This window comes from Pseudomonas sp. HP_14 (assembly GCF_055283875.1).
Map to the genome: position 1 here is coordinate 343,750 of NZ_JBTOQI010000011.1, position 57,671 is coordinate 401,420.

46 protein-coding genes (1 of these 46 running past the window's edge) are annotated in these 57,671 nt (G+C 56.9%); 23 read left to right on the plus strand and 23 right to left on the minus strand.

Going from position 1 to position 57,671, the window contains the following annotated elements; genetic code table 11:
- On the plus strand, positions 1-508 hold the 3' portion of the coding sequence (locus tag ACYASS_RS11115) for a phospholipase D-like domain-containing protein (RefSeq protein WP_463586138.1). The gene continues 650 nt to the left of window position 1, outside the view; only the last 508 of its 1,158 coding nucleotides appear in the window; its start codon lies off the left edge, out of view; the stop codon is at positions 506-508.
- A gap of 146 nt (positions 509-654) precedes the next feature.
- Here the strand turns inward: ACYASS_RS11115 and ACYASS_RS11120 are convergent, their stop codons facing one another.
- A complete protein-coding gene (locus ACYASS_RS11120; RefSeq protein ID WP_463586139.1) occupies positions 655-879 on the minus strand; it encodes a DUF6124 family protein in 225 nt (74 codons plus the stop codon).
- Between the two features lie 644 nt (positions 880-1,523).
- Here ACYASS_RS11120 and ACYASS_RS11125 point away from each other — a divergent pair.
- Positions 1,524-1,928: an antitoxin Xre-like helix-turn-helix domain-containing protein gene (locus ACYASS_RS11125; protein ID WP_463586140.1), complete on the plus strand. Its 405-nt coding sequence runs from the start codon at positions 1,524-1,526 to the stop codon at positions 1,926-1,928.
- Positions 1,922-2,614: an RES family NAD+ phosphorylase gene (locus tag ACYASS_RS11130; RefSeq protein ID WP_463586141.1), complete on the plus strand. Its 693-nt coding sequence runs from the start codon at positions 1,922-1,924 to the stop codon at positions 2,612-2,614. The genes ACYASS_RS11125 and ACYASS_RS11130 overlap by 7 nt, the downstream gene beginning before the upstream one ends.
- A 108-nt stretch (positions 2,615-2,722) precedes the next feature.
- On the opposite strand, the gene ACYASS_RS11135 is transcribed toward ACYASS_RS11130, so the two are convergent.
- Together ACYASS_RS11135 and ACYASS_RS11140 are read right to left on the minus strand one after the other, a co-directional pair.
- Positions 2,723-5,518 carry an RHS repeat domain-containing protein gene (locus ACYASS_RS11135; protein WP_463586142.1) on the minus strand — a complete coding sequence of 932 codons (2,796 nt, stop codon included), beginning with the start codon at positions 5,516-5,518 and terminating at the stop codon, positions 2,723-2,725.
- Positions 5,515-9,798, minus strand: coding sequence for a SpvB/TcaC N-terminal domain-containing protein (locus ACYASS_RS11140; protein WP_463586143.1), 4,284 nt, complete (start codon positions 9,796-9,798; stop codon positions 5,515-5,517). Before ACYASS_RS11140 ends, ACYASS_RS11135 begins: the two co-directional genes overlap by 4 nt.
- 470 nt (positions 9,799-10,268) lie before the next feature.
- Between ACYASS_RS11140 and ACYASS_RS11145 the strand changes: the two genes are divergently transcribed.
- Positions 10,269-10,841: a hypothetical protein gene (locus tag ACYASS_RS11145; protein WP_463586144.1), complete on the plus strand. Its 573-nt coding sequence runs from the start codon at positions 10,269-10,271 to the stop codon at positions 10,839-10,841.
- A gap of 43 nt (positions 10,842-10,884) precedes the next feature.
- On the opposite strand, the gene ACYASS_RS11150 is transcribed toward ACYASS_RS11145, so the two are convergent.
- On the minus strand, positions 10,885-12,408 hold the full coding sequence (locus tag ACYASS_RS11150; RefSeq protein WP_027900590.1) for a fumarate hydratase: 1,524 nt from the start codon (positions 12,406-12,408) through the stop codon (positions 10,885-10,887).
- A gap of 378 nt (positions 12,409-12,786) precedes the next feature.
- On the opposite strand from ACYASS_RS11150, the gene ACYASS_RS11155 reads away from it, so the two are divergent.
- Positions 12,787-13,905, plus strand: coding sequence for a GGDEF domain-containing protein (locus tag ACYASS_RS11155; RefSeq protein ID WP_463586183.1), 1,119 nt, complete (start codon positions 12,787-12,789; stop codon positions 13,903-13,905).
- Entirely contained in the window at positions 13,898-14,836 is a 939-nt protein-coding gene (locus ACYASS_RS11160) for an iron-sulfur-binding ferredoxin reductase (RefSeq protein WP_463586145.1), read from the plus strand. The genes ACYASS_RS11155 and ACYASS_RS11160 overlap by 8 nt, the downstream gene beginning before the upstream one ends.
- A 143-nt stretch (positions 14,837-14,979) precedes the next feature.
- Here the strand turns inward: ACYASS_RS11160 and pyk are convergent, their stop codons facing one another.
- A complete protein-coding gene (pyk, locus tag ACYASS_RS11165; protein WP_243246523.1) occupies positions 14,980-16,431 on the minus strand; it encodes a pyruvate kinase in 1,452 nt (483 codons plus the stop codon).
- Positions 16,432-16,606: 175 nt separating this feature from the next.
- Between pyk and ACYASS_RS11170 the strand changes: the two genes are divergently transcribed.
- A complete protein-coding gene (locus ACYASS_RS11170) occupies positions 16,607-16,981 on the plus strand; it encodes a tetratricopeptide repeat protein (RefSeq protein ID WP_463586146.1) in 375 nt (124 codons plus the stop codon).
- Between the two features lie 235 nt (positions 16,982-17,216).
- The gene (locus ACYASS_RS11175) at positions 17,217-17,576 is read left to right on the plus strand and encodes a PilZ domain-containing protein (RefSeq protein WP_122665534.1); all 360 of its coding nucleotides are present in this window, start codon (positions 17,217-17,219) and stop codon (positions 17,574-17,576) included.
- Positions 17,577-17,781: 205 nt separating this feature from the next.
- On the opposite strand, the gene ACYASS_RS11180 is transcribed toward ACYASS_RS11175, so the two are convergent.
- From ACYASS_RS11180 to ACYASS_RS11205, 6 genes are read right to left on the minus strand one after another with little or no spacing between them, the layout of a single operon-like run.
- Entirely contained in the window at positions 17,782-19,113 is a 1,332-nt protein-coding gene (locus ACYASS_RS11180) for a DUF58 domain-containing protein (protein ID WP_463586184.1), read from the minus strand.
- 8 nt (positions 19,114-19,121) lie between these two features.
- A complete protein-coding gene (locus ACYASS_RS11185; protein ID WP_463586147.1) occupies positions 19,122-20,183 on the minus strand; it encodes an AAA family ATPase in 1,062 nt (353 codons plus the stop codon).
- Positions 20,180-21,382, minus strand: coding sequence for a DUF4350 domain-containing protein (locus ACYASS_RS11190; protein ID WP_463586148.1), 1,203 nt, complete (start codon positions 21,380-21,382; stop codon positions 20,180-20,182). Before ACYASS_RS11190 ends, ACYASS_RS11185 begins: the two co-directional genes overlap by 4 nt.
- The gene (locus ACYASS_RS11195; RefSeq protein ID WP_463586150.1) at positions 21,379-22,956 is read right to left on the minus strand and encodes a DUF4129 domain-containing protein; all 1,578 of its coding nucleotides are present in this window, start codon (positions 22,954-22,956) and stop codon (positions 21,379-21,381) included. Before ACYASS_RS11195 ends, ACYASS_RS11190 begins: the two co-directional genes overlap by 4 nt.
- Complete coding sequence (locus ACYASS_RS11200) at positions 22,943-23,923, minus strand: stage II sporulation protein M (RefSeq protein ID WP_463586151.1); 981 nt, start codon at positions 23,921-23,923, stop codon at positions 22,943-22,945. Before ACYASS_RS11200 ends, ACYASS_RS11195 begins: the two co-directional genes overlap by 14 nt.
- Complete coding sequence (locus tag ACYASS_RS11205) at positions 23,920-24,645, minus strand: RDD family protein (RefSeq protein WP_463586152.1); 726 nt, start codon at positions 24,643-24,645, stop codon at positions 23,920-23,922. The genes ACYASS_RS11200 and ACYASS_RS11205 overlap by 4 nt, the downstream gene beginning before the upstream one ends.
- Positions 24,646-24,825: 180 nt before the next feature.
- Between ACYASS_RS11205 and sbcB the strand changes: the two genes are divergently transcribed.
- The gene (gene sbcB, locus ACYASS_RS11210; protein ID WP_463586153.1) at positions 24,826-26,256 is read left to right on the plus strand and encodes an exodeoxyribonuclease I; all 1,431 of its coding nucleotides are present in this window, start codon (positions 24,826-24,828) and stop codon (positions 26,254-26,256) included.
- A gap of 91 nt (positions 26,257-26,347) precedes the next feature.
- Here the strand turns inward: sbcB and mvaT are convergent, their stop codons facing one another.
- Positions 26,348-26,725 carry a histone-like nucleoid-structuring protein MvaT gene (gene mvaT, locus ACYASS_RS11215; RefSeq protein ID WP_087264785.1) on the minus strand — a complete coding sequence of 126 codons (378 nt, stop codon included), beginning with the start codon at positions 26,723-26,725 and terminating at the stop codon, positions 26,348-26,350.
- Between the two features lie 355 nt (positions 26,726-27,080).
- On the opposite strand from mvaT, the gene purU reads away from it, so the two are divergent.
- Together purU and ACYASS_RS11225 are read left to right on the plus strand one after the other, a co-directional pair.
- The gene (purU, locus tag ACYASS_RS11220; RefSeq protein WP_243246514.1) at positions 27,081-27,932 is read left to right on the plus strand and encodes a formyltetrahydrofolate deformylase; all 852 of its coding nucleotides are present in this window, start codon (positions 27,081-27,083) and stop codon (positions 27,930-27,932) included.
- A gap of 136 nt (positions 27,933-28,068) precedes the next feature.
- Positions 28,069-28,254 (plus strand): hypothetical protein, encoded by a 186-nt coding sequence (locus tag ACYASS_RS11225; RefSeq protein WP_243246505.1) that lies wholly within the window; start codon positions 28,069-28,071, stop codon positions 28,252-28,254.
- Between the two features lies 1 nt (position 28,255).
- On the opposite strand, the gene ACYASS_RS11230 is transcribed toward ACYASS_RS11225, so the two are convergent.
- Positions 28,256-29,251, minus strand: coding sequence for a lysylphosphatidylglycerol synthase transmembrane domain-containing protein (locus ACYASS_RS11230; RefSeq protein ID WP_463586154.1), 996 nt, complete (start codon positions 29,249-29,251; stop codon positions 28,256-28,258).
- Between the two features lie 426 nt (positions 29,252-29,677).
- On the opposite strand from ACYASS_RS11230, the gene ACYASS_RS11235 reads away from it, so the two are divergent.
- The gene (locus ACYASS_RS11235; protein WP_463586155.1) at positions 29,678-31,168 is read left to right on the plus strand and encodes a helicase HerA-like domain-containing protein; all 1,491 of its coding nucleotides are present in this window, start codon (positions 29,678-29,680) and stop codon (positions 31,166-31,168) included.
- Positions 31,169-31,424: 256 nt separating this feature from the next.
- Here ACYASS_RS11235 and ACYASS_RS11240 read toward each other — a convergent pair whose 3' ends face one another.
- Positions 31,425-32,897: an inorganic phosphate transporter gene (locus ACYASS_RS11240; protein WP_243246494.1), complete on the minus strand. Its 1,473-nt coding sequence runs from the start codon at positions 32,895-32,897 to the stop codon at positions 31,425-31,427.
- 239 nt (positions 32,898-33,136) lie between these two features.
- Positions 33,137-33,334: a hypothetical protein gene (locus tag ACYASS_RS11245; RefSeq protein WP_122665522.1), complete on the minus strand. Its 198-nt coding sequence runs from the start codon at positions 33,332-33,334 to the stop codon at positions 33,137-33,139.
- 872 nt (positions 33,335-34,206) lie between these two features.
- Here ACYASS_RS11245 and pcaR point away from each other — a divergent pair.
- The 5 genes from pcaR to ACYASS_RS11270 all read left to right on the plus strand — a co-directional run bounded on the left by pcaR (position 34,207) and on the right by ACYASS_RS11270 (position 39,830).
- On the plus strand, positions 34,207-35,049 hold the full coding sequence (pcaR, locus tag ACYASS_RS11250) for a pca regulon transcriptional regulator PcaR (RefSeq protein WP_243246491.1): 843 nt from the start codon (positions 34,207-34,209) through the stop codon (positions 35,047-35,049).
- A 142-nt stretch (positions 35,050-35,191) separates the two neighbouring features.
- A complete protein-coding gene (locus ACYASS_RS11255) occupies positions 35,192-36,049 on the plus strand; it encodes a CoA transferase subunit A (protein WP_463586156.1) in 858 nt (285 codons plus the stop codon).
- A complete protein-coding gene (locus ACYASS_RS11260) occupies positions 36,049-36,828 on the plus strand; it encodes a CoA-transferase subunit beta (RefSeq protein WP_463586157.1) in 780 nt (259 codons plus the stop codon). The genes ACYASS_RS11255 and ACYASS_RS11260 overlap by 1 nt, the downstream gene beginning before the upstream one ends.
- On the plus strand, positions 36,825-38,027 hold the full coding sequence (gene pcaF, locus ACYASS_RS11265; RefSeq protein ID WP_463586158.1) for a 3-oxoadipyl-CoA thiolase: 1,203 nt from the start codon (positions 36,825-36,827) through the stop codon (positions 38,025-38,027). Before ACYASS_RS11260 ends, pcaF begins: the two co-directional genes overlap by 4 nt.
- Before the next feature lie 513 nt (positions 38,028-38,540).
- Positions 38,541-39,830, plus strand: coding sequence for an MFS family transporter (locus tag ACYASS_RS11270; protein WP_243246485.1), 1,290 nt, complete (start codon positions 38,541-38,543; stop codon positions 39,828-39,830).
- A gap of 66 nt (positions 39,831-39,896) precedes the next feature.
- On the opposite strand, the gene adeC is transcribed toward ACYASS_RS11270, so the two are convergent.
- From adeC to ACYASS_RS11285, 3 genes are read right to left on the minus strand one after another with little or no spacing between them, the layout of a single operon-like run.
- The gene (gene adeC / locus ACYASS_RS11275) at positions 39,897-41,357 is read right to left on the minus strand and encodes an AdeC/AdeK/OprM family multidrug efflux complex outer membrane factor (protein WP_243246483.1); all 1,461 of its coding nucleotides are present in this window, start codon (positions 41,355-41,357) and stop codon (positions 39,897-39,899) included.
- A complete protein-coding gene (locus ACYASS_RS11280) occupies positions 41,354-44,515 on the minus strand; it encodes an efflux RND transporter permease subunit (protein WP_243246482.1) in 3,162 nt (1,053 codons plus the stop codon). The genes adeC and ACYASS_RS11280 overlap by 4 nt, the downstream gene beginning before the upstream one ends.
- Positions 44,516-44,518: 3 nt before the next feature.
- Positions 44,519-45,664: an efflux RND transporter periplasmic adaptor subunit gene (locus ACYASS_RS11285; protein ID WP_463586159.1), complete on the minus strand. Its 1,146-nt coding sequence runs from the start codon at positions 45,662-45,664 to the stop codon at positions 44,519-44,521.
- Between the two features lie 249 nt (positions 45,665-45,913).
- Here ACYASS_RS11285 and ACYASS_RS11290 point away from each other — a divergent pair, with 249 nt between their 5' ends.
- From ACYASS_RS11290 to ACYASS_RS11300, 3 genes are all read left to right on the plus strand, one after another.
- Positions 45,914-46,546 carry a TetR family transcriptional regulator gene (locus ACYASS_RS11290; protein ID WP_463586160.1) on the plus strand — a complete coding sequence of 211 codons (633 nt, stop codon included), beginning with the start codon at positions 45,914-45,916 and terminating at the stop codon, positions 46,544-46,546.
- Positions 46,547-46,830: 284 nt separating this feature from the next.
- Positions 46,831-47,964: a type VI immunity family protein gene (locus ACYASS_RS11295; protein ID WP_463586161.1), complete on the plus strand. Its 1,134-nt coding sequence runs from the start codon at positions 46,831-46,833 to the stop codon at positions 47,962-47,964.
- A 96-nt stretch (positions 47,965-48,060) separates the two neighbouring features.
- The gene (locus ACYASS_RS11300) at positions 48,061-48,915 is read left to right on the plus strand and encodes a cache domain-containing protein (RefSeq protein WP_463586162.1); all 855 of its coding nucleotides are present in this window, start codon (positions 48,061-48,063) and stop codon (positions 48,913-48,915) included.
- Positions 48,916-49,022: 107 nt separating this feature from the next.
- Here the strand turns inward: ACYASS_RS11300 and ACYASS_RS11305 are convergent, their stop codons facing one another.
- Positions 49,023-50,531, minus strand: coding sequence for an MDR family MFS transporter (locus tag ACYASS_RS11305; RefSeq protein ID WP_463586163.1), 1,509 nt, complete (start codon positions 50,529-50,531; stop codon positions 49,023-49,025).
- A 534-nt stretch (positions 50,532-51,065) separates the two neighbouring features.
- Here ACYASS_RS11305 and ACYASS_RS11310 point away from each other — a divergent pair.
- Positions 51,066-52,703 (plus strand): 5-guanidino-2-oxopentanoate decarboxylase, encoded by a 1,638-nt coding sequence (locus ACYASS_RS11310; RefSeq protein ID WP_463586164.1) that lies wholly within the window; start codon positions 51,066-51,068, stop codon positions 52,701-52,703.
- A 45-nt stretch (positions 52,704-52,748) separates the two neighbouring features.
- Here the strand turns inward: ACYASS_RS11310 and ACYASS_RS11315 are convergent, their stop codons facing one another.
- A complete protein-coding gene (locus ACYASS_RS11315; RefSeq protein WP_463586165.1) occupies positions 52,749-53,678 on the minus strand; it encodes an AraC family transcriptional regulator in 930 nt (309 codons plus the stop codon).
- 316 nt (positions 53,679-53,994) lie between these two features.
- Here ACYASS_RS11315 and ACYASS_RS11320 point away from each other — a divergent pair, with 316 nt between their 5' ends.
- Together ACYASS_RS11320 and ACYASS_RS11325 are read left to right on the plus strand one after the other, a co-directional pair.
- On the plus strand, positions 53,995-54,336 hold the full coding sequence (locus tag ACYASS_RS11320) for an antibiotic biosynthesis monooxygenase family protein (RefSeq protein WP_463586166.1): 342 nt from the start codon (positions 53,995-53,997) through the stop codon (positions 54,334-54,336).
- A 52-nt stretch (positions 54,337-54,388) separates the two neighbouring features.
- The gene (locus ACYASS_RS11325) at positions 54,389-54,628 is read left to right on the plus strand and encodes a hypothetical protein (protein WP_463586167.1); all 240 of its coding nucleotides are present in this window, start codon (positions 54,389-54,391) and stop codon (positions 54,626-54,628) included.
- A 14-nt stretch (positions 54,629-54,642) separates the two neighbouring features.
- Here ACYASS_RS11325 and ACYASS_RS11330 read toward each other — a convergent pair whose 3' ends face one another.
- The 3 genes from ACYASS_RS11330 to ACYASS_RS11340 form a co-directional block, all read right to left on the minus strand.
- Positions 54,643-55,266, minus strand: coding sequence for a flavin reductase family protein (locus tag ACYASS_RS11330; RefSeq protein ID WP_463586168.1), 624 nt, complete (start codon positions 55,264-55,266; stop codon positions 54,643-54,645).
- A 141-nt stretch (positions 55,267-55,407) separates the two neighbouring features.
- Positions 55,408-55,827: a hypothetical protein gene (locus ACYASS_RS11335; RefSeq protein WP_122665504.1), complete on the minus strand. Its 420-nt coding sequence runs from the start codon at positions 55,825-55,827 to the stop codon at positions 55,408-55,410.
- Positions 55,828-56,181: 354 nt separating this feature from the next.
- Positions 56,182-57,507, minus strand: a complete 1,326-nt coding sequence (locus ACYASS_RS11340) for an MFS transporter (protein ID WP_463586169.1) — start codon at positions 57,505-57,507, stop codon at positions 56,182-56,184.
- Positions 57,508-57,671: the final 164 nt, after the last annotated feature.

The window sequence follows — 57,671 nt, forward strand, 5'->3', positions numbered from 1 at the left end:
GGTGCGGGCGCTGAACAGCGGTCACAAACGTATCTGGCTGGCGACGCCGTATTTTCTGCCGACCTGGAAAGTCCGCCGTTCATTGCGCAAGGCTGCGTCCCAAGGCATTGATGTGCGACTGCTGCTCACCGGCCCGCGCACTGATCATCCTTCAGTGCGCTACGCAGGGCATCGCTATTACCCGCGTTTGCTGCGGGCGGGCGTGAAAATCTTTGAGTACCAGCCATGCTTCCTGCATTTGAAAATGGTCCTGATCGATGACTGGGTGAGCATTGGCTCGTGCAATTTCGATCACTGGAATTTGCGCTTCAACCTGGAAGCCAATCTGGAGGCTCTTGACGTCGGCCTGACGCGGGATGTGGTCGCGAGCTTCGAAAAAGACTTCGCTGTGAGCAAGCAAATCACCTTGGCTGACTGGAAAGCCCGGCCATTGTGGAGCCGGGTCAAGCAGCGGCTTTGGGGGTGGGTTGATCGGTTGGTGGTGAATTTGCTGGATCGGCGCCGCTGACGTGGGACCGGCCGGGCGGCGTTCCGTTTTAGCCGGGAAGTCGGCATTTCTGACGATAAAGATGCAGTGAATGTACTGGCCTCATCCCGGCTAAAGCCTGTCCCACGGGTGCGCGTTAGCCTCGGGCTATGGGGTGTTCAGATTTGTCACCGGCAATCTATAGACCGATCCACCATGGCCTTGGCAATCTCTGCCATGTGGACAACCGAGAAGGCCAGATCACGGCTGGTGCCCATGGCATTGTCTCCTGACTCGTAAGCGGTCGTGATGATGCAGCGCAGCAGGTCAGATGCGTAGTTGAGCGCTTGTTCCTGATTGACAGTTTCGTTGATGGTGAAGAGTGGCGAAGCAGTCTTGGTGTTCTCGAGCATCTTTGCAGTTCCCAGATATTTATAAGGAGCCGCTCCTTTCGCTACCAACGATAAAGGTGGCGGCCGCACGCAAGTGGTAGACCGGTAACCTAGGCAAACCCGGTGCATCCGAAGACGCCAAGCGCGCGGCCACCATAAACATAGGCCGAAAAAATGCGCCTCGCAAAAGGTGGCGCACCGCGCCCAGGATACTCAGGTCTACCAAACCTGATCGCTGATTTTGCAGCGACCGGCGCACCCTAGAGGTCTTGAATCGGGGGCGCAATGCACTCAGAGCACTCTCGGAAATTTCCTTCAAACAAAGAGGAGATGTCTCGCAGTTTCCCGGAAATCGAGCCATGCACAGTACTTATGGGAGCGGTGTTTGGTCTGGGTGGTATTCCGACGATAAACGATAATGCGGTATGTCTTCTGGCTAGGTCTCATGCATCGCGGGCAAGCCCGGCTCCCACAAAGGTTTGTGTTTGCTGCACGAAGAGGTTGTGTCAGCTTTTTCGAGCTGCACTGAAGCTGGCGTCTCGGGTCAACGGGCTTTAACTGCAGGTCGCATTCCCTATGGGAGCGGCGCACGGCGTAGAGATCTATTTGCATCTGCAGACTCTTATTGCTACTGTTTGAATCTACAGATTCAAAAGGTCACGCACATGTCCGCCGTTCCGCAACTCCAGCCGCTCTCCAAAGAACAATGCGTATCCGGTCTGCGCACCGCACTGCGCATTCTCGACAAGTGGGATGCGTCCAGCGAGCAGGCCTGTCGGATTCTGCGTATCTCGCGCAGCACTTATACCCGCGCCAAGCAAACCGGCTCCGAATGGTCAGTCGGGCTGGACATGGATCAGATGCACCGCATCAGCTTCGTACTGAATATTCATGCGGCGTTGCGCACGGTTTTCGATAACCCGGACAACGTGTACGGCTTCCCTTCGATGGCCAACGAAAACGAGTTTTTCAACGGTCGCAAGCCACTGGACATCATGGCTCAGGGCGATATCGTTTCGCTGTATGAAACCTTCCGCCGCGTCGATGCACTCCGGGGCGCGCAATGGTGATGCTCGACAGTCTGCCACTTCTTGCCGAGCAAGAGCGGCGGGCGTATCGGTTGGTCAATTCGAGATTCCCGCCCATCGACCTGTTTGACGATGTTGCCGATGCCGCCGAGTTCGAGGTTTTGTATCAACTACAAGCGCTGACCAATCCGCGGTTGCAGAATGAGATCGGGCGCATTGCGTTGATCCCGGTCGCCGAGATTCCATTCGGCGTTCCCGGTTGTTCCTACGCGGTCGGGCCGTTCACCCATGTGAATCCGGCTGGCTCGCGTTTCAGTTCAGGGGATTTCGGGGTGCTGTATCTGGCCGATGTGATGGAAACCGCAATCGCAGAGGTGCGGCATCACCAGAACCACTATTGGTCGAGAGTGGCAGGACTCAACTATGAGCGCTTCCTGTTTCGTGGCCTGTCTTGCACCTTCAACGAGGTGGCAAATCGAGACGCTACCGGGCTGTCACTTTCGGACCCGATTTACGATCCTAATGACTATTCCCATGCTCGCCAACTGGGCCACGCCGCCAAGCGGGCAGGGTGCCCAGGGCTGCGCTACAACTCGGTTCGCTCGCCGGGCAATCATTGCTGGGCCTTGATGACGCCCAAACACGTGAAGTCGATTGTTCAGACCGCGCACTACGAAATGATCTGGAGTGGGCAGATCACCAGTGTGAGTCGGCTTTCGAGTGCGTGATCGAGTTATGTGTGGCTGTCACGTGCGGCGTTTTGATCAAGTGTGGGGCAGCTTTACTCTCGCACTCATATGATCATGCGGTTCGAGAGTAATGTTCGTGATGGCTACCTATAGCCTTGTGATTCCTGCATTGCTTGATCTTTTGCGTTCTGCATTGATGTTCCTCGCAACTGCTATTGCGTCTCCTGCTTCACCTATTTCTTTTAATAATTTATTTGTGGCGCTCTTCAGGGTTTTCTCAGATTGGGTGTCGAATGAAGGATGCGATATTTCCACAACGTTGGCATTTTTAAATAAAACCGAAAGGTGGTTTAGGTCCTCATTAAGTAAAGTCTCTAAGTTTTCAAGGTGAACCATCGCCTTATCCAGTTTTTCGGTTGGGATACTGGCGTTGGCGCGACTTATTTCATGACCGATGGAAAGCCCTGAAACTGCCAATTTCCCGGCCACACCCGCGTAATAGCCAGCTGCCTTTTTGCCTGCAAACTTGCCAATTGCATCGCGCCCTGTCGCTGTTTTTGGGTCATATTTTTTCACCATTTTCGGTAGTTTTTTGTATAGAGCAAACTTTTGTTCAGCCGCTGTTTTTAATTTTTCTGGATTAAGTGGGCTTGCTCGAAAATTGATAGGGGGGCCAAGGTCTGTTGTGTCCACTGCGTAATCAACTGCTGCATTTGCCCCTGCCGCTACTGAAAATGCCAATGGAACGATCACGGGTGCGGCTGCACCGCCAGTCACCGTCGTTAAGGCCACAGCGGCAGCTCCTATAGCGGCATCCGCTGCAAATTTTCCGGCCAACCTCAAGGCTTCCCCGCTGCCACGTCTACCAATCGAGTTTCTTCGGTGTTCTTTGTCGTAATGGTTCTTTATTTGTTGATGGGCTATTTTGACGTTTTCTTTAGCTGAATCCAGTAGTTCCCAATAGACCATAACGTGATACCTCAGGACTCCTTTGCGAGAACGTCCATCCCCGTCTCTGTAATTTATCGGATCGTTACCCACCATCTGATACACATTCAACCCGTCCACATCCCCGGCAGGGTCTGGATTAATCCAGCGCTGCAGCCACGGCGCGTAATAACGGAAACCATAATAATAAAGCCCGCTGGCATCGCGCTCTTTACCTGAATAGCGCACAGTTTTGTATTTAGCTTGCACTGCACTGCTCACCGCCCACCAGGCGGTACCGCCAAACGGGTAATACATTTCCTGGCTGAGTAAGCCTCCCTCGTCATCCAGTTCCAGGGTGGTTGAACCCAGATAATCACTGAGGCTATAGCGCAACTGATCGTTGGCGACATCGCGCCGTTTGCCAGCCTGCCAATGCAGCATTCGCACATCGCCCACTGTCACCACATGGAGGATTTCACCATCGGCGTTGCTGCGGATTTCCAGCCCTGGTAAATAGCGCACTTCAGCGATCAGGGTCCGGCTTTGCGTTTGAGCGCTACTGATTTTGCGACAGCGCTGGCCGCCGCCGTCATAGACGTAGGTTTCGTTATCACTCGGCCCGTCATCCCGTTGCACGGTGGTGATCTGCCGAAGTTGATTACGCGCATCCCAACTCAAACTCTGCCCGCGCACCAGTTGCTGAAGATTGCCGTTGGCGTCGAAGCCGTTTTCAAAATCCACGTCCACTTCGTCGACGGGCAGGCTGCGGTTACTGTCTGGCGCAACCTCCATGGCTCTGGTAAATAATTGGGCGCCGACGTGGCGCATCTCCAACAAATTACCGCCCGCATCGTATTCATAGTTTTGCGTGTAGTTGGCGAGCTGGCCGGGATCAGGCGGCTGGTTCGGCAGCTCGGGCAGGGCGGGGCCGTGGCTGGCGCCGGTTTTAACTTCCCGCCCGGTAGCTTCGATCAGTTGGTACAGGGTGTCGTAACGATAGCGGTTGATCGGCTCAATTCGCTGATTGGCGAAGAAACGCGCTGGCTGGGCGGCGTCTTCCACCTGCAGGATATTACCCACTGGGTCGTAGCCGTATTTTAGAGATTGCAAGGGCGCATCATTGCCGACCGCCGAGTGATGCTCGGTTAACTCTCCCCCTCGTGGATCGTAAGTCGAGCGGCTGATCACGCCATTGCCGGCGGTTTGCTGCTCGACCTGATTGAAAGCGTTGTAGCGGATGTCGCTGAGCACGATCTGTTCACCAAGGGAAACCGATTTCAGTTGGCCTGCCACGGTGTGTTCGAAACGCCGGGTATTGCCCATGGCATCGGTTTGTTCGATCACTTCACCCAGTGCGTTGAAGCCCTTGGTCGATGCAAAGCCGTCGGTCTCCAGCAAAGCGTCTCGCTCGGCAACCGCCAGCGGCCAGTCGGGCAGGTCCAGCGTGCGCAAAAAGTGACGGACTTCGGTCAGAGGTGAACCGGGCAGGCCGTAATCCGGGCAATGGATCGTGCCGGCTGTATCGTCATGGCGGATGAGTTGATTGCACTGGTTGTGGTCGGACGTTTCTGGTCCGCCATACGTGAACCGTTCGACAGCCAAACCCTGTTGGAGCGACACCCCGGTCGCGCCAACAGAATCCCCCGTAGCTTCTCTGATCAATACCGGCCGCAGCATCTCATCGTATTCAACCCGCGCGTGACTGCCGCGCCCGTCCCAGTCCTCAATCAATTGTCCGGCGTCGCCCAGCAGTGCCACCCGCCAACCGGCATCGACGCTGTCGGTGAACAACACTTGGCCGGAAAGGCTATGTACGCTGATTTGATTGGGCGTCGGCAGGCGTGGGTCCTGGCTGGCGATCAAGCGGCCAGCGGGATCATAGGCTTGGCGCGTCACACGCAGATCGCGCGTGTCGGCAACTGCTTGGCGATGACACGCGATCAGGCGCACCGGCAGGCCGCGGCTGTCCACGACGTTGAGCATCGGCGTTTGGGCGTGCAGTTCATGGCTCATCGCGAGGCTTCCACTTCTTCGGCGGTGTCGTTTTCATCCTCGCTGATGGTGTACCAGGTCTGGTAGGTCAGGCGCCGCATCCAGCCTTTGGCGGTGAGGGTGATGGTGGGGCGGCCCAGTGGGTCGTAGAACTGTTTGTCGTGGTAGCCGTACTTGCGCATTGGCACGTCGTTGATGTAACGGTGGCTGTTGGCGAAGTAAGGACGATAGACCCTGACCACGAGACCTTTGTTGTTGTATTCCACCCGCTCGCTGATGCGCCAGCGTTTATCGGCATGAACGATTTTTGGCTGGCCGCCTTCCATCTCGAAGTTGCCGTGGATATCGACTGCATAGGCATCGCCCGCCTCAACAAGTTGACGTGTTTGCAGGGTGCGGCCGAAGCCATCCACGGATACCAGGCTGATACGGATTTGTTTGTCCGGATCGCCGGGATAGCGATCCGCCTGCAGGGTGGCGCTGGCGAACGGAACGATGCCGGTATCAAAGGTCATATCGGCGTCGTAGTAATAGACACTGGCCTGGTTTTTAAGCGCCAGCTCCGGGTATGCGATAGCCTGGGTGGTGCCGCCCAATTCGCGTTCGTTCGGGGTCAGCGGCTCGAAACCCACTGCCGCACCCAGTTCAGTGCCATGGAAACTGGTTGCCCATAGACGGCCGAACGCATCGTAGTCCGCTTCCTGGGTGTTCTGGTTGGGGTCAACAATCCGGCGGGGCTGCAAGGTTCGGTAGTCGTACTTCACTTGGGTTATGCAGCCCACCGGGTCAGTAACCTGAGTAATGAGCAGGTGGTAGGCGTCGTACTCGACTGTGGTCCAGCCATGGCTGCGGGTAGGCCTGACGGTTTCGGGCCGGTAGAACCCCTCCAGCCCGGCATAACGAGCGAAGCCGCGTCTTACCGACCAGAGATTCAGGCCGTCAGGCATGAAGCTGGGCATTTGCTCGTAGCCGACTTCCGCGAGTCGGGTAGTTAGTTGCTCGGTGTCCATGACCCGTTCATAGGCGCTGAGGGCGTGGTCGTCGAGTTCGGCGCTTTGCGTGGCATCGGGCAGTGCCTCGAAAGTGGCCTCGCCGTCGCCGCAGCCGATGTAACGCTGGACAGACAACCCCGTCAGTGTGCGCGGCAGACTTGCCAGTTTGCCTTGAGGGTCGCTGAACCGCTCATAACTGATGTCCTCGGCGGACAACTCACTAGTCGGGACAACCATGGCATTGCTGCGTGCCTGATAGGGCAGGCCCAGGCGCCAGCTCTGCGGGCTGTCCAGATGAATGGCCTGCGCGCGCGCCTCGTTGAGGTAGAACTGTTGTTGCGCCTCGTCATGGGACGCCTGCCACCAGGTGTTTTGGTGCTCATTCTCGAAGGGCGGTGCATCACCGGGTTTCTTGCGCCGCGCATAGTTGACGCTGACGCCGTGGGTCAGTACGCCGTAACAGTCCCAGGTCAGGCTCAGGCTGTGCTCGCACTGGGGGTCGTCAAGCTCATCGGCCTCGTAGCGGTAATTGATCGATTCAAGGACTAGCGGGAGCATCAGGGCATACGGCTGATGTTCAGACAGCGGGAGCAACTGGCGTACCAAATACCGCGAGGCCTGCACTGAATACAGCATGTTTGGCCGCTGGTGTTCATCTAGGCCGAATACTTCGTTGCGCAACACCGAGCCGCTGAGGGCGCGGCTCATTTCCTGGTGGGTGGCGTCATCGGCATCTTCGATCAGGCGGTCGGCCTCACCGATGAACTCGGCCAACAGGTGCCCACCCAGTACACGGGCGTCCGGGTCGCTGGCGTCGTAGTCATCGTGCTCGGGTTCGGGGAAGCGCCCGGTGTGATACCAGGTTTTGCTCAATAGGGGAGCGGTGAAACCTTCCAGCGGGCTTGGCTGCGTTTCGCTGTCGGTTTGCAAGACCAGGCCAAAGCCACGGAACTCCCGTTCGCGCGGGTCGTAAAAGCCCTGCCGGTACTGGAACAACTGGGTCAGCGTGATGCTGGTGATGCTGTCCCGTTGGGTTTGCTTGACCACCACATGCACAGGGAATGGCAAGTACGAAATCGCCGGCTTGTCCGCCGCGCGCAACGTCTGTTTCTCGTCCAGCCACTCCTGTGCCGAGCTGCGATAAGTGACCTTGCCCAGACCACCGAAGTGGTTGTCAGTCTGGTTGAGTAAATACGGTTTTTCAGGGTAAGACAGATGCCAGTGCCGCGGTGTCATGTGCGGCACAGTCAATACCAGGCTGGCACAGCCCAGGCCTTGCAGATCGGCCAGGCTGATCTGGCAGGAGCGGTCATAGCGCACGTCGTCCGGCCATTTTTGGCTAAAGGGGGTGGCCAGGCCATTGCCGCCCTGATTCATGAACACCTGAATGTCGTCTGCTCGCAGATAAAGAACATCGCTGGCGCCGGAACCGTCCAGGTCCGCCAGCCTGATTCGCCCGGCATCGAAGGTTGCGTAATCATCGAAAGACAGTTTGGCAAACAGCTGGCCCTTGCCGAAATGGCCGCGGCCCAGATTCGGCCAGAAGCGGATTTCGTCATGGCGGATACGGATCAGATGTTGTTGGCCAGTGCCCAGCAGGTCACTGAAGGCCACCAGTTCATTGGGGCTGTCGCTCAACAGCGGCAAACGGTCGTCGTCATGGGGGACATCGACTGGCGGGGCGAAACCCGCGGCGCGGCGGTTGGCGTACAGGCGTACGCTGCGCGGGCCGATCATCGCCAGGTCCGACAGACCGTCGCCCACCAGATCGGCCATTTGCCCTTGCGGGTTGAAGAATTCCGTTGGGAAGGCGGCAAAGGTGACAAACCGCGACCAGCTGCGATCAGGGTTCAAGGTGAAGAAGCCGGCGATGCCTGGCTGCGCTACGATCCAGTCCAGGCGGCCATCACCGGTCTGGTCGGTGAGTGATTGCAGGACGGTCGTTGCCGAGTCTGCCAGCGGGATCTGCGGCAATGCCTGCCAAGGCCCATAGGCGACGTCGTCCTTGCCTGAGTCTGCCCGGACGGGCTCGCGATAGAGCCAACACTTATCACTGCGAAAGAGCACGCCCGGCAAGCCGTCGCCGTACAAATCGACCAACTGGTATGACTGACCATCATTGAGCCCAGGCATCGGGTCGAAAGGTTTGAAGACCCCATTCGCAGGGTTGAACTCGCTGTACTTGAACTCCATCGGTGGGCGCTGGTCGAGTCTATGTGCACTCGTGCCATCCCAGGCCTGGCTATGGGCCTTGATCAGTGTGTTGTAATCCAGAGGGTCCTTGGCATATTCCAGCAGCAATCCCTGAACAAGCAGCGGAGATTCTGCCAGCTCATCAGGAAAGTGATGGAACATCAGGATTTGCTGGCACAGCCTCAAATTACCCAGCTCAAAACCGTAAGCAAAACTGGAGTGTGGATCGCTGCGGATAGACCAACTGGATCCAGCGGGTTCTTCATAGGTCGGTTTCTGGTTAGCGGTGGCTTCGTTGCGCTCGCCATAGTCGAACAGCAAATCGAAATGCCAGTTCAGTTCTTCCAGTGCAGCTTCGTCCCACAAGTACAGTTCGGCGTGGGCCAGAAAGTTGCCCCAACGCACCCGCCACAAATAGCACTGGGCAATGAAGTCGCGCGGATGATCCGGGTCCAGCCCCTCTTCATCCTCGGCCTTGTATTCATACAGAATATGTTCGCCGTGGGCGTTCATACTTTCTTCCAGCAACCATTCGGCCACCCGGTTGGAGTTGGCCGGATCGGTGCTGCGCGAAGAGGCTTTTTTGCCGTAGAAGTGCAGGCTGCCGTCTGCTCCATGGATCAGCCAGAAGCCAGGCTCGACAGGATCAAGCCGCCAATGTTCGATCAGGTCAAATGCGCCCTCGACCCGGGCGAAATAACGAACTACTTGATATGAGATGTTTTCGTCATGAGGGTGTGTTGCCGTAGTAGAGGCAACGGCACCGCTGTTGTCACGCTCAGGCAGCCAAGCATCGCCATTGGGGCCGAGCATCACATCATCATCGGTGTAGGTCGGTACGCCTTTGCTGGAGCGCCGGGCCACGCATCCCAGGTTCAGATTCCAGCCCAGGCCGAACAGGCCATTGCCCGCGGTGCTCTGATAATTAAGTAAAAGGCCCGGCGCATAGCCCCGGCCCTGAGTGATTGGCAGCTCCAGCGTCAGTGACGCCGTGCCACTGTTACCCACAGCCCCCCAACCTTTGCCAATGCTTTGTATGGCACCGCCGCCTCTGGGCAATGACGGGGTGGCAACGATGGGGTGCGCGTCTTGTTGTGCTTGTTCTTGAGTGGCCATGGTCTTGGCTTCCCTGCTATCAAAAAACACATAACTTTCTGAAATGATGAGATTTTTCTGTGGGAACGATCACTCTTTGCGGCAGAGGAGGTTTGGGCGTTGCTGAGAGTGGCCAATAAAGAAAAAGATGGGGCTGTTATGGCGGCGACGCTCTCGACCAGGGTCCCTTTGAGTGTGGACTTTTTTCAATAGACGTCTACCTGTCATCAATGACAGTCATGCCCTGTGTAGTCTGGAGTTTTCAATAAAAACAACGTGTTAATAGTCATATCGGGAGTAATGGAATATTTGGCTATTACTGTTAGTGCGTGTTAGTTGGTTATTTTAAAGCGGTGGACCTTTATCATTTATTTCTTAGTGGGCTTGTCGGGAGACATTTGCAATGCCGACCCCGGATTTGCTTGTTCGCTGCCATACACCGGTCCTCTCGGTACAGGACCCTCGCGGCTCGGGCGTTGGGAGCTTTTTCCGTGGATGCGCTTCACATGAGTGTGGTTCATGAGTTTGGAGGTTCTTATTCTGACGTGGATGATATTTACGCCGATCAAACGACTGATGATATGAGCCGATTAGGGGACACACCGCTTTTAGCCGATGAAGGTCAAGTCCTCACGCTGGGACCTACTTATGCTCCCTGGGAGAAACCAGGATCAGTCGAGGGCTTCATGATCAACAACAGTTCATTCGCTGCACACGCCGGGGCGAGCATATTGCGTGACATGATGCAGGAAGGTGTCGCTCGCTATAAAGCGGCAGAGCAAAGCGGACTCTTGCCAGATCCTATGGGGATGCCGGGAATCGGTCTGAACCTGCTCTGGAACAAGACGATAGATGAACGGTTGAAGATGTTGTCGAGGACGGTTGGTCCTGGACTGTTCACCGACGTTGTCAGTCGCTCAGATCAAGAGTTCGGTGAATTATTTAATGATTTGAAGGCTGTTGTCGCTGGAACAAAACCGTTCACCTTCAAAGAGCAGATGAACAGAAAAATGCCTTTGCATCGCTTTATCAACAGTGGTGCAGCACAGACCTGGCGAAGCTAGCCCACCGGTTCAGGCAGGCTAGCTTTAGAGCGGCCAGACAGTCTTACTGCACTTCCACCGCCAGGCTGTCGCTGATCTTCTTCTGCCAGATCTGCGGGCCGGTGACGTGGACGGATTCGCCCTTGCTGTCTACGGCGACCGTGACAGGCATGTCTTTAACTTCGAACTCGTAGATCGCTTCCATGCCCAGCTCGGCAAAGGCCACGACTTTCGACTTCTTGATCGCCTGAGCCACCAGATAAGCAGCACCGCCGACCGCCATCAGGTACACGGCCTTGTGGTCTTTGATCGCTTCGATAGCGGTCGGGCCGCGTTCGGATTTGCCGATCATGCCCAGCAGGCCGGTTTGATCAAGGATCTGCCGGGTGAATTTGTCCATCCGCGTTGCGGTGGTCGGGCCAGCCGGGCCAACCACTTCTTCGCGCACCGGATCAACCGGGCCGACGTAGTAGATGAAGCGACCTTTGAGGTCCACTGGCAGGGTTTCGCCCTTGTTGAGCATTTCGACCATGCGCTTGTGCGCCGCGTCGCGGCCGGTGAGCATCTTGCCGTTGAGCAGGACCGTTTCGCCCGGCTTCCAGCTTTGCACGTCTTCCGGGGTCAGGGTGTCGAGGTTGACGCGACGGGCCGACGGGCCTGCTTCCCAGACGATTTCCGGGTAGGCATCCAGCGATGGCGCTTCCAGCGAGGCAGGGCCGGAACCATCAAGCACGAAGTGCGCGTGACGGGTGGCGGCACAGTTAGGAATCATGCACACCGGCAGCGAAGCCGCGTGAGTCGGGTAATCCATGATTTTCACGTCGAGCACGGTGGTCAGACCGCCCAGGCCCTGGGCACCGATGCCCAGTTGGTTGACCTTTTCGAACAGTTCCAGGCGCATCTCTTCGATACGGTTGGACGGGCCGCGCTTCTTCAACTCGTGGATGTCGATGGATTCCATCAGCACTTCTTTGGCCATGACGGCGGCTTTCTCGGCCGTACCGCCGATACCAATGCCGAGCATGCCAGGCGGACACCAGCCGGCGCCCATGGTCGGCACGGTTTTCAGGACCCAGTCGACGATCGAGTCGGACGGGTTGAGCATGGCCATCTTCGATTTGTTTTCCGAGCCGCCGCCTTTGGCAGCCACGTCCACTTCCACGGTGTTACCCGGGACGATGGAGTAGTGGATAACGGCTGGAGTGTTGTCTTTGGTGTTTTTACGCGCACCGGCCGGGTCGGCCAGGATCGAGGCGCGCAAGACGTTTTCCGGCAAGTTGTAAGCGCGGCGCACGCCTTCGTTGATCATGTCGTCGAGGCCCATGGTGGCCCCGTCCCAACGTACGTCCATGCCAACACGCACGAATACGGTGACGATGCCGGTGTCCTGGCAGATCGGGCGATGACCGGTCGCGCACATGCGCGAGTTGATCAGGATCTGTGCCATGGAGTCACGTGCAGCAGGCGACTCTTCGCGCAGATAGGCTTCATGCATGGCCTGAATGAAATCTACCGGGTGGTAGTAGGAAATGAATTGCAGGGCGTCGGCTACGCTCTGAATCAGGTCGTCTTGCTTGATCACGGTCATGTGTGCGCGCTCCTCTTTAGGACGGGAACATTCAAAATATAGTCTGAGCCATCTGCGTTCGAACGATGTCTCATGGTTGCAACAGCGTGGCTGGCTGCGACAAAAAGGCGCGGCAGTATAACCCGCAACCTCTTGGGTCCATCCATCGGTTTTGCGCTTCGCATTCTTTTGCCGGTCGAATGGCTTTGCCCAGCACCGGTGGGTGTCGCTGGCAATAATGCCGTCAAAGCCCCGTATCAGGGGGACCCAACGGCGGGGATGCGAGTTGCAATTGAATCTATTTGAACGTATTTAACCTGTATTGGCTGGAAACTTTTCGATGAGAGTCTAAAGTTCCGGGCTTGGTGCCACTATGGGAAGGAATCCTTTTTGAGCACGATAAGCGCACGGGAAATATCTCCCGCCACACAATCCCTTTTTCTGAAGCGTTTTGGCCTGGCGGCGGCGACTTATCTATTAGTCACAGTGCTGAGTTGGCTGGCGATTTATGCGGGGGAGCTGCATCAGCCGATGCTGGTGACAGTGATTACCTGCGTTTTGGTGGTATTGAGTCAGCTTGCCGTATTTGCCGTATTTCTGACCAAGCTGAACCAGCGTTTCACTGATGCCAGTCTGACTGAGTTTCAAGTGTTGCTCGCCCTGTGTTGGCTGACCTGGCTGCTCTCATGTCTGGATGGGGCCCGTGGTGTATTTTTGATTGTGTATGCGCCAATCCTTCTGTTTGGCCTGTTTCAATTGACGCCAATGGTCTTTGCCCGATGTGCCGTGTTGGTACTGCTGAGTTTTGCCGGTATCAACCTGTGGGAATTCCTCGACGGAAGCATGCGCAAACCTGGAACCGTGCTCCTGCAGATCAGTGCACTGTTCGTCATGCTGCTGTGGCTTAGCCTGTTTGCCGGTTATGTAAATGCCCAGCGCCAGCGAATGCGTCATCGCCGCTATGCCCTGCAGGCTCACCAGGACACATTGCGCGGGATGATGGCGCAGCTTGAAGAGTTGGCTGCTACCGATGAGCTCACCAATCTGTACAATCGCCGCTACTTTTTGCGCATGGCCGCCAGGGAATTGAATCTGCTGGGCAGTGACGCTTCCCATGGGCTGGCCTTGATCGACCTCGATCACTTCAAGCGCATCAACGATAACTATGGTCATTCGGCAGGCGACCAGGTACTCCAGGCTTTTGCGGCCCGTGCTGAAGATTGCCTGCGCGACAGTGATGTACTGGCGCGCTACGGTGGAGAGGAATTTGTGTTGTTCATACCGCAATGCAACGAGCAACAACTGATCGATTGTTGTGAGCGTGTACGTGAGGCTTTTAGCCGGGTTGAGTTGCCGACGTTGCCCGACTGCAGCCTGAGCCTGTCGGTGGGCATGACCTTGCTACAGCGTGGCGACAACCTTGATGAGGCGTTGCAGCGGGCAGATCTGGCGCTCTATCGGGCCAAACGTGCCGGGCGTAATCGTTGTATGGCGGGTTGGGAAAACGTTGATGCCTGAGTTGCATGTGGGCGACCGTCACTGGACGGTTGCAGCAGGGAGCAATTTGCTTGATAGCCTCAACCAGGCTGGCGTAAGCGTCCCTTATAGCTGTCGAGCGGGCAGTTGCCATGCCTGCCTGGTGCGCTGCATTGATGGCGAACCCGAGGATGCGCTGCCAGAGGCGCTGGATGCGGGTAAACGTCAGGAGGGCTGGCGGCTGGCTTGCCAATGTCGTGTCACGCAAAGTTTGACAGTCCAGGCTTTTGATCCTCTGCGTGACGGCCTGCCAGCGCAGGTCGCGGAGTGTGCCTGGCTCAGCCCTGCGGTGCTGCGTTTACGCCTCGAGCCGCAGCGACCGTTGCGTTACCGCGCGGGTCAGCATCTGGTGTTGTGGACTGAAAGCGGTATTGCCCGCCCGTATTCACTGGCGAGTGTGCCGGGAGAAGACCGTTTTCTGGAGTTTCATATCGATTGCGGCCAATCGGGCGCTTTTGCTGATATCGCTCGAAACCTGCTTGTCGGTGAGAGCCTAGGGTTGGGCGAACTGCGTGGCGGGGCGTTGCAATATGATCCGGACTGGCAAGAGCGGCCTTTGTTATTGCTGGGCGCCGGGACCGGACTAGGGCCGTTATGGGGCGTGCTGCGCGAGGCACTGCGTCAGGATCATCTGGGGCCCATCAGGCTTATCCATTTGGCGCGTAACGGCGGCGAGCACTACCTGCGTGCCGAACTGACTGAGTTGGCAGCTAATCATGGCAGTGTCCAGGTGCAGCTAGTGACGGCTGATGAACTGGAGGCAACGCTTGCAGACCTGCGCATGCTGTCGCGCAAGACCATGGCGCTGGTCTGTGGCAGCCCACACAGTGTAGAGATCTTTGCCAAGCGACTCTATCTGGCGGGTATTCCGCGTAATCAGGTCTTGGCGGATGTGTTTGTGGGGCGTGATTAAAGCATTCAAATGCGAGATTGCGTGGTGCCATAGACACCGGCGTCTCTCCTACAGAAGTGCGCTGCGGTTAACCCTCGGTCATCAGACACAAAAAAGCCCCGGCTCTCGCGAACCGGGGCTTTTTGTTTCCTGCGCGGGCGTTCTTAGACCAATGGATCGCCGACGTGCAGGATTTTCATGCCGTTGGTGCCACCGATGGTGTGGTAGCTATCACCCTTGGTGAGGATGACCCAATCGCCTTGCTCAACGAGACCGCGCTTGAGCAGTTCGTCCACTGCAGACTGGCTGACCTGGCCTGGTGGCAAGTTGGCCGGGTCGAACGGTACGGTGTAAACGCCACGGAACATCGCCGCGCGCGCTTGGGTTTCGCGGTGCGGGGAGAACGCGTAGATCGGCACCGAGGAGCGGATGCGCGACATGATCAGCGGGGTGTAGCCGCTTTCAGTCAGGGCAATGATCGCTTTCACGCCAGGGAAGTGGTTGGCGGTGTACATGGCCGCCAGCGCGATGCTTTCGTCACAACGGGTGAACGAGTGACCAATGCGGTGGCTGGAGGTTTTACCTGTCGGGTGCTTCTCAGCGCCGATACAGATACGGGCCATGGCCTGAACGGCTTCGATCGGATAAGAACCGGCGGCACTTTCAGCAGACAGCATCACCGCGTCGGTGTAGTCGAGCACGGCGTTGGCCACGTCGGAGACTTCGGCGCGAGTCGGCATCGGGCTGGAGATCATGGACTCCATCATCTGCGTCGCTACGATCACCGCTTTGTTATGACGACGAGCGTGCAGGATGATGCGCTTTTGCACGCCAACCAGCTCTGCGTCACCAATTTCAACGCCCAGGTCGCCACGGGCAACCATGACGGCATCACTGGCGCGGATCAGCGCGTCCAGCACTTCGTCGTTAGCCACGGCTTCAGCACGTTCGATCTTCGCCACCAGCCAGGCAGTACCGCCCGACTCGTCACGCAGCTTACGGGCGTATTCCATGTCAGCGGCGTCGCGCGGGAACGAAACGGCCAGATAGTCCAGCTCCATTTCGGCAGCCAGCTTGATGTCCAGTTTGTCTTTTTCGGTCAACGCCGGGGCAGTGAGGCCGCCACCGCGACGGTTGATGCCTTTGTGGTCAGACAATGGGCCACCGATCAGCACGGTGCAGTGCAGTTCGTCGGCAGTCTGGGTGTCGACGCGCATGACCACGCGACCGTCGTCGAGCAGTAGCTCGTCGCCTACGCCGCAATCCTTGACCAGATCCGGGTAGTCGATACCCACGATTTGCTGGTTGCCTTCGGTCAGCGGATGAACAGTGGAGAAGGTGAACTTGTCACCGACTTTCAGTTCGATTTTCTTGCCAGCGAACTTGGCGATACGAATTTTCGGACCTTGCAGGTCACCCAGCAGAGCGACGAAACGCCCGTGCTTTGCGGCGATTTCGCGAATAAGCCTGGCGCGTGCCTTGTGCTCATCCGGGGTGCCGTGGGAGAAGTTCAGGCGAGCAACGTCCAGACCCGCGAGGATCAATTGTTCGATGACTTCCGGTGAGTTACTGGCAGGGCCAAGAGTGGCGACGATTTTGGTGCGGCGAACGGTCATGCACAAACTCCTTATATGAAGCGCAGCGAGAGGCTACTACTGTCTTGATCTGTAGTCATGTTTCTTTGCACTACCGCGATGTTTTGCCAGTGCACAATCGGCTGACGATCGGTGTCAAACCTGCTTGAAGAAATCTTGTTTCAGGCCGATACATTGCAGAGCACAGGAGAGTCCCATGCGAATCGTGATGATTTTAGTATTGCTGGCAGCTGTCAGCGGCTGCACCCGGATGGCCATGAATTCCAATTTGAACAGCGCCTATCGGTCCTATGACCGTGGTGACTGTGAGGCCGTAATGTTGAGCCTGTCCAAGGTCGATCGTCAAAGCCGGTCGCGGCGATATGTTCAGCCTGAAGTGTCGATGTTGCGTGGGCAGTGTCTGGAGCGGCAGAAACTGTTTGTCGATGCAGCGCAGACTTATCAGTTCATCATCACCCAATACCCTTACAGTGAGTACGCCTTCAGAGCGCGTGCCCGCCTGGAGACCCTTCAGCAATTAGGTCACTATCCACGGGTGCAGACTGCACAGGTCAACCCTGTAAAGCGTTAGATACACCCGTTTGAATCTTCTGTATCGCTTTTGAGTGGCTGAACGGCGCAGTTGGTCTAGTCTCTGTAAAAGCAGACGAACGCACGTGACTTCCAGGACTTGTAACGGGTCAGAGTCACGTTTCACTGCTAAGACAAATCTAAGGTTTGTCTGAATCAGGGACGCTGACCGTCTTGGCGGTTATCAGGAGTTTTAGCGCGACCATGCTCAATGGTCACCTATGGCGGCTTTATCTATGTTGAAAGAGCGAAGAATCGAACGGCATCAATTGCCTTGCTACCTACGGGTTTTCAATCGCTACACCAACAAGCAATTAGGCTGTCTGGGCAATGTTTCCGAGCAGGGATTGATGCTCATCAGTGATCTGCCAATGCTGGTAGGCGCTGATTTTGAACTGCGTATGCAGGTGCCCTGTGAGCGCGGAACGCCTGTAACGCTGGAGGTGACCGCAACCTGCCTGTGGTGTCATGAAGATGAGACGCCGGGTAGCTACGACTCTGGATTCATACTGACCGAGTCGCCGCCAGAGTATGCGGAGCTGATCCGTGCCCTAAGGCACTACTTCAGTTTCTATCCGATGGAAGCGTCGGCCTGACGCACCGCGTTATCTCGTTTAGGAGCCAACTTGTTGGCGAGACGTTGTGCCTGCATCGTGCGAAGGCCGCCTTGCCCACAAGTCGGCTCTTACGTTTTTCTGTAGGAGCTGCCGAAGGCTGCGAAGCATTTCTCCTGACGTACCGCTATCGCAGCCTTCGGCAGCTCCTACAGCTCTACGGTTTGCTGCACGGCAGTGCGATGTATCACAACACCCCGGATTTTTTCCAGCTCAGATAGCGACTGATCAGCTCTGGGCCAAGATCCGCTGGTCGTGAGTCCAGAACCGGGATTCCGTGAGCGCCCAAGCGTTGATGCAGTTCGGTGCGGGCGTTCAAGAAATCGATGGTCCCGCAATACAACAGTGCTTCTTCATAGGTCTGGACGGGCGATTGTCGCAGAGTGTCCAGTACCTCTTCGCGCAAGCTGACCACCAGAATCCTGTGTTTCTGGCCGAGTAGTTTGACCGCCGATAGCAATTCTTCGTCATCCTCATCGCGCACATTGGTCATCAATACCACCAGCGCCCGGCGTTTCTGCCTGGCTAACAGCTGACGTGCAGCGGCGCTGTAGTCGGCAGATTTGCGGGTGGTACTCAGGTCGTAAACGCTATTGAGCAAGGTGTTCAACTGACTCGGCCCCTTCACGGGCGCAAGGTAGCGGTCCTGCCCGGTGGAAAAAGTCGATAACCCCACTGCGTCGCCTTGGCGTAGCGCGACATGCCCCAGCAGCAGTAAAGCGTTGAGGGCGTGATCGAAATGCGAAAGCGCGCCGTCCTGGCTGCGCATGCGTCGGCCGCAATCGAGCATGAAGATGATTTGCTGGTCGGTTTCCTCTTGATACTCCCGGGCGATGGGCGCTCGGTGGCGGGCGGTTGCTTTCCAGTCGATTTGCCGCAGGCTATCGCCTTCTCGAAACTCCCGTAGCTGGCGGAACTCCATACCCAGGCCGCGGCGCTGACGCTGGCGCACGCCTATTTGGCTAAGCCAGTTCTCAACGGCGTGCAACTGGCCTCCGTTGATCCGGGTAAAGTCTGGATAGACCCGCGTGCTGTCGTTCAATGTCAGGCGGCGACGAGCCCGCCAAAGCCCCATCGGGCTGGGCAACTCCAGTTCACACAGCGCAAGCTTGAAGTGCCCGCGTTGCAGCGGACGCAGCCTGTAGGTCAGTTGAGCCTGCTCGCCGGGCCGCAACGTAATGATTTGAGGAAGATGCTCGGCCTCGAAACCATCCGGCAAATGATCGAACACTTGCACGATGAGTTCGCCAGAGTAGTCATGACTCAGTTCCAGGCGCACATCGGTCCATCGGCCCAATGCCAGGCTGCCTGGAATCTGACGTTGCAGGCGCGGTGATGCGGTGCGACTCAACCGGAATGCATCGACCGCCGCAATCATCAGTAATGCCAGCAGCAACCCGCCAAACAGCAGGCCGAGTTCATCGGGCACCTCGATGGCCAGCGCAGACAGGATGCCGAGGAGCAGCGCCAAGGCCACCAAGGCTCCCAGCCAACCGAGCAATGCAAGCGACGGTTTCAGCATGTGTTTCATAGGCGGGGAGCCGGAACCTGATCAAGCAGTTGTCCGAGTACCTGATCAATCGACAGGCCTTCGATGTCCAGCTCCGGCGCCAGTCGCACCCGATGGCGCAATACGGCGAGCGCGCAGCTTTTGACGTCGTCAGGAATGACAAACTCCCCCCCGCGCAACAACGCTCTGGCTCGGCCGCCCCGAACAAGTGCAATTGACGCCCGAGGGCCTGCACCGAGGGTCAGACCTGGCCAGGTACGTGTGGCTCGGGCCAGCCGAATGGCATAGTCCAGCACCTGATCATCCAGAGGCAGTTCGCTTGCGATGCGCTGCAAGGCTTGTACTTCCCTGGCCTGAAGCACCACGCGTAGTGGCTGCACGTCCAGCATGTCGGCCCGGGTCGAACGTGTGACCTGACGAACCATGGCCAATTCTTCTTCGACGTCCGGGTAGTCCATGCGCAGTTTAAGCATGAAGCGATCCAGCTCGGCTTCGGGCAGTGGATACGTCCCTTCCTGCTCGATCGGATTTTGCGTTGCCAGCACCATGAATGGCTGCGCAATCGGCATGGCCTTGCCTTCGAGTGTCACCTGGCGTTCCTGCATGGCTTCAAGCAGTGCGGCCTGAGTTTTGGCAGGGGCGCGGTTGATTTCATCGGCCAGTAGCAGGTTGGTGAAAATCGGACCCTTGCGCAGTTTGAACTGCTCGGTTTGCAGGTCATAGACCGCATGCCCGGTGACATCGCTGGGCATCAGGTCGGGCGTAAACTGAATTCGCGCGAACTCGCCGCCAAAACAGCGGGCCAGCGCCCGCACCAGCAGGGTTTTACCGAGGCCCGGTACACCTTCCAGCAAGACGTGACCGCCGCCAATCAATGCGGTGAGTACGTCATCAATGACTGCAGCCTGTCCAATCACGGCTTTTTGCAGTTCCTTGCGCAGCGCTTGGGCCAGCTGACTGGCGCGCTGGCGTTGCTGAGCCTGATTGCTCACAGGCGTTACTGGAGTCGCTGCCGGGTCGATATTGAACTCGACGACAGGCTCGGGTCTGGCGGACGGTTCGTTAGGTAGATCGCTCATAGGGCATTCCTGATGGTTTGCAGGTGGGCAACCTGACGGGTGAAGTCGGAGCTGGACATGCGCTGTGCCGGACGCGGGCGCATTGCCTGACTGATGACGCTGACGGGTTGGCGCGTCAAACGTGCCAGGACTTGCCATTGATCAGCGACCATTAGTGAGTCGAAGCCCGGATGGCGAATACGGGCGCGGTGAAGAATTTCTGTTTGCAGGGCGCGCAAAAGTGATTGCGAACCGCTGCGACGACGCAGGAATTCGGCGCTGGCACGCAGGTGCTCGGTCAATTGCCGACGAGCTCCCGCAGCAGGCGCCCGTAACGGCCCCTGGCGCATGCCTGCCCGCCACAGCCCGGCACCGACGAGCAGTAACAGCATCAGTAGCAATAAAGGGAAGTGACGCAGCAGCAGGCTGAACAGATTATCGTGCTGGGTCCTGACGACCATCGTGACCTTGCTGTCTTGAGTCAGATACCACAGTAGCCAGGCATTGTCGTAGCGACCGATGGAGCGGGTTTTCCACAGCTCGGCGTCGGTCACCACGGTGATCAGGCCATCGCCATAGATCAGTTGCAGCATGTGCGTTGCGCCAGCGCTGTTAGCCCATGACTGGGCCTGGTCCTCGGGGTCTTCAAGGTGGAATCTGGGGTCGAAGCCTATATAGGCCGGTGCTTCTTCATTTTCCAGATACAGGCGTGTCAAATCTGGCCAGGGCAACCTGGGGGCTTTGGGGGCCGGTGCGCGTAGCGGGATTATCGGGCTGACGGGAGAGTATTCCTGCCCTTTGAGGTCTTTTGTGAGTAGCTGATGAATATGGAGGCGATCAAGCAACAAATCGCCGCTGCGGCCTTTTTTTTCATCCCAGAGCTGTCTGGCAACAAACAGCAGATGCCCCCCTGAGCGTGCCCAATGCAGGACCTGATCAGCTTGCGCAGGGGTCATGTGTTCCCGGCTGTCCAACAGCAACAGGGTTTGTGATTCCTGGCTTGTATCGGGCAGTTTGTTTGTGGAGTCGGCGATCTTTACCGCGATGGAGCGATTGCGCAGAAAGCTTTCTGCCGCCAGCCACGGATTGCCGCGAGCTTCAGGGGACGGGCCTTGGTCGACAGTCTCCTCGTAGTGCTCGAGATTTTTCAGCAGATAAACTGCGCTCAGGCACAAAGTCAGCACAATCAGGGTGAGCAGTACTCCATTACGCCGGGTCATGGCCGGGCTTCCCGGTCAAACAGGTGCCGCCACTGCTCGCACAGTTCCTGCTGGACATGAGCCGCCGGCAGTTGATGACCGTAGGCGAGGTTCTGCCAGTGTTGGGTCAGGTTGCGGCTGAACTCGTTAAGGGCGGGCTGATCAAGCGCAGCGATTCTTTGCAGGACCTGGCCTTCGGTGTCGGCGCTTTTCAGCGGTAACTGATAATCGCTGAGCAAGCGGCTGAGCAGCGCTCTGTAGAGCAGACCCAATGCTTCACGTGGCTGGCTCGACCAGAGTCCTTCGGCGCTGCCTGCGACGTCTACCGGTAGACTTTCAGCGCCGATGTGCAGGCCAAATAACTGTTCGGGCTGCAGGCGATGCGGTTTTTCACGGGGGGCGCGACGGTTGACGAATGTAGCCAGCCATTTTCTGTAGCGCCAGATCACGACGCCAGTCACGGCGATGACAATTGCCCACAGCAGTACTTTGAAAGCCTGGGCAAGGTAGTTGCCTAGCTGCAGTAGCCATTTCAGCCACTCGCGCAGATTGTTGTGCTTGTCCGCGCCGTTCTCCGCCTGGGAGGTTTTCTGCTCTTCAGGTAACCGCCAGCCGGAAACGGTCTTCGGGTTTTTGAACGGTGGTTGCTGGAGCAGATTGTGAATGTCTTGCCGCGATGCAGTGCTGGTCAGGTCCTGATTGACGAGGCGTGGGCTGTCGGGGCCCGGCTCGTTTTCGGTTGAAAGTTCGGGAATGGGGCAGCTGAAATCCTGTTGCGCAGACCAGGCCTTGGGGGGCGGGCTGATCAGCGTCAGGCCAAGGCCGATCATCAGCACATAGGCGCTACCCGTAAGCCGCTGACGCAAACGCCGCAGAACCAGTTCAATGTCCCAGGCCTCCAGAACCGTGCGCCGGTTCAAATACAGGGTGAAACCGCATGAGACGTAGATCGGGCCCCATATCATGAGTATCAGTACATAGAACAGATTGCTCAGGTGCTCCAGCCAGTTCAGTTCGTTGTTCAGCTTGAGCATCATCAGCCAGGCCCAGTCCAGCTCCACCTGTTGAGGAATCAGTGCGTAAAAAAGCACGATCATGCCTATCCACAGACAAAGCTCCAGCGCGCTGCCGACTACTGTCAGGCAACGAGCTGCAAACTGATCTTTCTGGCTGAGCACTTCGATTCTCTGTTTGAGTTCAGCGCCAGAGAGTTGCTCCAACTGTTGCACCGGCAAAATAAAGCTGCGGCTCAGGCCGAATCTGCGCCAGGTCAGGCTGGCGAGAAGATTCGGACGCAATGTTTTCAGCCAGCCCTTCAGTGCCTCTTTGAGGCTTGGGGCCGGGTCGAATAACGCTTGGGAAAGAATGAGCAGTGGCAAGCGTTCATAAACAGGCTTGAGCCACCAGAACACCACGATCGCGATTTTCGGGTAGTCCCACAGGAGGAGGCTGAGCAGCGCGAAGATTGGCAGGGTCACCATCGCCCAGCTGGCTATCAGCAAGCCGCGATGCTTGCGCGCCAGCAGAACACCCAGATCAATGGCTTCCCATGGGGTCCGCGGATGAATCGCAACGCTGGCATCAGTCAGGCGCATGGCGAGTCCTGCCAGCAAAAACCAGATAGGCGATAACCAGCCCCCATAGCGCGCCACCGACTGCATACTTGATGGTCGGTTGCGGCCAGGTCATGGATGACCAGTAGGCTTCTATAAACGCTGCAATCAATAAAAACAGGATGACGCCATAAACGAGCTGAACACTGGTCTTTGCAGCCATCCGCAGAGCTTCGCCGCGACGTAGCGATCCGGGGGCGAGAAGTGCCCAGCCGAGTTTGAGGCCTGCTGCGCCCGCCAAAGCAATGGCGGTGAGTTCAAATGCGCCGTGACCGATGACAAATGACCAGAATGTTTGCCCGTAGCCGATACCGGTCAGGTGCCCGGCGACCGCCCCGATCGTGACGCCGTTGAAGAACAGAAAGAACAGGCTGCCAATCCCGAACAGCAAACCGGTGGCGTAGGTCTGAAAGGCAATCCCGATGTTGTTCATGATGTAGTAACCGAACATCATCCAGTCGGCGTCGGCAGCACGCTCCGCCGCCTGGCCGATACGGCTCGATTGCGGATCGTACATGCTCTCCATCTGCGTCACCTGTTCAGGGGTAACGACGCTGTAGATCAGGTCGGGGAAGCCGTGCACCAGCAAGGCCATGCCGATCAGACTGCCGAAGAACAGCAGGCTGGCAACGGCCACGAGGCGCCATTGCGCACGCACCAGCCGTGGAAATCCAGCCAGTACGAAACCCAGCAATTGCGCACCAATGGGGTGGCGATGGCGATAGAGTTGCTGATGCCCACGCATCGCCAACTGCTGCAAAGGATCGATCAGGTGGCTGCTGTAACCTCTCTCCTGCGCAATGGCCAACTGGTTACAGATACGTCGGTAATCGCGGCTGAAGGTTTCGTTCGAACCAGCTTGCGCTTTGCCTTTTTCAAGGCCGGCCAGGCGCTCTGTGAAGCGCGTCCACTCAGCCTGATAACGAAGTTCGAAAAGGCCTTGTTTCATGTCGGCCCCAGCAGGCCGCTGGCCACGCTATTGAGTCTTGGCACCGCCAGTGCGGGGCTGACGTTGAGCGGCTCGGCGAGAATGGATGCCAATTCCTGAGTACGTTCGGAGGACAGTTCGGCCTGACGTTGTGCGAAGCTCAGGATCGCCCGTTGTTCTTCCAGGCTCATCATGAATGGCGCGATGATCGGCGTGGCGTGCGGCACTACTGGGCGGTGAGGTGGTTTGTCCTGATAGACCACCAGAGTGCCTGCGGCAAGATCACCCAGGCGCTTGAATTGCGGGTGTTGCAGACAACTGATGGCTCCGAGGCTGTAACCAAACGGCAGCATGTCGACAAAGCGCAGCAGATTGCGGATCAGCGATGCAGTCCAGCCGATCGGGGTTGCGTCCTCGTGGATCACTCGCAGCCCCATGATCTGCTTGCCGGGTGTGCGTCCCTGGTTCAGGACTTCAAACAGTACCATGTACCACCAGGTCACCACGAACAGGGCAATAGCGCTTGAACCAGCGCCAAACGATTCGAACAGGCTGAAGATCAGGAAGAGTACGCCCATGACTGCGGCACGAATGCTGAAATCGATAGCGAACGCCAGTGCGCGCGGTACAAGTCCAGCCGGTCGCAGATGTAGATCAATGCCTTCCGGGGTTTCGATCTGGCTACGGGTGTCCAGCGGCGCGGTTGGCGGTGCAGTCCTTGGCAAAACGTGCGGAGATGGCATTGTCGGGAGAGGGACGCCTGAGAGCAAAGCCTGATGCTAGGTGCTGTTGGGATGCTAAGCAACCAGACTGTTTCTACATGTGATGTAAGAAAAGGTTTCTTTTGAGGAAAACCTCGCCTGATTGGCCTTTTTCCATGTTCAAGCCCTACACTTTGCCGGTCTTTTGTTCAGGATCAGCCCGTGACTTCCAGCATCTTCTGGTACGACTACGAAACCACCGGTATTAATCCGCGCAACGATCGCCCGCTGCAAATGGCGGGTATACGCACTGATTTCGAGCTCAACGAAATAGCGTCTCCGGTCAATATTCACTGCCAGCCCAGTGACGATATCCTGCCGCATTCCGCTGCATGCATGATTACCGGTATCACGCCGACGACTCTCGCCGAGAAGGGCTTGTGCGAGGCTGACTTCATGACGCGTGTGCACGCACAGCTTGCAGCGCCGGGTACGTGCGGCGCGGGTTACAACACGTTGCGTTTCGATGATGAAATGACACGGTACAGTCTGTACCGGAATTTTTTTGATCCCTACGCGCGTGAATGGCAGGGCGGCAACAGTCGCTGGGATCTGATCGATGTCGTTCGTGCGGCCTATGCGCTGCGCCCTGAGGGCATTGTCTGGCCCGAAGACGATGGCCGGGTCACCCTCAAACTCGAACGCCTCACGGCGGCAAACGGCATCGATCACGGCCAGGCACATGATGCCTTGTCCGATGTGCGCGCCACCATTGCTCTGGCGCGTTTGATTCGTGAGAAACAGCCTCGCCTTTACGAGTACCTGTTCGAGTTGCGCACCAAGCAAAAAGTCCAACAGCAGATACGGCTCATGGAGCCCTTGGTACATATCTCCGGGCGTTTTTCCGCGGCGCGTCATTATCTCGGGGTTGTGCTTCCGCTCGCCTGGCATCCGCAGAACCGGAACGCGCTGATTGTTTGCGATTTACATCAGGACCCCCTGCCGTTACTGGAACAGGACGCCCACATATTGCGACAACGGTTATATACCCGTCGCGAAGAGTTGATGGACGGCGAGCTGCCTGTCCCACTCAAACTTTTGCATATAAACCGTTGCCCGGTGATCGCACCGCTGAAGGTGTTGCGGCCTGAAGATCAACAACGCTTGAATCTGGACATGACAGTCTTCGATGAGCGTGTACGTCATCTCAATGAACGTGAGGATCTCTGGCGAGAAAAGCTGGAGGTCATTTATGCGGGCGATGACTTTGTTGCCAGCGAAGATCCAGAACAACAATTGTATGACGGGTTTATTGGCGACCGTGACCGCAGGCTCTGTGAGCAAGTTCGCAATGCTGAACCGGAAGAGTTGGCTCATCAGTCATGGCCTTTTGATGATGCACGCTTGCCAGAGTTATTATTTCGGTATCGGGCGCGTAATTTTGCTGAAACCCTGAGCACCGAAGAGCAACAGCGCTGGCTTGATTTTTGTAGGACACGACTGACAACGCCTGAATCGGGAGCGCCTAATACGCTGAAAAGTTTCACTCATTCACTTGTTGAATTGTCCCTTAGTGCGACCCCGGAGCAGCTCAAGGTATTGCGCGAGTGGCAGGACTATGTCGAGGCGCTGCGCCAGAGGTTAAGCATTTGAGGCCGTATTGACGGGCGTTCTCCAGACAATAAAAAACGCCAGCGTGGCTGGCGTTTTTGGCGTAACGAGTGAAGCGGGACTTGCCTGGGGTTTAGCCCAGCAGAGTAGCCCAGCCTTCAACTTCATCACCGCCCCACTTGGCTTTCCACTCTTTCAGAGTTTTGTGGTTGCCACCTTTGGTTTCGATGACTTCGCCGTTGTGCGGGTTTTTATATTGCTTGACCTTGCGCGCGCGCTTGGTGCCAGTCGGTTTAACTGCGCCACGAGCGGACTTGCCAACTTTTGCTTCCGGGTCAAGCAGGGCAATGATGTCGCGCAGCGACTTCTGATACTCGCCCATCAGGGTGCGCAGTTTGCCTTCGAATTCCAGCTCGGTTTGCAGTTTGTCGTCTTGGGACAGGTTCTTCAAACGGGCTTGCAGTTCTTTGATGGCTTCTTCTGTGGCACGGTATTCGTTGATCAGGGACATGATGCTTACCTATGTTGAGAGGTGGCAGGGAGACAGTGAAGCAATAATAGTCATGCGCCATGACCAAGTAAACATTAAATAAAAGTTTTATTTGAATTATTTAGAAATATACAGCGTCCTACAAACGGGCGATAACTAGATGCTCTGGCGCAGGCGACAAAGATAGTCATATCGACGCGTTTAATTCCTGACGTGATAAGTCGATCGTGGACGCGACGGTGCAGGGGCGGGAGCGCTGAGATTGCAGGAAGCCCTGTTGCATTTGGTGGTGATCAATCAGTTTGACAGGAATACTGCAGTTTTCCCGCGCAGTCGCTAGAATAGCGGCCTTTGCGAAGTTCTGGAGTTTCCCCCAATGCGCACTTTTCGTCTGGTGATTTCTTGCCCGGACCGTGTCGGCATCGTTGCCAAAGTCAGTAACTTTCTGGCGTCCTATAACGGCTGGATTACCGAAGCGAGCCATCACTCAGACAACCTGAGTGGCTGGTTCTTCATGCGTCACGAAATTCGTGCCGATACGCTGCCCTTCGATCTGGACGCTTTCCGCGAGGCCTTCGCGCCTATCGCTGAAGAGTTTGCAATGGACTGGCGCATCACTGACTCAGCGCAGAAGAAGCGCGTGGTGTTGATGGCAAGTCGCGAGTCGCATTGTCTGGCGGACCTGTTGCACCGCTGGCACAGCGATGAACTGGACTGCGAAATTGCCTGCGTGATTTCCAATCACCAGGATTTGCGCAGCATGGTTGAATGGCATGGCATTCCTTATTACTACGTTCCGGTCAACCCGACTGACAAGGAACCTGCATTTGCCGAGGTGTCGCGTCTGGTCGCTCATCACCAGGCCGACGTAGTGGTGCTGGCGCGTTACATGCAGATTCTGCCGCCGCAACTGTGCCGTGAATATGCGCATCAGGTCATCAATATTCACCACAGCTTCCTGCCATCCTTTGTTGGTGCCAAGCCTTATCACCAGGCCTCTCTGCGGGGGGTGAAGTTGATTGGTGCAACTTGCCATTATGTAACTGAAGAGTTGGATGCTGGCCCGATCATCGAGCAGGATGTAGTGCGTGTCAGCCACAGCGACAGTATTGAAAACATGGTGCGGTTCGGGCGCGACGTGGAAAAAATGGTATTGGCTCGTGGTCTGCGCTATCACCTGGAAGACCGCGTGCTGGTGCATGACAACAAGACGGTAGTGTTCGACTAAGCTCTGCAAATATTGAATCTGCAGGCGCTGTTGAGGGCTGCGAATGGCGGAGTGCCAGATATGCCGCTTTCGCAGCCTGCAGCAGCTCCTACAGAGAATTTATTTCAGTCAGCTTCGCTTGCTTGAGGTATCCGTCATGACCAGTCCTCTCGACAAAGCTACGTCTACAGCGCCCCCAACCTTGGGAGAGGGTTGCCTCAGTCGTTATGACCCGGATGCGTTGACGCCAGAAGACGGTGCCGATTTCGATGGAGCTGCCGAGCTTTGGCGTATTACTCAACTGGAAAAAGAACAGCAACACAGCGACAAGCCCGACGCCTGATTCAGATTTGATTGAAGCGGATCAACTTGTTCAGCAATGGTCGTCCGACCATCAGCAGGAAGATCGGCCCTCCCACCACGAGATAGAAGTAGTAGGTCACGGTGCGCCAGATCAGGATGGCGGCTGCGGCTGTAGATTTGCCTACCATCGGTGCCAGAAGCGCCGCAGACGTCAACTCCGCAGTACCCGCGCCTCCAGGCAGCAGGCTGAATTGCCCGGCTGTCAGCGAGAGCATCTGAATCAGAAACGTCCACGCCCACTGCACGTCGACGCCCAGGCCTAGCAGTGCAAGGTACAGGATGCTGTAGCGCAGCCCCCAATGCAGGCAAGTCAGGACAAACACCGCGATCAGTTTCTGACGGGGCATTTTCCAGGTTTCAGCCAGCGCATCACGGAAATGCAAAACCTTGCGCGCCCAACGAAACCGGGTTGTTTTTTTGGTTTTGAAGCGCTTTAGCACCCGGCCGTTAAACTTGATGACCTGACGATGGAAGCGGGCGAATCCCAGGAACAGGCACAGGCTGCCTACGACAAGCACTGCGCTAAAGCCCAACAGCCATTCCATGCGCTCACTGAGCGTATGGAAGAGTGCATAGAACATGATCCCTACTAATGCGACGAGGAAAAACACCAAGTCGCTGAGTTGGTCTGTGGCGAATACTGCGCTGGCTTTTGCTGGTCTGACGCCATTTCGGGCGAGCACCGCCATCAACGTCAGCGGCCCACCGCTGCCACCGGGCGTTGCGCAATAGGCAAACTCGCTGGCCATAATCAGGCCCAGGCTTTTATTGATTGTCAGTTGGCGTGCGCTTTCACCCAACAGGATCCGCATGCGTAGGGTATTAAGGCCCCAGCAAAGGATGATCATGCCGAACATCACCATCAATAGCGGGAAGGGAAAGCTGCGCAGACGCTGAAAGATATCGCCGCCGCCCAACAGCAAAGGGATCAGCACCGCGGCCAGCAAGCCAATAGCCAACCATGCAATTCGCTTCATTTTTGATGCTCTGCAGCTTGCAACGGTTGAGTCAGCGAGATAAGTGCGGTCATGGGTTGTTGTGTGCCTTGTTCGAGCAAGTGTGTAACGGCATGCCTGATATTACAGGCCGAAACTGCTCTGGATGATCACGGAAAAGTTTAACGTTGACCACCGAATACGACAGATGTTCGTCAGATGGGGTCGACAGTGTGTTGCTGACGCGTTCGCGGCTAAAGCCGTTCCTGCGAACTGCGCCTATCCGGTAGGAGCGAACTTGTTCGCGAAGCATCGGCACAAATGACAGATCAGCATCGCCAGCCAAACCGCCTCGCGAACTGCTCCTGCCAGGGGTTGCATCCTTCCTTCCCGGCTATAGCATTAAGTTTTGCGCTGTTTTCCGGCTAGTGGACCACACTGAGATAACGATCAAGACAGGGTGATGAAATGCCAGACGCTCCGAACATTGTGATAGGTGCCGGTCCCGACGGGCTACCGGTGAGTCAGGCGTTGCGCCTGGGAAATCGCCACGGTTTGGTGGCCGGAGCGACCGGAACCGGCAAAACAGTAACATTGCAACGCTTGGCCGAAGCCTTCAGCGACGCGGGTGTCGCAGTGTTCGCTGCTGATATCAAGGGTGACTTGTGCGGGCTGGGCGCAGCGGGGGCACCGCAAGGCAAGATCGCCGAACGCATTGCTGGCATGCCCTGGCTCAATCACACCCCGAAAAGCTATCCGGTCACGTTGTGGGATATTCACGGGCAATCCGGTCACCCGCTTCGCACCACATTGAGTGAAATGGGGCCGCTATTACTGGGCAGTCTGCTTGAGTTGACGGACAGCCAGCAGGCGGCACTGTATGCGGCTTTCAAGGTGGCGGATCGTGAAGGCTTGCTGCTGCTCGATATCAAGGACCTCAAGGCGTTGCTTAATCACTTGCGGGACAATCCGCAGTTGCTGGGTGAAGACAGCTCCTTGATGACCACGGGTTCAAGCCAGGCGTTACAGCGCCGTCTGGCGGTGCTTGAACAGCAGGGCGCCGAGGCGTTGTTTGGCGAACCCGCCTTACAACTGGAAGACATCCTGCATCCGGCAAGCGACGGGCGAGGGCGTATCCATTTGCTGGATGCCAGTCGTCTGGTGCATGAGGCGCCAAAGGTCTACGCGACTTTCCTTTTGTGGCTGTTAGCCGAGTTGTTCGAGCAACTGCCAGAGCGTGGCGATGCGGACAAACCGATATTGGCGTTGTTTTTCGATGAGGCGCATTTACTCTTTGCCGACACGCCCAAAGCGTTGCAGGACAGGCTTGAGCAAGTGGTGCGGTTGATTCGCTCCAAAGGCGTCGGTGTGTACTTTGTAACCCAGTCACCGGATGACTTGCCCGATCAGGTGCTTGCGCAGCTGGGATTGCGTATCCAGCACGGTTTGCGAGCATTTACGGCCAGGGAGCAGAAGTCTTTGCGCGCTGTGGCAGACGGCTTCCGACCCAATCCGGATATCGACACGCTGGCGGTGCTCACCCAACTCGGTATTGGCGAAGCATTGGTGGGTACCTTGCAGGAAAAGGGTACGCCCGCGATGGTCCAGCAAGTACTGATCGCGCCGCCCCAGTCCCGAATTGGGCCGCTGAGCCCTGCCGAACGATCCAGCCTGATCGCCCAATCGCCTTTGGCTGGACGCTACGACAAGCCGATTGACCGTGAGTCTGCCTATGAAATGCTTGTCGCCCGTAAAGTCACTGCCCCTGAGGCGGAAGACGTGCCCGCAAAAAGTGCCAAGGAGCAGGAGAGCTTCAGTGATATGGCTGGGGAGTTTCTTGGAGGTGTGGCAGGGCAGGCCATGAAAAGCGCCGTACGACAGGCGGCCAACCAGTTAGGGCGGCAGTTGGTGCGGGGGTTGATGGGGTCGTTACTGGGTGGGAGTAAGAAGCGGCGGTAGGTCAGGGATGTTTGTAAACTGCTCCATGTCTCTTGGTTCACAGTTTTTCGCAGCAAACATTGGACTGTAGGAGCGAGCTTGCTCGCGATAACGTTAGCACAGGCGATACATCCATCGACTGACAGACCGAATCTCGAGCAAGCTCGCTCCTACAGTCCAGTATTTGCTTCGCGAGCGCGCGGTGTCAGGTCAGGGGCAACGGGCGACTCCTACAGCAACGCGCCAGCGCGGGTGATGCCCGCGCTGGCGCTTTTTATCAAGCCAGCGCTTTGGAAGCGAGCCAGAACAACCCTGCCGACAGGGCGACGGTGGCTGGCAGGGTCAAGACCCAAGCCAGCAGGATGGTGCGTACGGTGCCGCTCTGCAGGCCACTTTTGTTGGCGACCATGGTGCCCGCAACGCCCGACGACAGAATATGTGTCGTGGAAACCGGCAGGGCGAACACGTTAGCTGCGGCAATGGCGCAAGCCGTCGTGATCTGGGCCGACATGCCTTGTGCGTATGTCATGCCTTGCTTGCCAATCTTCTCGCCGATGGTCAGAACCACACGCTTCCAGCCAACCATGGTGCCGATACCCAATGCCAGGGCTACGGCCAGAATCACCCAGAACGGCGCGTATTCAGTGGTCGCGGTCAGGTCTTTGCGTAGCTTTTCCAGATCCGATTTTTCACGAGGCGCCAGGTTTGGCAGCTTGGCCACTTTGCGCGCAGTGTCATCCAGGCACAGCAAGTAACGGCGTACTTCAATACGGCGCTCAGGCGTCAAGGAGTGGTAGTCGGCAACGCCAGTGAGGTTGTCGAGCAATGCGGCGATGGTGGGTTCGGTTTGTTCTGGATTGCAGCTGGAGCTTTCCGGCAAATCGCCTTTTTCTGCTTTGCCCAGCGCAAGGAATTCGCCCAGTGTGGCGTTGTTGCGCTGATAGAACTGGCTCAGATGCAGGGTCGCATCCTTGGTCCGTTCGATTTGATAGGTGGTGCTGTTCAAATCCAGTACGAACTGGCTTGGCACGATACCGATAAGGACCAGCATGATCAGGCCAATGCCTTTCTGACCATCGTTGGAGCCGTGCACGAAGCTCACCGCCATGGCAGAAATCACCAGAACCAGACGGTTCCAGAATGGCGGATGCTTTTTGTCGTCGAGTTTGCGACGCTGTTCAGGCGTCTTGTGCATTTTCGACAGCGGCCGCCACCATTTCAGCCCTATCAGGACCAGCGCAGCCACCAGGAAACCCGCGAGCGGCGAGAAAACCAGCGAAGCGCCGATGTCGATCGCTTTCTGCCAGTTCACACCATCGGCCAAGGGAATATCGTTGATCAACGCGTTGGCAAGGCCAACACCGAGGATCGAGCCGATCAGCGTATGGGAACTTGATGCCGGAATACCGAAATACCAGGTGCCGAGGTTCCAGGTGATCGCCGCGGCGAGCAACGAGAAGACCATGGCCAGGCCGTGACCGGTGTTGACGTTGATCAGCAACTCAACCGGTAACAAGTGAACGATGGCATAGGCCACGCCGACACCGCCCAGCAGCACACCCAGGAAATTGAATACCCCGGAAAAGAACACGGCCAGATGAGGCGGCATGGCTTTGGTATAAATGACTGTCGCCACCGCGTTTGCGGTGTCATGAAAGCCGTTGATGAACTCGAAGGTGAGGACGAACGCCAGGGCGAGCAACAGGCTCACAAGCACCCAAGCATCTAGTCCGCTGAATAAATCGATCATGAAGGTTTTCTGACCCGGTCTGAAGGGGGCGGGATTATGACAGAAAAAATACAGATCGATGTATCGGCTGCCGACTGGTATCGCCCGATTGTCGAAATTTTATCCTCGGCAAAGCCTCCCCGTTGATAACTCAAGGGGATATTCGCGGCCTGTTCGTGGCTGTCAGGCAAAGGGTTTACCTGTCCTGAATCCTTTTCGACCGGGCGATGGAGGCAGCCCGGTTCGCAAGAGCGGAGAAGTTAGCGCTCTTCGTTCAGGTCTTTTTCCATTTTCTGCAGTTCTTGCTTGAAGGCCTGGTCCAGGATGCTGGCCTTCTTGCGCCAAGGTTTGCGTTCCGGCTCTGGCTGAGCAGCGTAGGTGGTGATCTCACCACCGTAAACATCCTTGTAGCGTTGTTCCTGGCGCTCAAGTTCCGCGCGCAGTTCATCTTTGGTCACGTTGTTACCTGATCAAGTCAAAATTTATCTGGCGATATCGCAAAGCTGCTTTAGCGTTCACACATAACTCGTCCAGGGTGGCGGGAAGGCATATGCCAAACAGCAGGCTGGAGGTGCCATGTTCTGAACATCTTGCGGCTCGCGGCTACGAACACCAGAAAACGTAATTGTCGTAGCGACAGTCGTTTGAGTTACAAGTGCGATGGCTACTTAGGTCGGGATCTGTTCGCGAGGATAACGATGCGGCAGCACTGCTACAGTGCGTCGATCCTGTGGTATGCCCTGAGCATGGCGCCCGGTACTGCAACCATTGCGAATCGTTATTACCGACCAAGTGACAGACACTATCTCCAAGAACTTCGAATCAGTCAACTATATGTGAGGCTGTTTATCAAAAGTCTTCCGGACTGGAGTTTTTCTTGTACGACTGTTCTGAAGTTTCAGTGAGTGACATGCGACGAAACTTCAATGTAGGAAATATTGACAGCCCTAGACAGATTTCTGGCGACATAGTTCGTAGGAAGTGCGAGGACTGTGCGATGCGAGCGGTATTTGTGACAGAGAGGCGCATGGGAAGTATGCAAAACTGCAATTTGTGGCGTTTCGATATCATGCGTATCGAAACGATGCAGGAAATAAAAACGGCCTCGCTTCATGGGCAAGGCCGTACCTTGGACTTCTCGTGGGTACCTGACCAGTATTTCCAAGAAGCCACTTAAGGCTATGCAAAGGTATAAGTATCTTTGTGATGGGTCAATTGCGATTATCGGCCAGTCGTTCGATAATCGCACGAAGCGGCCTGAGCGTTTTCGCCTAAAAAGCGTGAAAGCTGCGAACCATATGGCCTGAGAGGTTTTCCCGAGGTAGTGGCAATGAATGATGAACTACGAAATTCTTTTGCTTCGTTAGCCCCGCCTATTGTGGCGTCACCCGCCAAGCGGATTCAGGCGTTAACCGGAGACCCGGATTTCATGACTTCGCTGGCCAGAGGGTTGGCAGTGATTCATGCCTTTCAGGAGCGCAAACGGCATCTGACCATTGCGCAAATCAGTCACCGTACGGAGATTCCTCGCGCGGCTGTCCGACGTTGCCTGCTGACTTTGATCAAGCTGGGATATGCGACGACAGACGGTCGGACTTATTCGCTGCTGCCCAAAGTTCTGACCCTGGGGCACGCTTATCTGTCATCGACGCCGTTGGCCGTTTCCTCCCAACCCTATCTGGACCGGATGAGTGACCAGTTGCATGAGGCTTGCAACATGGCGACTCTGGAAGGGGAGGACATTCTGTACATCGCTCGTTCCGCGACGACTCAGCGACTGATTTCGGTCGATCTTTCCGTGGGCGGTCGATTGCCTGCCTATTGCACCTCCATGGGCCGTATCCTGCTCTCGGCACTGGATGATGTTTCGCTGCGCGAGTATCTGGATCATGTTGACCTGCAGCCCAAAACCAGCCGAACAATCCGCACGACTGATGCGTTGCTTGAATGCCTTCAGCAGGTTCGTCAACAAGGCTGGTGTATTGTCGATCAGGAACTGGAGCAAGGGTTGCGATCCATTGCGGTACCGGTCTACGACGCGTCGGGTCAGGTACTTGCCGCACTGAATGTCAGTACCAGTGCGGGGCGTGTTGCCAGAAGTGAGCTGGAGCAGCGCTTTCTGCCTATCATGCTGGATGCAAGCAGAGATCTGAGCACTCAGCTGTTCACCTGACGGACGCTGAATTTGTGCGATTAACGAACGAATAATCGATTATCGGATTGTTTGGCCTCAGGCCCCGGCATAACCTCGAGTCCATTCCAGCGTAGTCCATCTGCGCTGTTCATTGGATGTAATTTGAGTTCGGGAGCACCTCATGGCTGAAATTCTTTCTCTACGCGACGCCGTGAAGCAATTCGTCAACGATGGCGACACCGTTGCGCTGGAAGGCTTCACCCATTTGATCCCCACGGCTGCAGGCCACGAAATTATTCGCCAGGGCAAGAAAGATCTGACCCTGGTGCGCATGACGCCGGACCTGATCTACGACCAGCTCATCGGTGCGGGTTGTGCCAAACGTCTGATTTTTTCGTGGGGCGGAAACCCTGGAGTGGGCTCGTTGCACCGCCTGCGCGACGCGGTTGAAAAGCAGTGGCCACACTCGATGGAAATCGAAGAACACAGTCACGCCGATCTGGCCAACGCTTACGTTGCCGGTGCATCGGGCCTGCCGTTCGCGGTCCTGCGCGCCTACGCCGGTTCCGACCTGCCAAAGGTCAATCCATTGATCAAGACCGTGACTTGCCCGTTTACCGGGGAGGTCCTCGCGGCGGTGCCGGCGGTGCGTCCCGATGTGACAGTGATTCATGCGCAGAAGGCCGATCGCAAAGGCAACGTGCTGCTGTGGGGCATCCTCGGTGTGCAGAAAGAGGCGGCGCTGGCAGCCAAGCGCTGCATCGTCACCGTGGAAGAGATCGTCGATGACCTCAATGCGCCGATGAACGCTTGCGTTCTGCCCACCTGGGCGTTGAGTGCGGTGTGCCATGTGCCTGGTGGCGCGCATCCGTCCTACGCTCACGGTTATTACGAGCGCGACAACCGTTTCTATCAGGCTTGGGACCCGATTGCCCGTGACCGTGAGACCTTTAGCGCCTGGATCAAGGAATATATTCAGGGCACAGCAGATTTCAGCGAGTTCCAGAGCAAGTTGGCCAGCGCTTCGGAGGCAAAATAATGACTTACACCACCAGTGAAATGATGACTGTGGCGGCGGCTCGTCGTCTGCGTAATGGCGCTGTTTGCTTTGTCGGTATCGGCTTGCCTTCCAAAGCAGCGAATCTCGCCCGTCTCACTTCGTCGCCGGATGTCGTGTTGATTTACGAGTCAGGCCCTATTGGCGCCAAACCGACGGTACTGCCGCTGTCCATCGGAGACGGTGAGCTGGCGGAAACTGCTGACACGGTGGTATCCACCAGTGAAATTTTCCGTTACTGGCTACAGGGCGGCCGGGTGGACGTCGGGTTTCTTGGTGCCGCACAGGTGGACCGTTTCGGTAACATCAACACGACTGTGGTGGGGGATTACAACAACCCGAAAGTCCGTTTGCCAGGCGCAGGCGGCGCGCCGGAAATCGCAGGATCGGCCAAACAAGTGCTGATCATCCTCAAGCAATCGGCCAGGGCCTTCGTGAACAAACTGGATTTCATGACTTCAGTGGGGCATGGCGAAGGCGGCGATTCACGCAAGCGCCTTGGATTGCCTGGCGCTGGACCGGTGGGGATTATTACTGATCTTTGCATCATGGAGCCGGAAGAGGGCACGAACGAGTTCATCGTCACAACACTGCACCCTGGCGTGACCCGTGAGCAGGTCATCGCGGCTACCGGTTGGGAAGTGCGTTTTGCCGACAACGTCGAGTACTCCGCCGAACCAAGCGAAACCGAGCTGAGCGCGTTGCGTGATCTGGAGGCCCGAACCGCTAAAGCGCATGGCCAAGCACCGGGAGAAGCATGATGCGTGACGTTTTCATCTGCGATGCAATTCGCACTCCGATTGGTCGATTTGGCGGTGGGTTATCCAGCGTTCGTGCTGATGACCTTGCGGCAGTGCCGATCAAAGCGCTGATCGAGCGCAATCCTTCGGTGAACTGGAACGAAGTGGATGAGGTGTTTTTCGGTTGCGCTAACCAAGCAGGCGAGGATAACCGCAACGTTGCGCGTATGGCAGCGTTGCTGGCGGGGCTGCCGGAGACGATTCCTGGCGTCACCCTCAATCGTCTTTGCGCCTCAGGTATGGATGCGATTGGCACGGCATTTCGTGCGATTGCCGCTGGCGAGATGGAGTTGGCAATTGCCGGGGGCGTTGAGTCGATGTCCCGTGCGCCCTTTGTCATGGGCAAAGCCGACGCCGCGTACTCGCGCAATATGAAGCTGGAGGACACCACTATCGGCTGGCGCTTCATCAATCCGTTGATGAAAGAGCAGTACGGTGTCGATTCCATGCCACAGACCGGCGATAACGTCGCCGATGAATTCAAGATTTCTCGGGCCGATCAGGACGCTTTCGCCCTGCGCAGTCAGCAGCGCACCGCCGCTGCTCAGGCTGCGGGCTTTTTTAAAGAAGAAATCACGCCCGTGCGAGTCGCCCACAAGAAAGGCGAGACGGTCGTGGAGCAGGATGAGCATCCGCGTGCCGACACCAGCCTGGAAACCCTTACGAAGCTGAAACCGGTCAACGGTCCAGACAAGACGGTCACTGCTGGTAACGCGTCCGGCGTCAACGACGGCGCTGCCGCGTTGATCCTGGCGTCGGCAGAGGCTGTCAAAAAGCACGGTTTGACACCGCGCGCTCGGATTCTAGGCATGGCCAGCGCCGGTGTTGCACCTCGCGTCATGGGGATAGGTCCGGTGCCAGCCGTCCGCAAGCTGGTTGAGCGACTGGGTCTGGCCGTCAGCGATTTTGATGTGATCGAGCTCAACGAAGCCTTTGCCAGCCAGGGGCTTGCCGTCTTGCGTGAGCTTGGGCTGGCCGACGATGCGCCGCAGGTGAATCCAAATGGTGGCGCAATTGCTTTGGGACACCCATTGGGCATGAGCGGTGCGCGACTGGTGCTGACCGCGCTGCACCAACTGGAAAAAAGCGGCGGCCGTCGAGGACTGGCGACCATGTGCGTGGGCGTAGGGCAGGGGCTTGCGTTGGCGATTGAGCGATGAGTGATTCGTAGGGCAGGCCAGTTAAGAGCGTAAAGCGCTGCGCGGCGAACATAGCGAGTTGTCCATTGCATCAAAGCGCTCTTGAGGTCGGTTTCGCCTTGACGGTCGACCCCCTTTGTTTCGGCAAAGGGGGGAAACCATTTACCGCTGACGTACGGCCCCCGCTTCGCAGGGGTTCCTTCGCTCCGGCACCGTGGTGTGGGCACGCGCCGACGGGCCATCCTTGGCCCAGCGGCCCACACCACGGCACCTCCACTCAGCCTCCCGACGCTCGATTCGCGGTGTTCGCACTTTCTTTGGACGAAAAGCTCTCCGAAGATGAATGCTTTCGTTAAGTATTTAGAGGATTGGAGCAAATAGTGGAGATTGATCATTCCGAGCCCAGGGTGGACCGCAGCGTCAATCGATCCACGTGACCTTCCTGACATGGAATTCCATAAAGCTGTTTGTTGTCCCAAAACATGTTACAGGTTATGTCCTGGATGACTGTTCAGCTTTAATGGGGAAAAAATAATGACAACCACGCATTACACGGGTGAAGAACGCAGCAAAAGGATCTTTGCGATTGTCGGTGCCTCCTCAGGCAACCTGGTCGAATGGTTCGACTTCTACGTTTACGCCTTCTGCGCCATCTACTTCGCTCCCGCCTTCTTTCCTTCCGATGACCCCACCGTTCAATTGCTCAACACCGCAGGTGTGTTTGCTGCAGGGTTCCTGATGCGGCCTATCGGTGGCTGGTTGTTTGGCCGGGTCGCTGACAAGCATGGTCGTAAAAACTCGATGATGATCGCCGTCCTGATGATGTGCGGCGGCTCGTTGATGATCGCGTGTTTGCCTACTTACGCGACGATTGGTGTCTGGGCACCCGCATTGCTGCTACTGGCGCGCCTCATTCAAGGGCTCTCGGTGGGCGGTGAGTACGGCACCACGGCGACTTACATGAGTGAAGTGGCACTGCGCGGACAGCGTGGTTTCTTCGCCTCGTTCCAGTACGTGACCTTGATTGGTGGTCAGTTATTGGCAGTGTTGACTGTGGTGATCATGCAGCAGTTTCTCAGCACTGAAGAGCTGCGTGCCTACGGCTGGCGGATTCCGTTTGTGATCGGTGCCGTTGCTGCGCTGATCTCCCTGTTTCTGCGTCGTTCACTTGAAGAAACCACCACCGCTGAAATGCGTCAGGACAAGGATGCTGGCAGCATTGGTGCGCTGTTTCGTGATCACAAGGCAGCGTTTATCACTGTGCTGGGTTACACCGCAGGCGGCTCGCTGATTTTCTACACCTTTACCACTTACATGCAGAAGTACCTGGTAAATACAGGCGGCATGGACCCCAAAACCGCCAGTTACATCATGACCGGCGCACTGTTCCTGTACATGTGCATGCAGCCCTTGTTCGGCATGCTGGCGGACAAGATCGGGCGTCGTAACTCAATGTTGTGGTTCGGTGCGCTGGGTACGCTGTGCACGGTGCCGATCCTGATGACCTTGAAAACCACGACTAATCCATTCCTGGCATTCCTGTTGATCACCTTCGCCTTGGCGATCGTCAGCTTCTATACCTCAATCAGCGGCCTAGTGAAGGCTGAGATGTTCCCGCCGCAGGTCCGTGCGTTGGGCGTAGGGCTAGCCTATGCAGTGGCTAACGCGGTGTTCGGTGGTTCGGCGGAATACGTTGCGCTGAGTCTGAAGAATCAGGGCGTGGAGAATAACTTCTACTGGTACGTGACGATCATGATGGCGGTCGCATTCCTGTTCAGTCTGCGTTTGCCGAAACAACCGGCTTACTTGCATCACGATCACTGATTGATTGCTTTATCTACGGCAATAAAAAACCCACCGATGAGGTGGGTTTTTTATGTGAGTCGCTTATCAGAACAGCTGAACTGTCGGCTTCTCTTTATCTATCGGTTTGGCCTGCCCGGTTTGCTCGTACCAGCCACCGCCGAGGGCCTTGTACAGGTTGACCTCGCTGGTGAGCTGGGAGAGACGGTCGGTGATCAGCGATTGTTGCGCACTGAACAGCGAGCGTTGAGCATCCAGGAAGGTCAGGTTGCTGTCGATCCCGATCCGGTAGCGGCGCTCGGCCAGACGGTAGTAGTCCTGGTTGGCGTTGACGAAATCACGCTGGGCTTGCAACTGCTCGTTGTAAGTCTTGCGAGAGGCCAGGCCGTCAGAGACTTCCTGGAAGGCGGTTTGAATCGCCTTCTCGTAGTTGGCGACGCTGATCTCTTTCTGGATTTTCGAGTAATCCAGGCTGGCACGCAGGCTACCGGCGTTGAAGATCGGGATGTTGATGCTTGGCTGGAACAGCCAGGTACCCGAACCGCCTTTGAACAGGCCGGAAAGGTCCGGGCTGATCGTACCGGCATTGGCCGTCAGGCTGATGCTTGGGAAGAACGCAGCACGGGCCGCGCCGATATTGGCGTTGGCAGCTTGCAGGGTGTGCTCGGCTTGCAGAATGTCCGGACGACGCTGCAGCAGATCCGAAGGCAGGCCAGCTGGCAACGTGCTCAGCAGGTCGGCGCTCAGAGGCTGAGCGGGCGGCAGGTTGTCCGGCAGGTTAGTGCCGAGCAGCAAGGTCAAGTTGTTCTGATCCTGAGCAACCTGGCGCTGATAGCGGGCCAGCGCAACCTTGGCGCTTTCCACCGAGGTGCGTGCCTGACTCAGATCCAGCGCCGAAGAAACGCCCACTTCGTTGCTGCGGGAAGTCAGACGCAGACTTTCCTCGTAGGTCTTGAGTGTTTCTTCTGTCAGCTTGAGCAGTTCCTTGTCCGCCTGCCAGGTCAGATAGGCGTTGGCGACGTTGGCCACCAGGCTGATCTGCGTGCTGCGACGGGCTTCTTCACTGGAGAAGTACGTCTGCAAGGCTTGCTCGCTCAGGCTGCGAACCCGACCGAACAGATCCAGCTCGTAGGCACTGACGCCCAGCGTGGCCGAATACTGGCTGCTGATGCCTGATTGGCCAGTGGTCGACATATCGGCTGGCAAGCGCTGACGGCTGCCGCTGCCATCGGCAGAAACAGCCGGGAACAGATCGGCACGCTGGATGCGGTATTGCGCACGGTAAGCGTCGATATTCAGCGCCGCGACACGCAGGTCGCGGTTATTGACCAGAGCAGTCTGGATCAGTTGTTGCAGGGCCGGATCATGGAAAAACTGACGCCAGCCCTGTTCGGCTGCCGCGACATTCGCCGCTTCGGTCGGCGAGTAGGCCGGTCCTTGCGGGTACTGCGCCGCGACCGGAGCCGCAGGTTGTTTGTATTCAGGGATCAACGAGCAACCACTGAGGATGACCGCAGTGACTGCCAGGGAGATCAGGGACTTGCTCATTGGCCAGCCTCATCATGTGATGTTTGTTTCTCGTGTTCCTTGTCGTATTTGCTCTTGAACATCGACGACACGGCAACGTAGAACATAGGGACCCAGAAAATTGCCAGGACGGTGGCGGTGATCATACCGCCGATTACGCCCGTACCGATTGCGTGCTGGCTACCTGAACCGGCACCGGTGGAGATCGCCAGCGGCACTACGCCGAGGATGAACGCCATGGAGGTCATGATGATCGGGCGCAGACGCATGCGGCAGGCTTCCATCGCCGCGTCCACCAGACTCTTGCCCTGTTCATGCAGCTCTTTGGCGAACTCGACAATCAGGATCGCATTCTTCGCCGCCAGACCGATCGTCGTCAACAAGCCAACCTGGAAGAACACGTCGTTGGACAGGCCTCTCAGACTGGTTGCCATAAGGGCACCGATGATACCCAACGGTACAACGAGCATGACCGCGATCGGAATCGACCAGCTTTCATACAGTGCTGCCAGACAGAGGAACACCACCAGCATCGACAGGGCATACAGCGCAGGCGCCTGGGAGCCGGACAAACGTTCTTCGAAGGACAGACCGGTAAATGCGTAACCGATACCCGCTGGCAGTTTCTTGGCAATCGCTTCGACTTCCGCCATCGCCTGACCGGAGCTGTAGCCCGGAGCAGGAGTACCGAGGACTTCCATCGCCGCTACACCGTTGTAACGCGAGAGCTTTGGCGAACCGTAGATCCATTTGCCGCTGGCAATAGCCGACAGAGGCACCATGGTCCCTGCGTCGTTACGCACATACCATTTGCCCAGATCTTCAGGGGTCATGCGGCTGGCCGCTTCACCCTGCACGTACACTTTCTTGACCCGACCGCGGTCGATGAAGTCGTTGACGTAGCTGCCACCCAGCGCGATAGACAAGGTCTGGTTGATGTTCGACAAGGTGATGCCCAGGGCACTGGCCTTTTCGTCATCGACAGTGAGCTCGTACTGCGGCTCATCGCCCAGACCGTTCGGACGTACGCCTGCAAGAATCTTGCTTTGCGCCGCCATGCCGAGGAACTGGTTACGCGCTTCCAGCAGTTTCTCGTGGCCTACGCCACCCTGATCCTGAAGGTAAACGTCGAAACCGGTAGCGTTACCCAGTTCGAGTACCGAAGGTGGAACAACTGCATACACCATGGCGTCACGGAAGCTGGCGAAGTGTGCCTGAGCCCGTTGAGCAATTTTGAAAACGGTATTTTCCGAGTCACGCTCGTCCCACGGTTTGAGCATGACGAACGCAAGGCCCGAGCTCTGACCACGACCGGCAAAGTTGAAGCCGTTAACGCTGAACACCGAGTTCACGCCGTTGCCTTCACCGTTTTCCTTGTCGAGCAGGAAGGTACGCATCTCGTCGATGACTTTCTGCGTACGCTCGGCGGACGAGCCCGCAGGGGTCTGAACCTGAGCGAAAATCACGCCTTGGTCTTCTTCCGGCAGGAACGCGCTCGGGATGCGGGTGAACAGGAAGATCATGCCCGCAACGATGAGTAGATACACGCCGAATGCTGGCAGCTTGTGAGTCACCATGCGTTTCACGCCGCGCTCGTAGCTGTCTACGCCACGATCAAAAGTACGGTTGAACCAGCCGAAGAAGCCTTTTTTGGGTTGGCCGTGTTTTTCCGGGTCGATCGGCTTGAGCATGGTGGCGCAGAGCGCCGGGGTAAAAATCAGGGCAACCAGAACCGACAGGGCCATCGCAGAAACAATGGTGATCGAGAACTGTTTGTAAATAACCCCTGTAGAACCGCCGAAGAACGCCATTGGCAGCAGTACCGCCGAGAGCACCATGGCGATACCCACCAGTGCGCCCTGGATCTGCCCCATGGATTTCTTGGTCGCCTCTTTGGGCGATAAGTGCTCTTCGGCCATGACCCGTTCGACGTTTTCGACCACCACAATGGCGTCGTCCACCAAGAGTCCGATGGCCAGAATCATGCCGAACATGGTCAGGGTGTTAATCGTGAAACCGAACGCCGCGAGGATGCCGAAGGTGCCCAGCAATACCACCGGAACCGTCATCGTCGTAATCACGGTGGCGCGGAAGTTTTGCAGGAACAGGTACATCACCAGGAACACCAGCACGATCGCTTCGATCAGGGTGTGAACAACCCCGGAGATCGATTCGGTTACGGTCGGTGTGGTGTCGTACGGGTAAACCACTTTCATACCAGCCGGGAAGAAAGGTTCCAGGTTGGCGACAGTGGCGCGAATGGCCTTGGCAGTGTCCAGAGCGTTGGCGCCGGAAGCCAGCTTGATCGCCATACCTGAAGCCGGCTTGCCGTTGAACTGAGCGTCGATGCTGTAGTTCTGGCCACCCAGCCCGATACGGGCGACGTCGTGCAGGCGTACTTGCGAGCCGTCGGTGTTGACCTTGAGCAGGATGTTGCCGAACTGCTCAGGGGTTTGCAGACGAGTCTTGCCGATGATTGTGGCGTTCAGCTGGGTGCCAGGCAGGGCAGGGAGACCGCCCAACTGGCCGGTGGCGATCTGAACGTTCTGTGCAGAAATCGCCGTACTCACATCAACCGGTGTCAGCTGGAAGTTGTTGAGTTTGGCCGGGTCCAGCCAGATACGCATGGCGTACTGCGAACCGAACACCTGGAAGTCGCCCACACCTGAGGTCCGGGAAATCGGGTCCTGGATGTTGGAGACGATGTAGTTGGACAAGTCTTCCCGGGTCAGACCGCTGCCGTCTTCGGCAACCAGACCGATTACCAGCAGGAAGTTCTTCACTGACTTGGTAACGCGCAGGCCCTGTTGCTGTACTTCTTGCGGCAGCAGCGGGGTCGCCAGGTTGAGCTTGTTCTGGACCTGAACCTGAGCGGTATCCGGGTTGGTACCCTGGTTGAAGGTCACAGTGATGGTCATGCTGCCGTCGGAGTTACTGTCCGAAGAAACATAACGCAGGTTATCAATACCGTTGAGCTGTTGCTCAATGATCTGAACCACGGTGTCTTGCACAGTCTGCGCCGAAGCACCTGGGTAGGTAACCTGGATATCAATAGCTGTAGGTGCAATGGCCGGGTATTGGTTGATCGGTAGTTTCAGGATCGAAAGCGTACCCACCAGCATGATCACCAGGGCTAATACCCAGGCGAAAATGGGGCGGTCGATAAAGAATTTAGACATCGGTTACTCACCTTTGCCAGTGGCGGCAGGGGCGGACTGGGCTGGCGTGAGGTTGGTCGCTTCCTTGACCGTCACTTCTGCGCCTGGCTTGACGAATTGCAGACCTTCAGTGATTACGCGATCACCCGGTTCCAGACCTTTCTCGATCAACCAGTAAGCACCAGCAGTGCGGTTGGCGATGAGTTCACGCTGTTCAACCTTGTTGTCTTTGTTGACCACCAGGGCAGACGGCTTGCCGCGCATGTCACGGGTCACGCCTTGCTGTGGAGCAAGGATGGCTTCGCTTTTCATGCCAGCCTGCAACTGAGCGTGAACAAACATACCTGGCAACAGGGTGTGATCAGGGTTCGGGAACACTGCGCGCAGGGTCACGGAGCCTGTCGCCTGATCTACCGAGACTTCGGAGAATTCCAGTTTGCCCGGCTTGCTGTATTCGCTGCCATCTTCAAGGGTCAGCTTGACCGACGCCGCGTTGTCACCTGCCTTTTGCAGCTTGCCGGTTTCCAGGTCGCGACGCAGTTTGAGCATCTCGGTGGACGACTGGGTCACGTCAACGTAGATCGGGTCCAGTTGCTGGATCGTCGCCATGGCATTGGTCTGGCCGCTGGTAACCAGTGCGCCTTCGGTCACATCGGAGCGTCCGATACGGCCGGAGATCGGTGCCAGTACCTTGGTGTAGCGCAGGTTGATCTGAGCAGTCTGCAGAGTGGCCTGGGCTTCCTGGCTGGAGGCCAGAGCGGTGTCGTACTCCTGACGGCTTACCGCTTGCTCGTTGACCAACTGCTTGTAGCGGTCAGCCAGAGACTTCGCCGATTGCAGGGTCGCTTTTGCGCTATTGGCAGTGGCTTCGTAAAGCGCCGGGTCAATCTGATACAGCTGCTGGCCGGCTTTGACATCGCCGCCTTCCGTAAACAGACGCTTGAGAATGATGCCGTTGACCTGTGGCCTAACTTCGGCAATGCGGTAAGCCGTGGTACGGCCCGGCAGCTCGGAAGTCAGGGTGTAGGGTTGAGCTTTGATGGTCACGACGCCGACCTGAGGAGGTGCAGCTGCAGGAGCTGCGGCTTCTTCCTTTTTACTGCATCCACTGAGCAGTGTTGCCAGGGCGACGGCAGTGACCAGTACGGTAACAGCTGGCTTGAATTGCATGAAGATCCTCGGGTCAGGAGCCTGGGTGCTCAAGAAAAGTGAAAGGGTGTGAAAAATTCTGGCTGGATAAGTAGTAGGCTAATGAATATACTTACATTCACGGTTGTTTGTAAATACCCTATCCTTTGCCGCGAAGCCGCGCAGGGCGGGGATTGCAGGTTCGGGACAAGGCGATACAAATGCCGCCCGGTGTTGCTTCAGAGCCACATGATTCGTGGCGTGGAGCATTTTCAATGAGGTTTTAATGCCATGGTCCGTCGTACCAAAGAGGAAGCTCAGGTTACCCGTAGCCAAATTCTCGAGGCCGCTGAAAAAGCGTTCTACGAGAGAGGTGTTGCGCGTACGACTCTGGCGGACATTGCAGCCTTGGCGGGTGTGACACGCGGCGCTATTTACTGGCATTTCAGCAACAAAGCTGATCTGGTGCAGGCGATGCTCGACAGCATCCAGGAGCCTCTGGAAGAGATGGCCAGGGCGAGCGAAAGCGAAGACGAAGTCGACCCATTGGGTTGCATGAAAAAATTGCTCGTTCATTTGTTTCATGAAATTACACTGGACCCAAAAACGCGTCGAATTAACGAGATCTTGTTTCATAAATGCGAATTCACCGATGAAATGTGCGACTTTCGCCAACAACGCCAGGTTAATGCACTCGAGTGCAACGACCGTATCGGCTTGGCACTGAGCAATGCGGTCCGCAAAGGCCAGTTGCCTGCTGACCTGGATACTGTCCGCGCTTCCATCGCCCTGCATGCTTATATAGACGGCATGCTCGGTCAGTGGCTGCTGGTTCCGGACAGCTACTCGCTCAACGACAGGGCCGAAAAATGGGTGGATGCCGGGCTGGACATGCTGCGCCTAAGTCCCGCGCTGCGCACCTGAAACTTCTTTCAGAATATCCCTGCCTTGCGCCCTGCACATCTATATCGAAGTATGCAGTGACTGCCCAGTCAGTTTACCGACTGCTTACAAATGTGTCGCAATGCCACTATGACTGCGAGTGATCGAAAGCGTTCGGCAGAGGCTATTTTTGTAGGATTTGAGTAGGACACTTCTTGAAGTGTGTAGCTGATTTCCCAAAGTGGTTTTCCCGTATTGTTCCCGCTGGCAACTCCCTTCACTCTTCCGTCGCATTCTTGTTTATGGATGACCGGGAGAATAAAAACGTGTTGCAAACCGTATCTGAAGCATCAGGAATTCTGGGAAGGCTCAAGTGTCAGGCCAATCAGTTGCTGGTCGACGCTGCACAGTGCAGACCTGCCGCCCGACTTGGGCTGATGACAACGTTGTACTTCAAGCAAGGCCATACGGCGCAGACCCGGCAACGGATCGAAGCGTGCTTTACGCACTTTTACGAGACGTTTCGGCCCGCTCTGGAGTGGCAGTCTTACCAGCGACTTCGAAAGTTGTCCCCCAGCAGCTTCTCCATCTGCCGACGGCAGGTGCTTGAAAGCTCACCTGACCAGCCGCTGTTATGGTCGATTTCCAGTGCCCGGCCAGTCGAGGCCGCGACTCATTGCATGTCGGTGATGGCGCCTCCTCAGAGCCAGGCGGCCACCGATCACTCTTGTCTGAAAATGCTCCTGCCATGGACCGTCCTGATGGACAGGGACGGGGCCAAAACGTATGAGGGGTGGATCAAGTACCTGTGCAATCAGACCCAGGCCGACCACGGCTATGGCAGTCTCGTGTGTGTCTTGCCGGGTGATGGTCTGCGATACCTGCCTTTGGAGTACCAGCTGGCTCAACGTTATGTTGGCTTGATGGTGGATGCCGGGCCTCATATGGAAAGCTTGCGATTGCTGGACCGGATCAAGGGCGTCAGTTGGTACAGCGTTCTGGGCAACCGCTTTGTTCAGCAGTTGGGAGGCAGCGACCGGTTGCGCAGTGTGCTAAGTGCCAACAGCGATGTGGTTTTTCACACTTACGAAAGCGGTCTTATGATTCGTGCGGGTGTCCTGCCGATGCTGGGAGGCAAGGGAGAAGGGCCGTCGAGTGCCTATATGGCGGTCAACAAGGTACTCAGGCCTGTCCGGGTGCAGGATACCGGATGCCTGCACCCTTGCCCTGGGCGCGGCATTGGTTTTACGGAGCAGTCCACTGCCCAGTGGTATGCACGCTTCGATGAAAAACCCATGGCCTCGGTACGTGCCGGTCAACCTTGCCCGCAGACCGGGCACTGGTTCAGCAGCGCCATGGCGCGCTCTCGCCGTTTCTTCAATAAAGGTGAAGTCATGCCCGCTTTCGAGCACCTCAAAGCAGATCGAACCCAGTGGTTCTGGACTGATTTCAGCGGGTAACAGAACGGCGGCGCTCACCTCTTCTTTATGAATGATTCTTCATCATCCGGCGTTTGGCTAAGCTCTGCGCAGACTTATAAAAAAGAGGGTCCTGTCATGCAGCTTTCGCCACGACGTATCGGTGTTGTCCTGGGGTTTCTATGTTCCGCCTGGCTTGGCCAGGCCGGGGCGGGCGTTGAGAGCCCGGAACAGGGGCCTGCTGCCAAGGCGCTGCTGGAGAAGGCAGTGGCGCGCTACCAGCAGGCCGGGGACAAGTCATTTGCCGAGTTCAGCCGTCAGGGCGAGTTCGTTGACGGGGAGCGCTACGTGTTTGTCGTCGACACTCATGGCGTCATGCTCGCCAGCGGCGGTCCCTCGGTGGTGCTGATCGGTCGGGATGTATCTCAGGTACTTGAGCCGGATCTGCAAAAGGCGTTCAAGGAGGTTTTGCAAACCCCTGAGAGCAAGGGTGTGCAGCAGGCCGAATACCGCTGGCATAACTGGGCTGACGGCAAGGTTGAGCGCAAGCGTGTTTACTTCCAGCGTGTTGGCGAGCGGATCCTCGCGGTGGGTTATTACGTTCCCCGGGCTTCGCCTGAGCAAGCCAGGGTATTGCTGGATAAGGCTGTCGGTGAGCTGAATCGTGACCAAAAGGGCACACTCAGTGCGATCAATAGCCTGCGAGGCGGCTTTTTGCAGGATGACCTCTATGTGTTCGTTGTCGATCTGACCAGTAAGCGTTATGTGGCACACGGTACTAACCTGCGACTGATTAACACTGACTTTCGCAAGGTAAAAGACCCTGAGGGCAAACCTGTGGGTGAGCCGATGCTGGCCTTGATTGAAAAACAGGACGCCGCTGAATACGAGTACCGCTGGCGCAACCCGGTAACCGGCAAGGTGGAGAACAAGCATGCGTACGCGCGCAAGGTCGGGAATTACCTGGTGGCGGTGGGGTATTACAGCAAGTAGATCTTGTGGGAGCAGAGCTTGCATCGCGATGCAGTGTTTCAGATAACACTGGTGGTGCTTATCGCGAGCAAGCCCGGCTCCCACAGGGTAGTTCGACAAAACTCATTTCAGGCTTCCTTGTGCTCCTTGCCCCGCAACAGGTGGTTGGGCATCGCCAGTGCGGCAGCCAGGCCCAGCAGCGAGATTGCCGCGCTGACGATCATCAGGTGGCGGAACGTCAATAACAACTCGTCACGCAAGATTTGCAGGGCAGGGCCGCTGGCGGCGTTGAGGCTGTCCAGCAGGACATTGCCGGATGCGCCTTCAGCGCCGATAGGGCCTGCGCTCATGCCGCCCAGTCCGGTGTCTTGCAGCATTGCGAGTAATAGCGCTGACATCATGGCGACACCCACTGCGCCGCCCAGGGAGCGGAATAAATTGGTGGTGCTGGTCGCCACGCCCATGTCGTTTCTCGCAACCGAGTTTTGTGTCCCTACAAGCGAGGTTGGGAACTGCATACCGCTGGCGATCCCCGTCATCATCATGAACAGGCTGGTCAGCAGCAACGATTGCGGTGGAGTGAACGCCATGCCCAGGATCGCTATCGGCATCAACATCGCGCCGGTGAGGATCATCGGCTTGTAGCGGCCGGTGAGCGACGTGCGACGGCCAGCAAAAAAAGCGCCCATCGGCATGCCGATCGCCAGAGGTAAAAGGTGAACAGCAGCGCTGTCGGCACCGCCGCCGGTGACAGTCTGGAAACGTAGCGGCACCAGAACGATCAGCGAAATAGCCTGGAAGCTGGTGAAGAAAATCGTGCACCAGCAAAGCACGGCGCTACGGTTGGCGAACAGGTGCATCGGTAGCAAAGGCTCGAGCGTGCGCCGTTCGTACCAGACGAAGCAGATCAGGGCCAACAGTGCCACGCCGAGCAGCGTCATTACCTGTCGATCACGCCAGCCGTGGCCTTGGCCAATCTCCGTAATACCCAACAACAGCGCGCTCAGGCCGATAATCATCAGCACTGTCCCAAGGTAATCGATGATGGGTTTACGATGCGGGACAGGTAGACCGAGCAAGGTACGTTTGGCGAACCACCAGGCGATCACGCCCAGTGGAAGGTTGATCAGAAACACCCAGCGCCAGGACAGGTACTGTGTCATGACGCCCCCCAGCAGTGGACCCGAAACGCTGGCCAGGGCGTACATGCCGCTGAAATAGCCTTGGTAGCGTCCTCGCTCTCGGGGCGGCACGAGGTCACCGATGATTGCCTGGCTGACTGAAACCATGCCGCCCGCGCCAATACCCTGAATAACCCGCGCGAGTACCAGTTGTTCCATGCTTTGCGCCATGCCGCAGAACAGAGACGCTAGCGTGAAGAGTCCAAGCCCGAACAGCATCAACTTGCGCCGACCATACAAATCGCCCAGTTTGCCGTAGATCGGTACTGCCACGGTCAGGGCCACCATGTAGGCGGAGATCACCCACGCCAACAGGTCGAAGTCATTGAACTGGGTAGAGATGGCAGGAATCGAGACAGCGACGATTGTCTGATCCAGCGCGCTGAGAAATACGGCCATCATCAACGCAAACAGGACGCTGCGGATGGAAGGCGTGGTGGCGGAAAGACTGGTCAAGGCAGAACCTGATCGGCAGTGATGCCCGCCGAATACCGACGGGGGAAGCAATCAGTCTAAGCCGATAGCTCCCTAATCGATAGGTGCCTCATACAATTCTCGCGACTTAAACGCTTCAGCGTTGTGTCATCGCAACGCACTGAATGTCGCATTACTGGGGACGCAATGACCAAAATTGCAGGTCGCGACTTGCGGTGCCTGCCGAGCCAGCTCATTGCGATATACGCCTGCCGCATACACGGCGATGACGGCGCTGATACCCAGTACAGTGACGCATCTTTTTATTTTTATGTTCATGCTGCTTCCCTCATTCCGACTACATGGCAGTACTGAAAGGATTAACAGGAGTGTAGGGCAGGCGTTTTAGAGCTGTAGGAAAGAATTGATCTAGCAGGCATGGCTTAGTGCCTTAAAAGTTATAGCCGTGTTGATGCCGGTGCTATTGAGCATGAAATTTGCTTTTGCAGCTGTATCACCGGCGTTTCAAGTGAGCGCGTATCGGAACGTCTTCCAGTCAATCGAGGATCAATAACAATGGCAACCTGCGGCGAAGTGTTGGTGAAGTTACTGGAAGGTTATGGTGTGGAGCGGGTGTTCGGCATTCCGGGTGTGCACACCGTTGAACTCTACCGCGGGCTGGCCAGTTCGAGCATCAGACACATCACGCCGCGACACGAGCAGGGTGCGGGTTTCATGGCTGATGGATACTCACGTACCCGTGGCAAACCGGGGGTGTGTTTCATTATTACCGGCCCTGGCATGACCAATATCACCACGGCCATGGGCCAGGCTTATGCGGATTCGATTCCCATGCTGGTCATTTCCAGCGTGCAGTCACGCAACCAATTGGGGGGCGGGCGTGGCAAGTTACATGAGCTGCCTGCGCAAGGTGCGCTGGTTGCCGGGGTCGCAGCCTTTTCCCACACACTGATGTCCGCCGCTGAATTACCGGGAGTTCTGGCGCGGGCGTTCGCGGTATTCCAGGCCGGACGTCCGCGGCCGGTTCACATCGAAATTCCGCTCGATGTATTGGTGGAAAATGCCGATGCGCTGTTGGGGTGTGAACCGGTCAGGGTCAGCCGTGCCGGCCCATCACCGGCCGCCATTGCGCAGATGAGCCGCCTGCTCGCTGGCGCCCGACGGCCTTTGATCCTTGCCGGGGGCGGCGCTATTGATGCTGCTGCCGCGCTGACTTGTCTTGCCGAGCAACTGGATGCTCCCGTTGCGCTGACGATCAACGCCAAAGGCATGCTGCCTGCCAGTCATCCTCTGCTGATAGGTTCGACTCAGGCGCTGGATCCGACGCGTGAGTTGATTGAGGCTGCTGACGTCGTCTTGGCGATTGGCACCGAGCTTGCCGAAACAGATTACGACATCACCTTTCAGGGGCATTTCAAGATCCCGGGAACGCTGCTTCGTATCGACATCGATCCCGACCAGACCGTGCGTAACTTCCCGCCATCAGTGGCATTGGTGTCTGATTCCAATGCTGCTGCACAGGCACTGCTCACTGCGATGGCACACGAAACATTGAATGAGCGCCTTTCAGACTGGGGCGCCAGCCGTGTAAGCGCATTGCGCAAGACTCTTGATGCGTCATGGGATTCGGCGACTCTTGGGCAGACGGTCTTCTTGCGTACGGTAGTGGAGGTGCTTGAGGGAGTGGTCATCGTGGGTGACTCAACCCAGCCGGTCTACACGGGGAATCTGACCCTGGACCTGGATCAGCCGCGGCGCTGGTTTAACTCTTCCACCGGTTACGGCACGCTGGGCTACGCGCTGCCAGGCGCTATAGGCGCGTGGCTGGGGCGCGCTGATGCGGGTGAGCAGCGTCCGGTGGCCTGCCTGATTGGCGATGGAGGCCTGCAATTCACGTTGGCGGAACTGGCCAGTGCAGTCGAAGCGCGCACGCCGGTCATCATCCTGCTGTGGAATAACCAGGGTTACGAAGAGATCAAGAAGTACATGGTCAACCGCGCTATCGAGCCTGTAGGCGTGGATATTTATACGCCGGATTTTATTGGCGTTGCCAAGGCTCTAGGGTGTGAGGCAGAAGCGGTGGACGGCGTTGACTCGCTCAAGGCTGCTTTGCGGGTTGCGGTGATGCGGCCAGGGCCGACATTGATCGAGATTGATCAAAGGGTGTGGATGAGAGGAATGATGGCAGGGTAACGACGCCTGCCAAAGCGTTCCTTGAGAGCGCTCCGCCACGCTCGGCTAAACCGTCGCCCTCAACCGAGCGAGGTCGCGAAGCGGCGGGGCTCCGAACAGTCGACTGTATTCCCGGCTGAACTGTGAAGGGCTTTCGTAGCCGACTTTGTAACCGGCTGCTGAAGCATCGAGTCCATCGGCAAGCATCAGACGCCGCGCCTCCTGAAGTCGCAGCTGCTTTTGATACTGCAACGGACTCATTGCCGTCACGGCTTTGAAGCGATGGTGCAGGGTTGAAACACTCAGGTTCACCTCTCGGGCCAGGTCTTCTATGCGCAATGATTCAGTGAAATTCTGATTGAGCCACCTGATCGCCTGAGTTACGCGGTGCGTCTGGCAACTGGTAATGGCGATTTCGTAAAGGCGATGGCCCTGGGGGCTGCGCAACAGGCGATAGAGGATCTCGCGTTTGATCAGCGGCGCAAGCATGGCGATGTCCTTCGGGCTGTCCAGCAGCTTTGAAAGACGCAGCACCGCATCCAGCAACTGCGCATCGATTCGTTCTATATAAAGACCGCGCCCGCTGGGGCGTGTGGGGACGCTCATCGGGCCTGCCTCGGCAATCAATGCATTGATGTCCGCAGGGTCAATGTCCAGCCTTAGCGCCAGATTTGGATTTTCCGGGGTGGCATCAAGGATTCTGCCGCTCAGAGGCAATGCCACGGACAACACCAGATAGTTGAGCGGGTCGTAGGTGTAGGTTTCATCCCCCAGGCGCACTTCTTTGCTGCCGTGAGCAAAGATGCACAGCGCAGGCTGGATCAGGCTTGGCAACGATTCTGCCGGGCTTTCATAGCGCACCATGTGCAGCGGCGAGATTGCTGTCTGGAAAGCACCCTCAGAGGGCGCGAAACGGCGAATCAGCTCAGCCAGTTCCGCCCGCTGCTTTTCCATGTCTTCGCTGACCGGTTCTTTGGGGAGGTGGAGTTGCGACATGGGGAGTCCTTAATCCTTCGTTAATGTGCCTAGCTTATTTTTGTGCAAGCCAAAGGACTACGCTAATCCTGCGGGATGATTGCCTGATCCTGCCAGTGTGCAGCATTGGGGCCGCAGGATCGGATCAAGCATTGCCTGGTACTGTTCAGAATGATCATGTGCATGGCGCATTGCGCTGAAAGCTTTTCCGGCAGTGGTGCAGGATCAGGCAAGAAGCCGACAGGAACTGACTAACGATGATTGCGCCCAGGCCCTAATCTCGGTTCCTGCCGTCAATCCCGGAACATCATCCTGATACACACAAGGAGCCATGACCATGCCTCAGTCATCAACAGTGAGCCATCTGGTTTTCGCCCGCGCCAGGACAGGTCAAAGCGAGCAATTGGGCGAGCGGCTGCTCTGCTTGATCGAACCCTCGCGCAACGCCGACGGTTGCCTGAACTTTACCTTGCAGCTTTCACTCAAGGACCCGGATCTATGGTTGATTTCCGGCTGCTGGGCCAGTGACGCAGCCATGAACAGTTGGCTGGCCACTCCTGAGCTGCAAGTGTTTTCCGAAGTCATCCAGACCTACATGGTTAGCAGCCTGGATTTCCACACCTTCGCTACGCCTGATGGCGCAGACATTGAAGTCGCTCGCTGGATGAACACAGTCTGAGCGCCGCCGGTTAGAATCCCCTGCTTTAAAGTATTAAGCAGGATCACTATTTATGGCACGCAAAGAACTCAATGGCTTCGAAGCCGTATCCGCAGTGGTGCCCGGCGAGGGTGGCTACGATGCCGCCATTGCAGTAAAGGGCCTGGGAGCCGGTGGTGCGCCGGTATTTCATCGGATACTGCCAGGCCAGAAATTCAAGACCGCCTACGATGCCGACGTTGCAGCCACTGCCGAGCTGGACCGTCTGGTCGACATCGATGCTGAAGGCGGCCTGTCATTTCAGGCGCTTTGATCTGGCTTCACTTCTCAGGCTTTAGGGCGGTGCATCCTGAACAGCGCTTCGGGTCCCAGCTGGAAGTAGTCGGCCGGGCCGCCGCCACGCAGAATAGGTTCGCCCGCTGCCGTGTCGTAAATCCCGTCCTTGAGCAGCGACTTGGCAATATGCACAGCCACCACCTCGCCAAGAATCAACCAGCTGGGCACAAGCTCCTTGTCGGCGCGCTGTAGCTGGATGATTTGGGTGACCTTGCATTCGAACGAAACCGGCGTCTCTTTCACGCGTGGAACGGCCACGATCTGCGATGCCAGAGGTGTCAGGTTCGCTAATTCAAACTCACTGACGTCCGCTGCAACGGGGGCACAGCTCTGATTCATGGCTTCTGCCAGCGAGCGTGTGGCCAGGTTCCAGACGAACTCGCCGGTCTGTTCGATATTGTTCAGGCTGTCTTTGCGCCCAACACTGCAAAACCCGATGATTGGCGGAATGTAGTTGAATGCGTTGAAAAAGCTGTAAGGCGCCAGGTTCAACTTGCCGTTGGTATCGTGCGAGGAGATCCAGCCGATGGGGCGGGGACCCACGATGGCATTGAACGGATCGTGAGGCAGGCCATGGCCTTGGGAGGGCTCATAAGAGTAAATATCGTCTGACATGGTACGGGTCCTGTTTAGCCGCTACGACGCATGAAATTTGCGTCCATAGTGCCTGACAATTCACCGTGCCTGACAGTTCTGCTTGGTTCAAAAACGATTAAGCCCGGCACGAGGCCGGGCTAGAGGGAACACGTCGAGCGATTACACTCGACGGTTTGCACCAACGCGATCTGCACCGTCTGCAGCCAGACGATTTGCGCCTACGTGATCAGCGCCATCGGAAGTCAGGCGGTTTGCACCAACGCGATCAGCACCGTCTTCAGCCAGGCGGTTTGCACCGACGTGATCAGCGCCATCGGAAGTCAGGCGGTTTGCACCAACGCGATCTGCACCGTCTGCAGCCAGACGATTTGCGCCTACGTGATCAGCGCCATCAGAAGCCTGACGAATGCCACCGACGTTAGTGTGTTTGGAGCCGCCTTCAGCAACAGTCAGCGTCGAAGTCTGCTCAACCGCATTAGTGTGGTCGTTACCTGGCAGGCTTGGAAGTTGTGGAGAAGCAAATGCGCTTGAAGCCAATACAGAGAAAGCAAGACCAAAAATCAGTTTGTTAGTTTTCATGATGTTTACTCCAATCGAGTTGTTTGTCAGTTCGGTATGGAGTGAATGCTACGCGCCTGAAATTTATTCAGAAGTGAATAGGAGTGCTAACGACCATCGTTAAAAATGATAGTAAGCCGCAGGGCGCTGTTTTCGGGCTGTAGGGGCTGGATTGCATCAGGGTGGTGCATTTTCCTGAAAAATCTTGCAATAAACCCTCTTGACAAATCTGAATCTTAATTTTGTTTGCGATTTTTTCCGTTTTTTTAGACTTGAATTGCACTGATTTGTAGGCTGTGGGTAGGCTGTGCTTCTCATAAAAAAGGGCAACCCCGCAAAATGGGGCTGCCCTTCATCATTGCCGATGATGTGACCTTAGTCAGTCTCGATCCGCGAATGCTTGCGCGTGTCCTTCATGAAGACATACACCAGCAGCGAGCAGGCAATACAGGCTGTCACGTACCAGTAGTAACCGGTCTCCATGCCAATGCTCTTGAACCACAGTGCGATGTATTCGGCGGTGCCGCCAAAGATCGATACGGTCAGGGCATAGGGCAGGCCGACGCCCAGAGCGCGAATTTCCGTTGGGAACAACTCGGCTTTAACCACTGCGTTGATCGAGGTGTAGCCGCTGACGATGATCAGCGCCGCCATGATCAGGAAGAATGCTCCCCACCAGGTCTGAATCGTATGCAGCGTCGTGAGGATCGGTACGGTACACAGCGTTCCCAATACCCCGAAGGCGATCAGAATCGGTCTGCGACCGACTTTGTCCGACAGTGCGCCCACCAGCGGCTGAATCACCATGAACAGGAACAGCGTCGCTGCCGAGATCGTGGTCGAGTCACTGATGCTCATGCCGACCGTGTTCACCAGATACTTTTGCATGTACGTCGTGTAGGTATAGAAAGCCAGGGTACCGCCCATGGTCAGACCGACGACGGTCAACAGTTCCTTGGGATGGCGCATCAACGTGCGCATCAGGCTTTCCTGTGGCTTCTCTTTTTTCTTGCGGGTGAACGATTCCGTCTCTTCCATACCGCGACGCAGGAACAACGCAACCACCGCACACAGCGCGCCGATTACGAACGGCACACGCCAGCCCCACGAGTACAGTTGCTCGGTGGTCAGCGTCTGCTGCAGCACGATCAATACGGCAAGAGCGATGAGCTGCCCGGAAATCAGCGTCACGTACTGGAAGCTGGAGAAAAAGCCGCGGCGCTCCTTGGTCGCCATTTCACTGAGGTAAGTAGCCGAGGTGCCGTATTCCCCACCCACTGACAGGCCCTGTAGCAAACGGGCGAATACCAGCAGGATAGGAGCGCCGACGCCGATGACTTCGTAGCCCGGTGTCAAGGCAATGATCAGGGAGCCGAAGCACATCAGCAGTACCGAGGCCATCAGCGCTGCCTTGCGACCTTTGCGGTCAGCGTACAGCCCCATCAGCCAGCCGCCGATTGGGCGCATCAGGAAGCCTACGGCGAAAATCGCGGCGGTGTTGAGCAGTTGCGCAGTGGTGTCGCCTTTGGGGAAGAAGGCCTTTGCGAAGTAGAGGGAGAAGGCGGCATAGACGTACCAGTCATACCACTCGACCATGTTGCCGACCGAGCCGCTGAAAATTGACTTGAGACGACTTGAGGTGGTTTTTGCGGCCGCTGGTGCGCTGGCCGACCCGACAGGGGCAGAGTTGGGAGTGTCCATCATGTTCCTTTTATTCATTGTTTTTAGAATGGCGCGTCAATGCGCAACCTTGCTATGGCTATAGCAGGACCTGTGCCATGTGAAGAAAGGCCGGTTTAGAGGGGATGTAGCAAGCTGGATGAGCGGAAATCCGCCTATTGAGGGCGTTGGCGTGAGCGGAAAGT

Excerpts from the sequence above, each read along its gene's own strand:
- ACYASS_RS11320 (WP_463586166.1), top strand. The coding sequence starts at position 53,995 with ATGCCTCAGTCATCAACAGTGAGCCATCTGGTTTTCGCCCGCGCCAGG.
- pcaF (WP_463586158.1), top strand. The coding sequence starts at position 36,825 with ATGATGCGTGACGTTTTCATCTGCGATGCAATTCGCACTCCGATTGGT.
- ACYASS_RS11130 (WP_463586141.1), top strand. The coding sequence starts at position 1,922 with ATGGTGATGCTCGACAGTCTGCCACTTCTTGCCGAGCAAGAGCGGCGG.
- purU (WP_243246514.1), top strand. The coding sequence starts at position 27,081 with ATGCGCACTTTTCGTCTGGTGATTTCTTGCCCGGACCGTGTCGGCATC.
- ACYASS_RS11270 (WP_243246485.1), top strand. The coding sequence starts at position 38,541 with ATGACAACCACGCATTACACGGGTGAAGAACGCAGCAAAAGGATCTTT.
- ACYASS_RS11315 (WP_463586165.1), bottom strand. The coding sequence starts at position 53,678 with ATGTCGCAACTCCACCTCCCCAAAGAACCGGTCAGCGAAGACATGGAA.
- ACYASS_RS11335 (WP_122665504.1), bottom strand. The coding sequence starts at position 55,827 with ATGAAAACTAACAAACTGATTTTTGGTCTTGCTTTCTCTGTATTGGCT.
- ACYASS_RS11260 (WP_463586157.1), top strand. The coding sequence starts at position 36,049 with ATGACTTACACCACCAGTGAAATGATGACTGTGGCGGCGGCTCGTCGT.
- ACYASS_RS11150 (WP_027900590.1), bottom strand. The coding sequence starts at position 12,408 with ATGACCGTGATCAAGCAAGACGACCTGATTCAGAGCGTAGCCGACGCC.
- mvaT (WP_087264785.1), bottom strand. The coding sequence starts at position 26,725 with ATGTCCCTGATCAACGAATACCGTGCCACAGAAGAAGCCATCAAAGAA.
- ACYASS_RS11225 (WP_243246505.1), top strand. The coding sequence starts at position 28,069 with ATGACCAGTCCTCTCGACAAAGCTACGTCTACAGCGCCCCCAACCTTG.
- pyk (WP_243246523.1), bottom strand. The coding sequence starts at position 16,431 with ATGACCGTTCGCCGCACCAAAATCGTCGCCACTCTTGGCCCTGCCAGT.
- ACYASS_RS11290 (WP_463586160.1), top strand. The coding sequence starts at position 45,914 with ATGGTCCGTCGTACCAAAGAGGAAGCTCAGGTTACCCGTAGCCAAATT.
- adeC (WP_243246483.1), bottom strand. The coding sequence starts at position 41,357 with ATGAGCAAGTCCCTGATCTCCCTGGCAGTCACTGCGGTCATCCTCAGT.
- ACYASS_RS11300 (WP_463586162.1), top strand. The coding sequence starts at position 48,061 with ATGCAGCTTTCGCCACGACGTATCGGTGTTGTCCTGGGGTTTCTATGT.
- ACYASS_RS11135 (WP_463586142.1), bottom strand. The coding sequence starts at position 5,518 with ATGAGCCATGAACTGCACGCCCAAACGCCGATGCTCAACGTCGTGGAC.
- ACYASS_RS11240 (WP_243246494.1), bottom strand. The coding sequence starts at position 32,897 with ATGATCGATTTATTCAGCGGACTAGATGCTTGGGTGCTTGTGAGCCTG.
- ACYASS_RS11325 (WP_463586167.1), top strand. The coding sequence starts at position 54,389 with ATGGCACGCAAAGAACTCAATGGCTTCGAAGCCGTATCCGCAGTGGTG.
- ACYASS_RS11235 (WP_463586155.1), top strand. The coding sequence starts at position 29,678 with ATGCCAGACGCTCCGAACATTGTGATAGGTGCCGGTCCCGACGGGCTA.
- pcaR (WP_243246491.1), top strand. The coding sequence starts at position 34,207 with ATGAATGATGAACTACGAAATTCTTTTGCTTCGTTAGCCCCGCCTATT.
- ACYASS_RS11230 (WP_463586154.1), bottom strand. The coding sequence starts at position 29,251 with ATGAAGCGAATTGCATGGTTGGCTATTGGCTTGCTGGCCGCGGTGCTG.
- ACYASS_RS11160 (WP_463586145.1), top strand. The coding sequence starts at position 13,898 with ATGCCTGAGTTGCATGTGGGCGACCGTCACTGGACGGTTGCAGCAGGG.
- ACYASS_RS11125 (WP_463586140.1), top strand. The coding sequence starts at position 1,524 with ATGTCCGCCGTTCCGCAACTCCAGCCGCTCTCCAAAGAACAATGCGTA.
- ACYASS_RS11120 (WP_463586139.1), bottom strand. The coding sequence starts at position 879 with ATGCTCGAGAACACCAAGACTGCTTCGCCACTCTTCACCATCAACGAA.
- ACYASS_RS11255 (WP_463586156.1), top strand. The coding sequence starts at position 35,192 with ATGGCTGAAATTCTTTCTCTACGCGACGCCGTGAAGCAATTCGTCAAC.
- ACYASS_RS11190 (WP_463586148.1), bottom strand. The coding sequence starts at position 21,382 with ATGACCCGGCGTAATGGAGTACTGCTCACCCTGATTGTGCTGACTTTG.
- ACYASS_RS11175 (WP_122665534.1), top strand. The coding sequence starts at position 17,217 with ATGTTGAAAGAGCGAAGAATCGAACGGCATCAATTGCCTTGCTACCTA.
- ACYASS_RS11310 (WP_463586164.1), top strand. The coding sequence starts at position 51,066 with ATGGCAACCTGCGGCGAAGTGTTGGTGAAGTTACTGGAAGGTTATGGT.
- ACYASS_RS11185 (WP_463586147.1), bottom strand. The coding sequence starts at position 20,183 with ATGAGCGATCTACCTAACGAACCGTCCGCCAGACCCGAGCCTGTCGTC.
- ACYASS_RS11340 (WP_463586169.1), bottom strand. The coding sequence starts at position 57,507 with ATGGACACTCCCAACTCTGCCCCTGTCGGGTCGGCCAGCGCACCAGCG.
- ACYASS_RS11285 (WP_463586159.1), bottom strand. The coding sequence starts at position 45,664 with ATGCAATTCAAGCCAGCTGTTACCGTACTGGTCACTGCCGTCGCCCTG.
- ACYASS_RS11200 (WP_463586151.1), bottom strand. The coding sequence starts at position 23,923 with ATGAAACAAGGCCTTTTCGAACTTCGTTATCAGGCTGAGTGGACGCGC.
- ACYASS_RS11140 (WP_463586143.1), bottom strand. The coding sequence starts at position 9,798 with ATGGCCACTCAAGAACAAGCACAACAAGACGCGCACCCCATCGTTGCC.
- ACYASS_RS11205 (WP_463586152.1), bottom strand. The coding sequence starts at position 24,645 with ATGCCATCTCCGCACGTTTTGCCAAGGACTGCACCGCCAACCGCGCCG.
- ACYASS_RS11280 (WP_243246482.1), bottom strand. The coding sequence starts at position 44,515 with ATGTCTAAATTCTTTATCGACCGCCCCATTTTCGCCTGGGTATTAGCC.
- ACYASS_RS11195 (WP_463586150.1), bottom strand. The coding sequence starts at position 22,956 with ATGCGCCTGACTGATGCCAGCGTTGCGATTCATCCGCGGACCCCATGG.
- ACYASS_RS11170 (WP_463586146.1), top strand. The coding sequence starts at position 16,607 with ATGCGAATCGTGATGATTTTAGTATTGCTGGCAGCTGTCAGCGGCTGC.
- ACYASS_RS11330 (WP_463586168.1), bottom strand. The coding sequence starts at position 55,266 with ATGTCAGACGATATTTACTCTTATGAGCCCTCCCAAGGCCATGGCCTG.